Source organism: Bradyrhizobium sp. PSBB068 (assembly GCA_016839165.1).
In the GTDB taxonomy this organism is placed as follows: Bacteria; Pseudomonadota; Alphaproteobacteria; order Rhizobiales; family Xanthobacteraceae; genus Bradyrhizobium.
The window spans coordinates 4,741,515-4,799,185 of the sequence record CP069300.1; the positions used below are offsets into that span (position 1 = coordinate 4,741,515).

50 protein-coding genes (2 of these 50 cut by a window edge) are annotated in these 57,671 nt (G+C 65.3%); 19 read left to right on the forward strand and 31 right to left on the reverse strand.

Features of this window, described 5'->3' with window-relative positions; all coding sequences use genetic code 11:
* Together JQ507_22155 and JQ507_22160 are read left to right on the forward strand one after the other, a co-directional pair.
* Positions 1 to 693 carry the 3' portion of a formylglycine-generating enzyme family protein gene (locus JQ507_22155; GenBank protein QRI67664.1) on the forward strand. Its footprint begins 195 nt before the window's first position, so 693 of the gene's 888 nt are visible here — the last part of the coding sequence; the start codon falls outside the window, past its left edge; the stop codon is at positions 691 to 693.
* Between the two features lie 29 nt (positions 694 to 722).
* Positions 723 to 1,127, forward strand: coding sequence for a hypothetical protein (locus JQ507_22160; protein QRI67665.1), 405 nt, complete (start codon positions 723 to 725; stop codon positions 1,125 to 1,127).
* A gap of 71 nt (positions 1,128 to 1,198) precedes the next feature.
* On the opposite strand, the gene JQ507_22165 is transcribed toward JQ507_22160, so the two are convergent.
* Positions 1,199 to 2,122, reverse strand: a complete 924-nt coding sequence (locus JQ507_22165) for a cytochrome c (GenBank protein ID QRI67666.1) — start codon at positions 2,120 to 2,122, stop codon at positions 1,199 to 1,201.
* Positions 2,123 to 2,288: 166 nt separating this feature from the next.
* On the opposite strand from JQ507_22165, the gene JQ507_22170 reads away from it, so the two are divergent.
* A complete protein-coding gene (locus JQ507_22170) occupies positions 2,289 to 2,711 on the forward strand; it encodes a CHRD domain-containing protein (GenBank protein QRI67667.1) in 423 nt (140 codons plus the stop codon).
* Positions 2,712 to 2,817: 106 nt separating this feature from the next.
* Here the strand turns inward: JQ507_22170 and JQ507_22175 are convergent, their stop codons facing one another.
* From JQ507_22175 to JQ507_22200, 6 genes are all read right to left on the reverse strand, one after another.
* Positions 2,818 to 3,264, reverse strand: coding sequence for a cytochrome c (locus tag JQ507_22175; GenBank protein QRI67668.1), 447 nt, complete (start codon positions 3,262 to 3,264; stop codon positions 2,818 to 2,820).
* Positions 3,265 to 3,366: 102 nt separating this feature from the next.
* Positions 3,367 to 5,676: a xanthine dehydrogenase family protein molybdopterin-binding subunit gene (locus tag JQ507_22180; protein QRI67669.1), complete on the reverse strand. Its 2,310-nt coding sequence runs from the start codon at positions 5,674 to 5,676 to the stop codon at positions 3,367 to 3,369.
* A 128-nt stretch (positions 5,677 to 5,804) separates the two neighbouring features.
* Complete coding sequence (murJ, locus tag JQ507_22185) at positions 5,805 to 7,334, reverse strand: murein biosynthesis integral membrane protein MurJ (protein QRI67670.1); 1,530 nt, start codon at positions 7,332 to 7,334, stop codon at positions 5,805 to 5,807.
* A gap of 43 nt (positions 7,335 to 7,377) precedes the next feature.
* Complete coding sequence (locus JQ507_22190; protein QRI67671.1) at positions 7,378 to 8,529, reverse strand: DegT/DnrJ/EryC1/StrS family aminotransferase; 1,152 nt, start codon at positions 8,527 to 8,529, stop codon at positions 7,378 to 7,380.
* 50 nt (positions 8,530 to 8,579) lie between these two features.
* Positions 8,580 to 9,596 (reverse strand): Gfo/Idh/MocA family oxidoreductase, encoded by a 1,017-nt coding sequence (locus JQ507_22195; protein ID QRI67672.1) that lies wholly within the window; start codon positions 9,594 to 9,596, stop codon positions 8,580 to 8,582.
* 248 nt (positions 9,597 to 9,844) lie between these two features.
* Positions 9,845 to 11,257 carry a mannose-1-phosphate guanylyltransferase/mannose-6-phosphate isomerase gene (locus JQ507_22200; GenBank protein ID QRI67673.1) on the reverse strand — a complete coding sequence of 471 codons (1,413 nt, stop codon included), beginning with the start codon at positions 11,255 to 11,257 and terminating at the stop codon, positions 9,845 to 9,847.
* Between the two features lie 344 nt (positions 11,258 to 11,601).
* Between JQ507_22200 and JQ507_22205 the strand changes: the two genes are divergently transcribed.
* Together JQ507_22205 and JQ507_22210 are read left to right on the forward strand one after the other, a co-directional pair.
* On the forward strand, positions 11,602 to 12,570 hold the full coding sequence (locus JQ507_22205) for a flippase-like domain-containing protein (GenBank protein ID QRI67674.1): 969 nt from the start codon (positions 11,602 to 11,604) through the stop codon (positions 12,568 to 12,570).
* A gap of 28 nt (positions 12,571 to 12,598) precedes the next feature.
* The gene (locus tag JQ507_22210) at positions 12,599 to 13,609 is read left to right on the forward strand and encodes a glycosyl transferase (protein QRI67675.1); all 1,011 of its coding nucleotides are present in this window, start codon (positions 12,599 to 12,601) and stop codon (positions 13,607 to 13,609) included.
* Between the two features lie 4 nt (positions 13,610 to 13,613).
* Here the strand turns inward: JQ507_22210 and JQ507_22215 are convergent, their stop codons facing one another.
* The 6 genes from JQ507_22215 to rfaD form a co-directional block, all read right to left on the reverse strand.
* Positions 13,614 to 14,555 (reverse strand): NAD-dependent epimerase/dehydratase family protein, encoded by a 942-nt coding sequence (locus JQ507_22215; GenBank protein ID QRI67676.1) that lies wholly within the window; start codon positions 14,553 to 14,555, stop codon positions 13,614 to 13,616.
* The gene (locus JQ507_22220) at positions 14,552 to 15,766 is read right to left on the reverse strand and encodes a glycosyltransferase family 4 protein (GenBank protein QRI67677.1); all 1,215 of its coding nucleotides are present in this window, start codon (positions 15,764 to 15,766) and stop codon (positions 14,552 to 14,554) included. Before JQ507_22220 ends, JQ507_22215 begins: the two co-directional genes overlap by 4 nt.
* A 48-nt stretch (positions 15,767 to 15,814) precedes the next feature.
* Positions 15,815 to 17,728: a polysaccharide biosynthesis protein gene (locus tag JQ507_22225; GenBank protein QRI67678.1), complete on the reverse strand. Its 1,914-nt coding sequence runs from the start codon at positions 17,726 to 17,728 to the stop codon at positions 15,815 to 15,817.
* Positions 17,729 to 17,828: 100 nt separating this feature from the next.
* Positions 17,829 to 19,109: an O-antigen ligase family protein gene (locus JQ507_22230; protein ID QRI67679.1), complete on the reverse strand. Its 1,281-nt coding sequence runs from the start codon at positions 19,107 to 19,109 to the stop codon at positions 17,829 to 17,831.
* 8 nt (positions 19,110 to 19,117) lie between these two features.
* Positions 19,118 to 20,590, reverse strand: a complete 1,473-nt coding sequence (gene rfaE1 / locus JQ507_22235; GenBank protein QRI67680.1) for a D-glycero-beta-D-manno-heptose-7-phosphate kinase — start codon at positions 20,588 to 20,590, stop codon at positions 19,118 to 19,120.
* Between the two features lie 18 nt (positions 20,591 to 20,608).
* Positions 20,609 to 21,589, reverse strand: coding sequence for an ADP-glyceromanno-heptose 6-epimerase (rfaD, locus tag JQ507_22240; protein ID QRI67681.1), 981 nt, complete (start codon positions 21,587 to 21,589; stop codon positions 20,609 to 20,611).
* Between the two features lie 136 nt (positions 21,590 to 21,725).
* On the opposite strand from rfaD, the gene waaF reads away from it, so the two are divergent.
* The gene (gene waaF / locus JQ507_22245) at positions 21,726 to 22,790 is read left to right on the forward strand and encodes a lipopolysaccharide heptosyltransferase II (protein QRI73460.1); all 1,065 of its coding nucleotides are present in this window, start codon (positions 21,726 to 21,728) and stop codon (positions 22,788 to 22,790) included.
* On the opposite strand, the gene JQ507_22250 is transcribed toward waaF, so the two are convergent.
* The gene (locus JQ507_22250; protein QRI67682.1) at positions 22,772 to 23,818 is read right to left on the reverse strand and encodes a glycosyltransferase family 4 protein; all 1,047 of its coding nucleotides are present in this window, start codon (positions 23,816 to 23,818) and stop codon (positions 22,772 to 22,774) included. The two genes, waaF and JQ507_22250, sit on opposite strands and share 19 nt — an antisense overlap.
* 131 nt (positions 23,819 to 23,949) lie before the next feature.
* On the opposite strand from JQ507_22250, the gene galE reads away from it, so the two are divergent.
* From galE to JQ507_22265, 3 genes are all read left to right on the forward strand, one after another.
* Complete coding sequence (galE, locus tag JQ507_22255; GenBank protein ID QRI67683.1) at positions 23,950 to 24,963, forward strand: UDP-glucose 4-epimerase GalE; 1,014 nt, start codon at positions 23,950 to 23,952, stop codon at positions 24,961 to 24,963.
* 97 nt (positions 24,964 to 25,060) lie between these two features.
* Positions 25,061 to 26,872 carry an ABC transporter ATP-binding protein gene (locus tag JQ507_22260; GenBank protein ID QRI67684.1) on the forward strand — a complete coding sequence of 604 codons (1,812 nt, stop codon included), beginning with the start codon at positions 25,061 to 25,063 and terminating at the stop codon, positions 26,870 to 26,872.
* Between the two features lie 37 nt (positions 26,873 to 26,909).
* The gene (locus JQ507_22265; GenBank protein ID QRI67685.1) at positions 26,910 to 27,611 is read left to right on the forward strand and encodes a fumarylacetoacetate hydrolase family protein; all 702 of its coding nucleotides are present in this window, start codon (positions 26,910 to 26,912) and stop codon (positions 27,609 to 27,611) included.
* Between the two features lie 69 nt (positions 27,612 to 27,680).
* Here the strand turns inward: JQ507_22265 and JQ507_22270 are convergent, their stop codons facing one another.
* A complete protein-coding gene (locus tag JQ507_22270; GenBank protein ID QRI67686.1) occupies positions 27,681 to 27,908 on the reverse strand; it encodes a hypothetical protein in 228 nt (75 codons plus the stop codon).
* 252 nt (positions 27,909 to 28,160) lie between these two features.
* On the opposite strand from JQ507_22270, the gene JQ507_22275 reads away from it, so the two are divergent.
* Entirely contained in the window at positions 28,161 to 28,385 is a 225-nt protein-coding gene (locus JQ507_22275) for a hypothetical protein (GenBank protein ID QRI73461.1), read from the forward strand.
* 25 nt (positions 28,386 to 28,410) lie between these two features.
* On the opposite strand, the gene JQ507_22280 is transcribed toward JQ507_22275, so the two are convergent.
* Positions 28,411 to 30,114, reverse strand: coding sequence for an NAD-dependent malic enzyme (locus JQ507_22280; protein ID QRI67687.1), 1,704 nt, complete (start codon positions 30,112 to 30,114; stop codon positions 28,411 to 28,413).
* A 225-nt stretch (positions 30,115 to 30,339) separates the two neighbouring features.
* Positions 30,340 to 31,269: an aspartyl/asparaginyl beta-hydroxylase domain-containing protein gene (locus tag JQ507_22285; GenBank protein ID QRI67688.1), complete on the reverse strand. Its 930-nt coding sequence runs from the start codon at positions 31,267 to 31,269 to the stop codon at positions 30,340 to 30,342.
* Between the two features lie 353 nt (positions 31,270 to 31,622).
* On the opposite strand from JQ507_22285, the gene JQ507_22290 reads away from it, so the two are divergent.
* From JQ507_22290 to JQ507_22300, 3 genes are all read left to right on the forward strand, one after another.
* Positions 31,623 to 32,822 (forward strand): ABC transporter substrate-binding protein, encoded by a 1,200-nt coding sequence (locus JQ507_22290; protein QRI67689.1) that lies wholly within the window; start codon positions 31,623 to 31,625, stop codon positions 32,820 to 32,822.
* Positions 32,823 to 32,832: 10 nt separating this feature from the next.
* Positions 32,833 to 34,536 carry an FAD-dependent oxidoreductase gene (locus JQ507_22295; protein QRI67690.1) on the forward strand — a complete coding sequence of 568 codons (1,704 nt, stop codon included), beginning with the start codon at positions 32,833 to 32,835 and terminating at the stop codon, positions 34,534 to 34,536.
* Positions 34,537 to 34,663: 127 nt separating this feature from the next.
* A complete protein-coding gene (locus JQ507_22300) occupies positions 34,664 to 35,458 on the forward strand; it encodes an IclR family transcriptional regulator (protein ID QRI67691.1) in 795 nt (264 codons plus the stop codon).
* Positions 35,459 to 35,983: 525 nt separating this feature from the next.
* Here JQ507_22300 and JQ507_22305 read toward each other — a convergent pair.
* The 3 genes from JQ507_22305 to JQ507_22315 form a co-directional block, all read right to left on the reverse strand.
* A complete protein-coding gene (locus tag JQ507_22305) occupies positions 35,984 to 37,411 on the reverse strand; it encodes an adenosylhomocysteinase (protein ID QRI67692.1) in 1,428 nt (475 codons plus the stop codon).
* A 252-nt stretch (positions 37,412 to 37,663) separates the two neighbouring features.
* The gene (locus JQ507_22310; GenBank protein QRI67693.1) at positions 37,664 to 38,860 is read right to left on the reverse strand and encodes a methionine adenosyltransferase; all 1,197 of its coding nucleotides are present in this window, start codon (positions 38,858 to 38,860) and stop codon (positions 37,664 to 37,666) included.
* Between the two features lie 61 nt (positions 38,861 to 38,921).
* Positions 38,922 to 40,277, reverse strand: a complete 1,356-nt coding sequence (locus tag JQ507_22315; GenBank protein ID QRI67694.1) for a hypothetical protein — start codon at positions 40,275 to 40,277, stop codon at positions 38,922 to 38,924.
* 199 nt (positions 40,278 to 40,476) lie between these two features.
* Here JQ507_22315 and JQ507_22320 point away from each other — a divergent pair, with 199 nt between their 5' ends.
* A complete protein-coding gene (locus JQ507_22320; GenBank protein QRI67695.1) occupies positions 40,477 to 42,195 on the forward strand; it encodes a caspase family protein in 1,719 nt (572 codons plus the stop codon).
* Between the two features lie 88 nt (positions 42,196 to 42,283).
* On the opposite strand, the gene JQ507_22325 is transcribed toward JQ507_22320, so the two are convergent.
* The 6 genes from JQ507_22325 to JQ507_22350 form a co-directional block, all read right to left on the reverse strand.
* A complete protein-coding gene (locus tag JQ507_22325) occupies positions 42,284 to 43,402 on the reverse strand; it encodes a cobalamin-independent methionine synthase II family protein (protein QRI67696.1) in 1,119 nt (372 codons plus the stop codon).
* A gap of 19 nt (positions 43,403 to 43,421) precedes the next feature.
* Positions 43,422 to 44,138: an ABC transporter ATP-binding protein gene (locus JQ507_22330; GenBank protein QRI67697.1), complete on the reverse strand. Its 717-nt coding sequence runs from the start codon at positions 44,136 to 44,138 to the stop codon at positions 43,422 to 43,424.
* Positions 44,131 to 44,883, reverse strand: coding sequence for an ABC transporter ATP-binding protein (locus tag JQ507_22335; protein QRI67698.1), 753 nt, complete (start codon positions 44,881 to 44,883; stop codon positions 44,131 to 44,133). Before JQ507_22335 ends, JQ507_22330 begins: the two co-directional genes overlap by 8 nt.
* Positions 44,880 to 45,911 carry a branched-chain amino acid ABC transporter permease gene (locus JQ507_22340; protein ID QRI67699.1) on the reverse strand — a complete coding sequence of 344 codons (1,032 nt, stop codon included), beginning with the start codon at positions 45,909 to 45,911 and terminating at the stop codon, positions 44,880 to 44,882. The genes JQ507_22335 and JQ507_22340 overlap by 4 nt, the downstream gene beginning before the upstream one ends.
* A 7-nt stretch (positions 45,912 to 45,918) precedes the next feature.
* Complete coding sequence (locus tag JQ507_22345) at positions 45,919 to 46,788, reverse strand: branched-chain amino acid ABC transporter permease (GenBank protein ID QRI67700.1); 870 nt, start codon at positions 46,786 to 46,788, stop codon at positions 45,919 to 45,921.
* A 123-nt stretch (positions 46,789 to 46,911) separates the two neighbouring features.
* Positions 46,912 to 48,090: an ABC transporter substrate-binding protein gene (locus JQ507_22350; protein QRI67701.1), complete on the reverse strand. Its 1,179-nt coding sequence runs from the start codon at positions 48,088 to 48,090 to the stop codon at positions 46,912 to 46,914.
* Between the two features lie 380 nt (positions 48,091 to 48,470).
* Between JQ507_22350 and JQ507_22355 the strand changes: the two genes are divergently transcribed.
* A complete protein-coding gene (locus JQ507_22355) occupies positions 48,471 to 48,749 on the forward strand; it encodes a hypothetical protein (protein QRI73462.1) in 279 nt (92 codons plus the stop codon).
* Positions 48,750 to 48,944: 195 nt separating this feature from the next.
* Here JQ507_22355 and purU read toward each other — a convergent pair whose 3' ends face one another.
* The gene (purU, locus tag JQ507_22360; GenBank protein ID QRI67702.1) at positions 48,945 to 49,808 is read right to left on the reverse strand and encodes a formyltetrahydrofolate deformylase; all 864 of its coding nucleotides are present in this window, start codon (positions 49,806 to 49,808) and stop codon (positions 48,945 to 48,947) included.
* A gap of 136 nt (positions 49,809 to 49,944) precedes the next feature.
* Between purU and JQ507_22365 the strand changes: the two genes are divergently transcribed.
* Complete coding sequence (locus tag JQ507_22365; GenBank protein ID QRI67703.1) at positions 49,945 to 50,787, forward strand: uroporphyrinogen-III synthase; 843 nt, start codon at positions 49,945 to 49,947, stop codon at positions 50,785 to 50,787.
* 10 nt (positions 50,788 to 50,797) lie between these two features.
* On the opposite strand, the gene JQ507_22370 is transcribed toward JQ507_22365, so the two are convergent.
* The 3 genes from JQ507_22370 to JQ507_22380 all read right to left on the reverse strand — a co-directional run bounded on the left by JQ507_22370 (position 50,798) and on the right by JQ507_22380 (position 53,638).
* On the reverse strand, positions 50,798 to 51,754 hold the full coding sequence (locus JQ507_22370; protein ID QRI67704.1) for a GDP-L-fucose synthase: 957 nt from the start codon (positions 51,752 to 51,754) through the stop codon (positions 50,798 to 50,800).
* Entirely contained in the window at positions 51,735 to 52,820 is a 1,086-nt protein-coding gene (gene gmd / locus JQ507_22375; protein QRI67705.1) for a GDP-mannose 4,6-dehydratase, read from the reverse strand. Before gmd ends, JQ507_22370 begins: the two co-directional genes overlap by 20 nt.
* A gap of 143 nt (positions 52,821 to 52,963) precedes the next feature.
* Entirely contained in the window at positions 52,964 to 53,638 is a 675-nt protein-coding gene (locus tag JQ507_22380) for a Crp/Fnr family transcriptional regulator (protein QRI67706.1), read from the reverse strand.
* 387 nt (positions 53,639 to 54,025) lie between these two features.
* Between JQ507_22380 and JQ507_22385 the strand changes: the two genes are divergently transcribed.
* The gene (locus JQ507_22385) at positions 54,026 to 54,847 is read left to right on the forward strand and encodes an ABC transporter ATP-binding protein (protein ID QRI67707.1); all 822 of its coding nucleotides are present in this window, start codon (positions 54,026 to 54,028) and stop codon (positions 54,845 to 54,847) included.
* Positions 54,844 to 56,772 carry a long-chain fatty acid--CoA ligase gene (locus JQ507_22390; GenBank protein QRI67708.1) on the forward strand — a complete coding sequence of 643 codons (1,929 nt, stop codon included), beginning with the start codon at positions 54,844 to 54,846 and terminating at the stop codon, positions 56,770 to 56,772. Before JQ507_22385 ends, JQ507_22390 begins: the two co-directional genes overlap by 4 nt.
* Before the next feature lie 62 nt (positions 56,773 to 56,834).
* Here JQ507_22390 and JQ507_22395 read toward each other — a convergent pair whose 3' ends face one another.
* Positions 56,835 to 57,200 carry a DUF559 domain-containing protein gene (locus JQ507_22395; protein ID QRI67709.1) on the reverse strand — a complete coding sequence of 122 codons (366 nt, stop codon included), beginning with the start codon at positions 57,198 to 57,200 and terminating at the stop codon, positions 56,835 to 56,837.
* A gap of 107 nt (positions 57,201 to 57,307) precedes the next feature.
* Here JQ507_22395 and JQ507_22400 point away from each other — a divergent pair, with 107 nt between their 5' ends.
* Positions 57,308 to 57,671, forward strand: the 5' portion of a protein-coding gene (locus JQ507_22400) for a branched-chain amino acid ABC transporter permease (GenBank protein ID QRI67710.1). The gene runs 530 nt beyond the window's last position; only the first 364 of its 894 coding nucleotides appear in the window; the start codon lies at positions 57,308 to 57,310; the stop codon falls past the right edge of the window.

Here is a 57,671-nt window from a genome sequence, read left to right on the forward strand (position 1 = left end):
ACAGACTGTGGGGAGCTCGTCGTTTTGCCGCCCGGCGACTTCGTGATGGGTTCCAACGATACGCCGTACGAAAAGCCGGAGCGGACGATCCCCATTCCACGGCCGTTCGCGATCGGGCGCCGCGAAGTCACTTTCGCCGAATGGGATCAATGCGCCGACGCAGGCGCCTGCAAGTTTCGGCCCGACGATCACGGTTGGGGCCGCGGCAGCCAGCCCGTCATCAATGTCAGCTGGGACGATACCAAGCTCTTCCTGGCGTGGCTGTCGCAACGCACCGGACAGAAGTATCGGCTTCCGACCGAAGCCGAGTGGGAATATGCGGCGCGCGCCGGGACCAAGACACCGTACTGGTGGGGCCGCGACGTCGGCACGGGGCGCGCCCAATGCGCGAACTGCGTCACTCCCCCGCCGCAGAAGATGGCACCGGTCGGCTCATTCCGCCCCAATGGTTTCGGACTGTACGACACCGCGGGCAACGTCGCCGAATGGGTCGAGGATTGCTGGAACGACAATTACCGCAACGCACCGAAGGACGCCTCGGCATGGACCAGCGGCGATTGCCGGCTGCGTGTGCTGCGGGGCGGCAACTTCACCAGTCCGGCGACCGCGATCCGCTCGGCGGCGCGATTCCGCTACGACGTCGACGTGCGCTACTATGGCAACGGCTTTCGCTTCGTGCGAGAGTTGCCGTGATGCGGCGTGCACATGAACCGGCCGCACGCATGTTGCTCGCAGCATGCGCAATCAGCGCCGGCCCTGCATTGGCGCAGTCCCTCTCCGCGAAAGGTCAGATCGGCTATCTGCAGGAATGGGAGATGCAGGCGAATCTCGCCGGCACCGCTGACAGCACAGGCTATGCCGGCGCGATCACATTGCGGCATGTCGGGCTCTGCAGCATCAACGGATCGGAGGAAAAGACCGGCACCCTCGAGCTGCACGTATCGACGCGGCCACCGCATGTCGAGGGTACGCTGGCATTGGCCGACGACAAATGCCACCTCGCGGCATCCGGAGCGCAGGGCTATTCGGGCCTCCTGAAATGCCGTGACGGCCAGGACGTGCCGATCAACTTCTCCATCGAGCCGCTGGGCAGCACCGCTCACATCCCGACGGCCGTCACCAGGTAGCACACGCCGCTGCGCCAGAGCATGATCCGGAAACGTGCGTCGCGCGGTGTTGCGAAAGATCGTGCTCCGCTCTAGCCGCCCTTCTTCATCGGCTTTGGCGGCCCGTCGACCGGCGGCAGCGACTTGATGTAGTCGGCGATCGCGTCGCGATCGCTTGACGAGAGCTGCGAGGTGTTGCGGATCACGCGCACCATCGATCCGCCGGCGCTATCGCCGTCCGGCGTCTGTCCGCTTTCGAGGAAATAGGCGATGTCCTTCGCGCTCCAGTCCGCGATCCCCCGCGGCGTGATGTTGGGGACCCAGCCTTCGCCCTCCGGATTCGGGCCGCCGGCGAAACGCTGCGAGCTGATGATGCCGCCGAGGAAATTCCGCGGGCTGTGACACTCGGCACAATGACCGAAGCTGTTGACGAGGTAGGCGCCGCGATACCAATGCGCCGAGCGGCTTGCATCCGCGACGAACGGCTTGCCGTCCATGAACAGGAATTTCCAGACCCCGACATTGCGCCTGATGTTGAACGGAAACGGCACGTCGTGGTCGCGCACCTTGCCGGCGACCGGCGGCAAGGTCTTCAGATAGGCGAACAGGTCGCGCACGTCGTTGACCCTGGCGTGCTGATAGGATGTGTAGGGAAACGCGGGGAAATAGTGCGTCCCCGACGGCGAGGTGCCCTTCATGACCGCGGTGACGAAATCGGCCTCGCTCCAGCGCCCGATGCCGTCATTCGGATCGGGCGAGATGTTCGGCGCGTAGAAGGTGCCGAACGGCGACGGTATCGCGAGGCCGCCGCCCAATTTGGTGCGGTCGTCCTGCTTCGGCACCGCGTGGCAGGAGGAACATCCTCCCGCATTGAACGTTGTGAGGCCGTTGGCCAGGTTTGGCTGGTAGGCCGGCAGCGCACTCGCGGCGACGGTCGCGGGGATCGTCAGCCACCAGAACACGCAGATGCCGATGATGCCGGCCAGGCCGGCAAGGAGAACAATTCGTCGCAACATTCACCGATCCGTCATTGGTCGCGCTAGCGTATCAACCAGTATGATGACAACCCTTCGTACAAGCTCTCATCAAATTTGCCGCAGCTCACGATCATTCTGGGAATAAATCGGCGAAGCCGCTGTTGAAGAACTGCAACCGTCCTGTGACGTCAAAGGGGAGAGAACCATGCCAAACAAGACCTTGCTTGCCACGCTGACACTCGGTGCTGCCGTCGCCCTCGCCGGTCCGGCCTTCGCCGAGAAGCTGACAGCGAAGCTGGACGGCAAATCCGAAGTGCCTGCCACCACCAGCGCGGGCACCGGCACTGCCGACATCGACTATGATGCCGCCAGCAAGAAACTCAGCTGGAAGCTGACATATTCCGGCCTGTCAGGCCCAGCCACCGCCGCGCATTTCCACGGCCCTGCCGAGGCCGGCAAGAATTCCGGCGTCGCGGTCGCCATCCCGAACGCGACGTCGAGCCCTGTCGAAGGCAGCGCCACGCTGACCGACGCGCAGGCCGCCGATCTGCTCGCCGGCAAGTACTATGTCAACGTCCACACCGCGGCCAACCCGGGCGGCGAGATCCGCGGCCAGGTCACCAAGTAGGCCCGACGGCGCAAATCGAACAACAAAAGGCCGACACAAAAGAGGGGCGGACGCTACGCGGCGTCCGCCCCTCTTCAATGAAGACCTGCAGCGTCGGAAACCACGATCAGCCCTTCTTGAGGCGATAGGTCTCGTGGCAGCCGCCGCACTGCTTGCCGATGACACCGAGCTCGGCCTTCAGCGTGTCGACATCCTTGATCTTGCCCTTGGCGTCCGCGACGGCCTTGGCATAGCTCGCGATGTGCTGCTCGAAGCCCGCCTTGTCTTCCCAGATCTTCGGATCGGCCGAGTAATCGCCTTCGGTCTTCAGCCCCTTGGAGCTTTCGGGGAACAGCGTCGGCAGCTTCTTGGCGGTGTCCTCGAACTTCGCCAGTGCAGCATCGACGGTTGCCTGGTCATAGGGCTTCTCGCCCTTGATGATGGCCCCGAGCGCACCGGCGTTCTTGCCGGTCTCCTTCATCTGCGCCTGGGTCTGCTTGACCTGCTCCTGGTCGGCTACGACGGCACCCGCACTCAACGCCAGCATCGCAGCAACGACGACAATCCGCTTCATCGGCAAAACCCCTCAATTCGCTCTGTCCCGGTCCGCAGGTGCGCGGCCGGCCTGGTTGGCAAACACCGCAGGCGGAATCTTCATTCCGCCTGCGACAATTTATCAGAGAGTATGGCGGCGCTGCGCCTCGCGGATCGCGATCCAGACCCGCTCCGGCGTCGCCGGCATGTCGATGTGGTCGATCCCGAACTCGCGATGCAGCCCCTCGACGATCGCGTTGACGACCGCCGGGCAGGAGCCGATCGCGCCGGCCTCGCCCGCGCCCTTCACGCCGAGCGGGTTGGTCGTGCACGGCACGTTGTGGGTTTCGAACACGAAGGACGGCCCGTCGGCGGCGCGCGGCATCGCATAGTCCATGAAGGTGCCGGTGACGAGCTGACCGTCGGTCGGGCTGTACACCGCCTGCTCCATCAGCGCCTGCCCGATGCCCTGCATCGCGCCGCCGTGAACCTGGCCGGCCAGCATCAGCGGATTGAGCGTGACGCCGAAATCGTCGACGATGACGTAACTGACGATCTTGATGATGCCGGTTGAGGGATCGATCTCGACCTCGGCGAGATGCGTGCCGTTCGGATAGGTGCCGTCAGCGCTGGCGAAGGTCGCGCTCGCATTCATCTTCGATGTGTCGCCGCCGGGACGCTTGGCGAGATCGGCGAAGCTGACCGAACGGTCGGTGCCGGCGATGCGAATGCGGCCGTCTGCGATTTCGAGGTCGCCGGCGCCGGCTTCCAGCGCCTGCGCCGCGAGCTCCTTCAGCTTGTTGCCGAGCTCGTGCGTCGCCCGCTGCACGCTGACGCCGCCGGACGGAATCGAGGCCGAGCCGCCGGTCCCGAGACCGGTCGCGATCTTGTCGGTGTCTCCCTGCAGCACATGGACGCGCTCGGGCGGCACGCCGAACTGCTCGGCGACGATCTGCGCATAGGCGGTCTGGTGGCCCTGACCGCTCGACTGCGTGCCGATCAGGATCGAGATGTCGCCATTGGGATCGAGCGCCACATTGGCGGTCTCCTCGCCCATGGTGCCGCAGACCTCGACATAGCTCGCCATGCCGATGCCCCGCACCAGGCCGTCCTTCTTCGCCGCCTTGGCGCGCTTTGGAAACTCCTTCCAGTTGGCGATCTCCATCGCGCGCTTCATATGCGCGACGAAGTCGCCGGAATCGTAGACCTTGCCGGTCGCGGTCGTGTAGGGCAGCGACTTCGGCGAGATGAAGTTCTTCCGGCGGATGGCGTCGGGCGTCATGCCGAGTTTTCGCGCGGCGGCATCCACGAGGCGCTCAATGACGTAGGCGGCCTCCGGGCGACCGGCGCCGCGATAGGCATCGACCGGCACCGTGTTGGTGAACACGGTGCGGACTCGGCAATGGAAGGCCTGGATGTCATAGAGGCCCGGCAGCATGCCGGCGCCACCATGCGGGATATAGGGCGCGAAGGTCGAGAGATAGGCGCCCATGTCGCCCATCAAATCGACATCCATGCCGAGGAATTTGCCGTCCTCGGCGAGCGCCATCTTCGCGGTGGTGAGGTTGTCGCGGCCCTGCGCGTCGCCCATGAAATGGTCGGAACGCTCGGCGGTCCATTTGACCGACTTCTTGAGCTTGCGCGCCGCAACCGAGATCAGCGCGTATTCGCGATAGGGAAATAGTTTTGTGCCGAAGCCGCCACCGACATCCGGGCAGATCACCCGCATGTTCTCCTTCGGCATCTTCAGGATCATGTCGCAGAGGATCTCGCGCAGGCGGTGGCTGCCCTGGCTGCCGATCGTCAGCGTCAAATGATCCTTCTTGGCGTCGTATTCGGCGACCGCGGCGCGCGTCTCCATGAAATTGGTGATGACGCGCGGATTGACGATGGTGATCTCGGCCACCGCATGCGCCTTGGCGAACGCGGCTTCGGCTGCGCCCTTGTCGCCGATCGAGACATCGAACAGCACATTGCCGGGCTTGTCCGGCCATACCTGCGGCGCGCCCTTCTTCACCGCGTTGACGAGGCCGGCCACCGCCGGCAGCGGCGTCCATTTGACGTCGATCGCCTCGATCGCGTCGCGGGCATGATCGACGGTATCGGCGACCACGAAGGCCACGGCATCGCCGACATGGCGCACCTCATCCTTGGCGAGGATCGGATAAGGCGGCGCAATGAACGGATCGGTTTCGAGGTTGAACAGGCACGGCAGGCCGCCGAGCTCGGCGACATCGGCCGCGGTCAGGATCAGCGCCACGCCCGGCATGCCGCGGGCCTTGCCGGCATCGATGGTGTAGGTGGCATGCGCATGCGGCGAACGCAGCATCAACGCGTGCAATGCGGGAGATGGCGCGACGTCATCGGTATAGCGGCCCTTGCCGCGAATCAGAGCGTCGTCCTCCTTGCGCCGCACGCTTTGTCCGACGCCGAATTTGATGGGAGCTGCCATCGTCTCTCCAATTGCCTTGGTGTGTTTTGCGCATATTGGCGTGGTTGCCCGCGAAGCGCAAACCGCTTTCCACCGCGCGCGGCGCTGTCGTGCACCCCGTTCCTATGCATTTGATTTGACAGGTAAAACTATACGCGCCGCAGCGCGAACAGCCAGCCGCGGCCGAACAGCGCAAGAATCAGGAAGGCGTAGACGAAGGCGCCGACGGCGATCAGGAGCAGCAGGATCAGTTCGTCGCGGAAATGCTGCACCGGCGCGAACCACACATAGGCGAAATGGGAGGTCAGCCACAGCGCGAGCGCGAGCAGCACGCCGCAAATCGCAAACGTGCCGAACGAGCGGATCAGCACGCGGTCGAGCACGAGATAGCCGCGTCGGATCGCGAATATCAGCACCAGCAGCAGGTTGACCCAGGCGCCGACCGCGGTCGCGAGCGCGAGGCCGACCTGCGCCAGCGTGCCGACCAGCGCGATCTTCAGCGCGACGTTGACCGCGACCCCGGTCAGCGCCGCCTTCACCGGGGTTGCGGTATCCTTGCGGGCATAGAAGGTCGCAACGGCGCTGCGGATCATCACGAAGGGAATGAGCCCGACCGCATAGGCGGCGAGCGTGGCACCTGCGCTTGCGGCGTCCGCCTTGGAGAACGCGCCGCGGGCGAACATCGCGCGCATGATCGGATCGGCCACCGTCAGGAACGCCGCCACGAACGGCACCGAGAACAGCAGCGTGAAATCGAACGCGCGGCGCTGCGCGGCCATCGCACCGGCGTGATCGTCGGCGGTCAGGCGCCGCGACATCTCCGGCAGCAGCACGGTGCCGATCGCGATCCCGATCACGCCGATCGGCAATTGGTTGAGGCGGTCGGCATAGTACAGTGCCGACAGCGCGCCTGCGGGCAGGAAGGTCGCGATGATGGTGTCAGCGAACAACGCAACCTGCGTCCCCATCGAGCCCAGCGTCGCAGGACCCAGCGCACGGAAGAAGGCGCGGACGTCTTCGTCGAGCCTCAGCGGCGCGAACCGCGGCAGGCCGCCGTGGCGCGCGAGGTCGCCGGCGAGCAGGGCAAACTGCAGGACGCCCGAGATCAGGACGCCCCAGGCCGCCGCATGGCCGGCGCTGGGGAAGAACGCCGCGAGCGCCAGCGTCATCATCATCGCGAGGTTGAGGAAGATCGGCGCCGCGGCGGCGCTGGCGAAGCGATGCATCACGTTGAGCATGCCGCCATAGAGCGTCACCAGCGTGATCAGCAGCAGATAGGGAAAGGTGATCCGCGTCAGCTCGATCGCGAGCTGGCGCTGGGCGGCGTCCTCGGTGAAGCCCGGCGCGAGGATGCTCATCGCCTGCGGCATGAACGCCATCGCGACCACCAGCAGGATCACCTGCGAGGCGAACAGCAGCGTGAAGATGCGGTCGGCGAACAGCCGTGCCGAGGCTTCGCCGCGTTCGCCATGGACATGGGCATAGGCCGGCACGAAGGCGGCGTTGAAGGCGCCTTCGGCGAAGATCGCGCGAAAATGATTGGGCAGCCGGAGCGCCACGAAGAAGGCGTCGGCGACCGGGCCGGCACCGAGGATCGCCGCGAGCATGATGTCGCGCGCGAACCCGGTGACCCGCGATAGCAGGGTATAGCCGCCGACAGTGAAGATGCGCCCAAGCATGCGCTGCTTCTAGCGCATCATCACCATACGCAAAAGCTGCGTATCAGGCCGAAAGCGCGCTGCGCACAGCCGCGATGACGCGGTCCTGCGCCGCCTCGTCGAGATAGGGATGCATCGGCAGGGCAATGACGTCCTTCGACAGCCGCTCGCTGACCGGCAGGCCGCCGTCGGCAACCGGATAGTGGCTGTAGGCCGTCTGCTGATGGACCGACTTCGGATAGTAGATCATGGTCGGGACGCCCTGCGCCTTCAATGCGGCCGCGAAGGCGTCGCGATCGATGCCCTCGGACAGGCGGATGGTGTACTGCGCCCACACCGAGGTGCAGCCGGGAGCAACGCGCGGCACCGCGACGAGGTTGCCGAGTGCGCGCGAATAGCGTTCGGCGACCTTGTTGCGCGCCGCGATCTCGTCGTCGAAGATCTTCAGCTTCTCGAGCAGGATCGCGGCCTGCATGGTGTCGAGCCGCGCCGTGAGGCCGAGCCGGACGTTGTCGTACTTGTCCGAGCCCTGGCCGTGGACGCGGATGCTGCGCAGCGTGCGCGCGAGTTCCTCGTCATCGGTGAAGATCGCGCCGCCGTCGCCGAAGCAGCCGAGCGGTTTTGCCGGGAAGAAGCTGGTTCCGGTGGCGAGCCCGAAAGTGCCGAGCCTGCGGTTCTTGTAGGTGGCGCCGAAGCCCTGCGCGGCATCATCCAACACAAACAGGCCCTCAGCCTCGGCGACCGCGCCGATCGCATCGTGATCCGCGCTCTGGCCGAACAGGTCGACCGGGATCACGGCCACCGGCTTCAGCCCGCGGGCGCGCGCCGTCGCAATGCCGCGCTTCAGCGAGTCGACGTCGATGTTGAAGGTCTCCTCGTCGACATCGACGAAGACCGGCGTCGCGCCGGTCAGCGTCACGACCTCGCCGGTCGCGCAGAAGGTGAAGGTCGGGCACAGCACCGCATCGCCCGGGCCGACATTCTTCGCCATCAGGACCATCAGCAGCGCGTCGGTGCCGCTGGCGCAGCTCACCACATGCTTGGCGCCGCTATAGTCCGCCAGCGCCTTCTCCAGGGCGGTGACTTCGGGCCCGTTGATGAACTGGCAATGGTCGAGCACGCGCGCGACCGCGTCATCGATCGACTTGCCGAGCCGCCGGCGCTGCGCGGAAATATCGATGAAGGGAATGGGCTCAAGCTGCATATGCTGGTTCATGGAAGCTCTTTGCACGTGTTGAATGGATGACAATCGGCCGGTGAATACGATCAGCCGGCGACGCGGCGCGGTCCCTTGCGCATCGTCGAGGCAGCGGGCCGCGCGGGCGATTCCAGGCAGCGGATCGCGATCTCGAGGCTGGCGACGCCCTCGTCGCCGGACACCGCCGGCAGCTTGCCGCTACGCACGGCATCGAGGAAGGCGATCAGTTCGGCGCGGAGCGGCTCGTCGTGTCCGACCGGCAGATGACGCATCGAATAGCTGCCGTCCGGCTTGAAGCCGAAACATTCGGTGACCTGGCGGGTGAGCAGGTCGCCCATCACATACTTGCCGCGGGTCGCGACCGTGACGTTGCGCGCCTTGAACGGCGTCAGCCAGTTGGTGTTGATGTGGGCGAGCACGCCGGAGGCGGTGCGGAACTGCAGCAGCGCGATGTCTTCGCGCTCGGCGACCGCGCTCGAGAGTTGCGGCTGCACCTCGACGATGTCGGACTCGGTGAACCAGCGGATCAGGTCGATGTCGTGCACGGCGAGATCGATCACGACGCCGACATTGGACATCCGCGGCGGGAACGGGCCGACCCGGGTGATGCCGATCGACAGGATGTCCTCGCCCGAGATCGCCTGCTTGATCGCAGCGACCGCCGGATTGAAGCGCTCGACATGACCGACCATCAGCGTAACGCCGGCCCGCTCGGCGGCGGCGACGATCTCGCGGCCCTCTTCGACCGTGGATGCGACCGGCTTCTCGACCAGGATATGTATGTTGCGCGCGATGCAGGCGAGCGCGATCTCGTGATGCAGATGGGTGGGAGCTGCGATCGTCACCGCATCGATGCCCTCGGCAAGCAGCTGATCGAGGGTTTCGAAGGCGCGGCAGCCGACCAGGTCGATGGCGCGGGTGCGGTGTTCCGGCAGCGGATCAACGATGCCGATCAGCACGACGCCGGGCAGTCCGGCCAGCACGCGGGCATGGTTGCTGCCCATCACGCCGGCTCCGATCACGCCGACGCGCAAGGCGCGGCCGATATCGGCCTTCGCGCCGGCTGCGGACACTTTTGCATTCATATCGTAGACCCCAAGTAACGTTCTGGCGGTTGTCCCGGCTCCTCAGGGAGCCACACCGGCTCCGAGGGAATCAGCACCTAGGCCCGTCTTCCCGATCCGCGCCTTCGGCGCAAATCACCCCGCTTCGTTGGCAGCCGCTATAGCACGGCGCCTCAAATGTGGCGATTGCCAAGGGCGAAATCCGGACACGTTTTGATTCAAAGAGTTACATCGTCCCACGCCCGATCATTCGCGCGGGAACCGACGCCTCAGCTGCGCCGGTAGTCATCCTCGATGCGGATGATGTCGTCCTCGCCGAAATAGCTGCCGGTCTGCACCTCGATCAGCTCGAGCTGGATCTTGCCGGGGTTCTCCAGCCGGTGCACCGCGCCGATCGGGATGTAGATCGACTCGTTCTCGTGCACCGTCTTGACCAGCTCGTTGACGGTGACCTGGGCGGTGCCGCGCACCACGATCCAGTGCTCGGAGCGGTGATGGTGCTTCTGCAGGGACAGCCGCCCGCCCGGCTTGACGATGATGCGCTTGACCTGGTGGCGGTCGCCATTGTCGACCGACTGATAGGAGCCCCAGGGGCGATGCACCTTGATGTGGTTCTCGGTCACCTCGGGCGCGGCGACCTTCAATTTCGCGACCAGCCGCTTCAGCCCGTTGGCGTCCTTCTGGCGTGACACCAGCACGGCGTCCTGGGTCGCGACCACGACGAGGTCGTCGACGCCTTCGAGCGCGACCAGCGCCCGGTCGGTCGCGACGTTGCAATTGCGGCTGTCCTCGAACACCGCCGCGCCGCGCGCCGCGTTGCCGAGGCTGTCCTTGTCGGAGAGCTCCCAGACCTGGCGCCACGAGCCGATGTCGGACCAGCCGCATGCCACCGGCACCACCGCGGCATGGGCGGTCTTCTCCATCACGGCGTAATCGATCGAGATCGCCTTTGCCGCGCCGAATGCCGATGCATCGAGCTTGACGAAGCCGAGATCGCGCGTCGCTGACGCAACCGACTGCTCCACCGAGGCAATGCTGTCCGCATCGACATTGCGATACTCGTCGAGCAGCACGCTGGCGCGGAACATGAAGTTGCCGCTGTTCCAGAGATAACCCGTATCGATATAGCCCGCCGCCGTCGCGGCATCCGGCTTCTCGACGAACTCCGCCACCGCGCGCACCTCGCCGGCGACCACCTCACCCGGACTGATATAGCCGTATTCGGTGGCGGGCCGCTCCGGCTTGACGCCGAAAGTCACGATGCGGCCGGCTTCGGCAGCCACCAACCCGCCGCGGCACGCAGCGACGAAGGCGGCCGTATCCCGCACCAGGTGGTCGGCGGCGAGCGCCAGCACGATCGCTTCGCCGTCACGGCTCTGCGCAAATGCCGCGCCGGCCGCAATGGCCGGCCCGGAGTCGCGGCGCATCGGCTCCAGCAGCACGTCGGCCTCGCGGCCAATCTGGGCCAGCTGCTCCAACACCATGAAGCGATAGGCCTCGTTGGTGATCACGATGGGACGCTCGAACAAGGTCGGATCAGAGACGCGCAGCAGCGTCTCCTGGAAGGTCGAACGCACCCCGAACAGCGACAGGAACTGCTTCGGATGCACCTCGCGCGACGCCGGCCACAGCCGTGTGCCCGCACCGCCGCACATGATCAGGGGAATAATTCGTCGATCCATCGATGCCTCAAATCCTGTCGTGCAAGTCCATCGTACCCATCCACGGACGGCATACCAGTGGCCCGGACCGCCGCGGCCGGCGCCCCCTTTGACGTGGGAAGCACGATCCGAGCGGTCACGCGCCCCCGCGCGTCTGGTCGGATTTTACCGGTCTAAACTCCCGGTGAGCGGCGGGACGTCCCCGTTCCGGCCTGTTTAGCCGCCCCTTCCCACCTGCCGCAATAGGGACCAGCACGGGTATTGCCAGATCGGTGCGGAAACCATACCAAGGCGACGAATTTGGGCGCGCGAAAGCGTTTTGCGCTGTTTTTGACACATCCTGACACCTGGCAGCGCGAACCGAAATGCGCCGAATCCTGCTTTCGACCGTCAAGATCCTGATCTCGGCCGCGCTGCTCTATTTCTCGCTGCGCAAGGTCAATCTGTACGATCTCGCCTCCCGCATCCAGGTCGAGAGCCTGGGCTGGCTCGGCCTCGCCATCGCGGTCTCGTTCCTGCAGATCTTTCTCGGGGTGTTGCGCTGGCGTGAGATCAGCGTCGAGTGCGGCGCGCCGCTTCGGACCGCGCAGGCGATGCGCTTCAACGTGATCGGCACCTTCTTCAACCAGACGCTGCCGTCCTCGATCGGCGGCGACGCCGTGCGGCTCTGGCTCGTCGCGCGCGCCGGTGCGGGCTGGCGCACGGCCACCTACTCGATTTTCGTCGACCGCGCGGTCGGACTGATTGCGCTGGCGGTCGTCATCGCGGCCACCCTGCCCTGGAGCTATAGGCTGATTTCCGATTCCCACGGCTGGACGGCGCTGCTGCTGCTCGACCTCGCGGCGCTGGCGGCCGGATTTGGCTTCCTGGTGATCGGCCTGCTGCCGTGGCCCTGGCTGAAGCAATGGTGGGCAACGCACCACATCCACGCCTGTGCGGTCATCGCCAACCGCGTGCTGTTCAGCCGCGAGCACGGCTTGAGGGTCGCCACCCTTTCGATCGCCATTCACGTCGTGACCGTCGTGATCGCCTGGTGCGTGGTGAAGTCGATCACGGCTCCGGTCACCTTCGGCGAGATATTCCAGCTGTTGCCGCCTGTCATGCTGATCACGATGATGCCGATCTCGATCGCCGGCTGGGGCGTGCGCGAGGCCACCATGGCGCTGGCCTTCGGCTATGCCGGATTGGTCGCCAATGAGGGCGTCAACATCTCGCTGCTGTTCGGCGCGGTGTCGTTCGTGGTCGGCGTATTCGGCGGCCTGGTCTGGGTCCTGAGCCCGGAAAAGGCTGCCAAGGGCACAGAGGCGATCGCAGTCCCCGGATCACAAGCGTGAGTCCCGGGATCGCAGTGACCAGACCAGCATGAGCAGTTTCGAGATCCTCCTGTCGTTGATCGCAGCGGTTCTGGCTGCATCGATCTCGGCCGTCCTGATCCGGGCGACGCGGCCGGTGCTGCTGCGCGTGGCGCTGGCCAAGCCGAATGCACGCTCGTCGCACCGCATTCCAACGCCGCAAGGCGCCGGCATCGCGGTCACGGCGGCGACGCTGCTCGCGGCGGGGATCGTCATCGTGCTGGCCGGATCGCCGGACCTGGCGATTCCCTTCACGGTGTTCGCGGCCTGCCTGTTCATCGCGGTGGTGGGCTTTGCCGACGACATCCACTCCCTGCCCGTCATCCCGCGGCTGCTGCTGCAGGCCGCCGCCGTTGCCGCCGTGTTGTTTTCGGTGCCCGGCGATCTCAGGCTCGTTCCGGCCTGCCCGCTCTGGCTCGAACGCGGCCTGCTATTGATTGCCGGCCTCTGGTTCGTGAACCTCGTCAACTTCATGGACGGGCTCGACCTGATGACGGTGGCCGAGGCGGTGCCGATCACGGTGGCGGTCGCCCTGCTCGGCAGCTACGGCCATATCGGCGCGGCTCCCGCGCTGGTCGCGGCGGCGCTGTGCGGCGCACTGCTCGGCTTCGCGCCGTTCAACCGGCCGGTGGCAAAGATATTCCTCGGCGATGTCGGCAGCCTGCCGATCGGCCTGCTGCTCGGCTGGTGCCTGCTCGAGCTCGCGCTGCATCAGCAATTCGCCGCCGCGCTGCTGTTGCCGCTGTACTATCTGACCGACGCGACGGTCACGCTGTTTCGCCGCATGGCGCGGCGCGAGCCATTCTGGGCCGCGCACCGCTCGCACTTCTATCAGCGCGCGACCGACAACGGCTTCACGGTGTGGCGCGTCGTCGGCGAAGTCCTTGCGCTCAACGTGGTGCTGGCGCTGCTCGCTTTCGCCTCGGTCCTGCTCAATTCGCTGGTTGCTGACCTCGCCCTGCTGCTGGCCGGCGCAGTCGCCGTCGCCTGGCAGCTGCGCCGGTTCTCGCACGCATTCTGATCGCTCAGATATCGATTCGGCTGAGCGCGCGCCTCAGCCCCTCGTCCAGGCTGATCGGCTGCTGCCATCCTGTGCTCGCGATCTTGGACAGATCAAGTTCAAGCGAGGCAAACAGGCTGTCATAGGCCTCCTTGCGGCCGCCCACCGTCAGCGACATCTTCAAGAGCGGCGGCGGCAGCCAGAACAGGCGCGGCGAGGTTTCAGCCGCGCGGGCCAGCCGTTCGACGAACTCCCGCGTCGAGACTTGCTCGCGGTCGGCCACCAGGAACACATCGAAATCGCTTCCCGGTTGCGACAGGCGATGCAGGATGAACGACGCCAGGTTTTCCGCCGACAGGAACGCGCGGCGATTCTTCACATACGCCAGCGGAAGCGGCATGCGATTGAGCACCGCGCGCTTGAGCAAGGCGAAATTGCCTTTCGCACCGGCACCATAGATCAGCGGCGGCCTGATCACGGTCACCCTCATGCCGCTGCCTGGCGCGATCTCCTTGAGGCCGACTTCGGCGGCCGCCTTCGAGTTTCCGTACAGGCCGCGGGGCGTCAGGACATCGTCCTCGCGGAACGGGGGGCGCCCGTAATTGCTGCGCCCATGCACCAGGATCGTGCTGACAAAGACGAAATCCCGAACGCCCGCCGCAACCGCCGAGCGCGCCAGATGCAGCGTGCCTTCGATATTGACGTTGCGGTAAAGCTCGATCGCCTGCTCGTCGGACTGCTGGTGAACGCGCGCCGCAAGATGAACAACAGCGTCGACGCCCTCGAGCGCGGCGCGCCAATCGGTGGCGGGGCTGAGCGAGCCGATCGCCACGTCGTTTGCATCCAGCGGCAAGGTGCGCACCGCACGCCGCACCAGCCAGTCGTTCTGCGCCAGCTCGGGCACCACATGGCGACCGACAAAGCCGCTCGCACCTGTCACCAGAACCGTCCGGCGGCGATCATTCATGCTGTCCGCTCCACATCGCGATCGGATAACAGCTCCGCAACCAGCGCAGCATAGCTCGCCAGCGCCCGCTCGGGACTGAAGCTCCGCGCGGTCGCGACGGCGCGTTCGGCCATCCCTGTGTCCTGCGATCGCGACGCCAGCCTGACGGCATCGGCGAGTTGATCGGGCCGCCCCGGCGTGACGACCCAGCCGAGCCCGTTCTCGCTGACGGTCAGGGCCGCCTCGGCCTCGGGTTCGGAGACCAGGATGACCGGCCGGCCGGCCGCGAGCAGATTATAGAACCGGCTCGGGACCGATACACCGGCGACGTCCTTGCGATAGGGAATGAGCCAGGCGTCCGCGCTGGAGAGCAGCGCATCCAGCTCGCTGTCCGCGACGCGGTCGACCAGCGTGACGTTGGCCAACTGCGCTGCAGCCTGCATGTCCTTCAACCGCGCGAATCCCATGCCCCACCCCGAGAGCAGGAAATGGATATCGCGCTCCTCGCGCAACAGCCGCGCGGCCTGGAAGACGATATCCGGGTCGTGGGTGAAACCCAGATTGCCGGACAGGCCAACGACGAAGCGGGCGGCAATGGCCTTGCGAAACGGATTGTCGGGGCTGACGGGACGATTGCCAGGGGCGAGCGTGGCCCAATTCGGGATGAAGCGGATCTTGGCCGGCGTCATTCCGCCATAGCGCAGCAGCAGCTTCTCGGCGTCGCGGCCGATGACGATGACCGCGTTCAGGGCACGGAACATCAGCGCGTTGATGGCGCGCATCGCTCGCGCAACCAGCGAGGACGGCCGCAGCAGGCCGGCCATCACGAGAACGTCCGGGAACAGGTCGTGCAGGATCAGCGCCGACTTGGCCCCCTTCAACCTCGCCGCGACGGCAACCGCGTACGGAAGCGCGAAGGGAGCGGTCACCGTGAGCGCCACGTCGCCCCGCTGCAGCCGCGACAACAGCGCAAAGAACATCCGGCCGGTGAACAGCGCCTCGGCCAGTGCGCGCTTGATCAGCGCCGCCTTGCCCGGCAGCCGGTTCCTGATTTCGACGACGGCGGGCCGCCCCGGCGCCGGCGCCCTCGCCGAGCCCGGCATCCCCGAGACCACCACCACCTCCGCCTCCTGCGCGATCCGTTCGGCGATCGCGGACATGATCGCGGCGGTCGTGCTGTGGTCCGGCGGATAGTGCTGGCTGGCGACCACGACTTTTCGGGAACTGGGCATCAATGGCTTTCGAAACGGTCCTGCGTCATCGTCCGCAGGACGGCGCGGTCAGGCGGCATTCGATCCGAACTCGGGCACCGCGTCCTGAAGGACGGCACGGATGGTCACGCGGTCATCCCGCTCGATCGCATCTTCCAGCGCCGCGAGCCACTTGCGCAGCGTCGACATCGGCGGCTGGTTCGGCTTGGCGGCCATGACGCCGGCGACGCCGATCTCGAGCGTCGGCTCCTGGCTTGCGAACAGGATCTCGTTCAGCCGCTCGCCCGGACGGATGCCACTGAACACGATCTCGACGTCGATACCTGGTTGCAGGCCCGACAGACGGATCATCCGCTCGGCGAGATCGACGATCTTCACCGGCTGCCCCATGTTCAGCACATAGACCGAGACGTCAGGCCGCGCCGGGGTCATTGCGTGCGTCGCGGCGGTGATCACGAGATCACAGGCCTCGCGGATCGTCATGAAATAGCGGACCATGTCCGGATGGGTCACCGTGATCGGTCCGCCGGCCTCGATCTGCGCCTTGAATTTCGGGACCACGGATCCGTTGGACGCCAGCACGTTGCCGAACCGCACCGAGATCAGCCGCATGTGCGACTTGCCCTTGGCCTCGGTCATCAGGTCGTGATCCATCGCCTGACAATACATCTCGGCGAACCGCTTGGTCAGCCCGAGCATCGACACCGGCTCGATCGCCTTGTCGGTCGAGATCATCACCATCGCGCTCGCGCCCGCGGCGCGCGCCGCGTCTGCGACGTTGACAGACCCGAAGATGTTGGTCTTGACCCCCTCGCTCCAGTCGCGTTCGAGGATCGGCACATGCTTGAGCGCCGCGGCGTGGAACACGATGTCGGGCTTGAACTCGCTCATCAGGCGCGTGATGCGCTCACGATCCCTGATGTCGGCGATCCGGCCCTCGATCTCGGGACCGGCGTCGCGCGCGGACAGCGCCTCGGTAACCGCATAGAGCGCCGGCTCCGAATTCTCGACGACCAGGAGGCGCGCCGCGCCGAAGGTCGCGACCCGATCGCAGATCTCCGCACCGATCGAGCCGCCGCCGCCGGTCACGATCACGGACTTGCCCTTCACCAGCGTCTCGAGCCGGGCATAGTCGATCTTCTGGCTCGGGCGCAGCAGCAGGTCTTCGACCGCGACATTGGTCAGTCGCGGCGCATCGCCGCCCTCCAGCGACGGCAGGCGGCTGACCATCAGGCCGAGCCGCCTGGCGCGCATCAGCAGGCTCTCCGGATGCGCGTCCGGCTCGAACGCCGAGGGCGTCATGACCACGCGCTTGATCGGCCGCTGGCGGCTCTCGAAATCCCGAATCACGGCCTCGATGTCATCGACGCCGCCGACCACCGGAATGTTGCGGATCATCTGGCCGCGGTCCGCGATCGACGGCGAGAGCACGCCGACCGGCCAGAGCCGCTTGATGGCGCCGTTCTCGATGCCGCGCAGCACGACCTCCGCGTCGGCCGTGCGTCCGACCAGCAGCGCCGGCGCGGCATTGTCGGACCGGGCATGAAGTCGCGTGCGCGAATAGCGGAAATAGCGATAGCCCAGGCGCAGCGCGCTCAGCGCGAACACCTCAAGGAAGAAGAACAGGATGATCGTGACCCGGCCAAGGAACACCGGACTGAGCGAAGCCGCTTCGGTGAAAAAGTAGACATAGTCCAGCACGACCAGCGCCAGCGTCAGCACCGCGGCCACCCGCAGGATGTTCACCGCGTCCGGCAGCGAGGTGAAGCGCCATTTCGCCGTGGTCAGATTAGAAAAATAGCTGACCACGATGCTGAACAGCACGAACCAGGGCAGGATGCGCAGCAAATGCGGCAGTCGATCGGTGAGGAGGCTGCCCTCGAAACGCAGATAGAAGCTCGTCAGCAACGCAAACGTCGTCGCCAGCGCGTCATGTGCCAGGATCAGGAAGTTGCGCAGGGTGAATTGTGAAAGACGCGTCATCTAATGGACGGGGTGCCGGCAACTGGGAGTTCGCTACGAGACATTGGCAGGCTGATAGCGTATCTGCGGAGCCCATGCCAGCGATCATGGACAGCAGCGATCATGAACGGATTGGAGGCTCGGGTTCCAAATCGGTCCCCGATCGCCCTTTCAACGCCATGCCGCCCGCAACTCCGACGCCCAGCACATACATCCAGCCTTCATGAAAGTCGAAGATGTGTGAATTAAACAACGAACTTGAAATATTCTGTACCACGACGAGAAGCCCGATCCAGTTGACGAGACCGTCGCCGCGGAACAGCAACAGGTGCACTAGCCACATCGCGTACAATATCGCCACACCCACAATGCCCCACTGCACGGCCACGTTCAACGTTTGATTGTGGGGGTTTCCGATCACCTCGCCGGACGCCTGGGCCACGCCGCCGGTCGCGACGCGCTCGAACAGGCCCCGCGTCGATCCGGTACCATGGCCGATGACCGGAGCCTCGGCAAAGAAGCCGAGCGACTTTCGCCAGAATTCGAGCCGCAGGCCGAGCGAGGTCGGCTCGTTGCGCTCCATGTAGAGCTTGTAGTCACGCTGGAATGACTCGGCCGTCCGTCGCAATGGCGACGATCCATACCACGCGACCACGGACAACGCGGCGGCCGCGCAAAGGATCAGGACGATGCTGCGCCAGCGCAGATGCAGCAGCGCAAAAACCGCGAACATAATCGGAACCGTCACGATCGCTGTCCGTGACACCACCACCAACGCCATGTTGGCGAACAGGCTGAGCGCAATCACGATCAGCAGGATGGCCGGCCAGATGCGTTTGTCCCGCAACAGCATCACGATCGGATAGGCCAGCGCGACCGCGCACAGCGTAAATTCCTGGCTCTGGTCGATGTAGTTCTTGACGAATACACCCTGCTCGCCCGGCACGGGCGCCCGGAGCGCGAGGTGCGGATAGGCCAGCACGAGCCACGACATCAGCATCAAGAGCGTGCAGGACACGAGGAAAGCCACGAACACCCATATCCCGCGGGTCGAACGTTGGAAATGATAGAGCAGGACCGGAAGCACCAGGAGCTTTGCGGTCGGCCCGACCGCGTATAGTCGCGCGCCCCAGGCGGCGTCCGACCACAGCGTGCCGACGAGCGCGAGGCAGAACAGCGCGATCGGCGCCACGCAGATCGGCCGCTTCAGCAGCGTCCAGAACGCCCGGAGCTCGACGGTCGGCGCAATCGCGATCAGCAGCACCACGCCGAAGATACCGACCAGCGAGGTCGACCACGGCAGCGACAGTGCGATCAGGACCGCGACGACATCGGTCGTGGTGTGCCAGCGCGCCGGATCGCGCCAGGCCGGACACGCCGCGGTCGGTGCCGAGGATGCCATGCTCGCGCTCACGCCTTGCCCTCGCGGGCCCGGGCAACCAGCGACGTCGTGCTGTGACCCTGCAGGATCTCGACCAGCACCACCTCGCCGCCGGCGGCCTCGACGATCTCGTGACCGACCACCTGCTCGCGGGTGTAGTCGCCGCCCTTGACCAGCACGCTCGGCCGCACCTTGGTGATCAGGTTGATCGGCGTGTCCTCCTCGAAGATCGCGACGAGGTCGACGGCTTCCAGCGCCGCCAGCACCTCGGCCCGGGCGCGCTCGTTCTGCACCGGACGGCCCTCCCCCTTCAGCCGCTTCACCGAGGCATCGCTGTTCAAGCCGACGATCAAGCGGTCACAGGCGCCGCGCGCGGCGGTCAGCACCTTGACGTGGCCGGGATGCAGGATGTCGAAGCAGCCATTGGTGAAGCCGATGCGCAGATCCTGCCGGCGCCATTCCTCGAGATAGGCATCGATATCGCCGCCGGCCGGGACGATCTTCTCCTCGGCTGCCAGCGACGCATGCGGCAGAATCCTTCGCCGCAATTCGGCCGACCTGACGATCGCGGTGCCGGTCTTGCCGACCGCAACCGCCGCCGCGGCGCTTGCGATCCGCAGCGCGCCTTCCCAGTCGGCACCGCCGGCGAGCGCCAGCGCCAGAGCCGCCGCAACGGTATCGCCGGCCCCGGAGACATCGCGCACCTTGACCGGCAGCGCGGGCACGTGGATCGATCCGCCCTCGCGCGTCACCAGCGTCATGCCGCGCTCGCCTTGGGTCACCAGCATCGCCTCGCAGTCGGCGAGATAGATCGCATCGGGCGCCGCCTGCGCGATGCTGTCCTGGCTATCGGCGCGGCTGCGGGTTGCCTCGGCGAATTCCTTGCGGTTCGGCGTCAATACGGTCGCGCCGCGATAGATCGCAAGATTGGCGCTCTTGGGATCGACGATCACCCGCTTGTGCGCCTGCCGCGCGGCGTCGATCACGTTGCGGATCACGCGCGCGGTGAGCACGCCCTTGGCATAGTCGGACAGCAGCACGATGTCGGCGCGCGCCAGCTGCGGCAGGATCGTATCGATCAGCTGCTGCTCGATGGCGGGCGCGGCCGGCGCGGCGAGCTCCCAATCGGAGCGCAGCATATGGGTCGAGAACTGCTCGGAGACGAAGCGCACCTTGCGCGTGGTCGGTCGCGCGGCGTCGCGCACCAGCACGGTCTCGATGCTGGCCTCTTTCGCCAGCGCCTCCGAGAGCACCGTGCCGGCGGCATCCTCGCCGATCAGGCCGACGAAAATGCAGCGCCCGCCGAGCGAGGCGATGTTGCGCGCGACGTTGCCGGCGCCGCCGATATTGGTCTCGCTGCGCCTGACCGCGATCACCGGCGCCGGCGCCTCCGGCGAGATCCGCGACACCTCGCCATAGACGAACTCGTCGAGCATGAGGTCACCGACGCAGAGCACGGTCTGGCCGGACATTGCACGCGAGATCGCTTCAAAATCGAACATCAGTCACCGTCATCCGCTCTAGCGATAGCGATCCGCGCGATCGAGGAAGCCGTTCACATAGGCCCCGACCGCGTCTTCCAGGCGGGTGAAGCCGCCATTGTATCCGGCGCGTGCGAGACGATCGACGACGCTTTCGGTGAAGTATTGGTAACTGCCGCGAATCTGCTCGGGCATGTCGACATATTCGATGTTCGGCTCGCGACCGAGCGCGCCGTAGGCCGAGACGATCAGGTCCCTGAAGCTGCGCGCCTTGCCGGTGCCGACATTGAACAGCCCGGAGACCTGCGGCGTCGCGATCAACCAGATGATCACCCGCACGACATCGTCGACATAGATGAAGTCGCGGCGCTGGTCGCCGTCGGCGATGCCCTCGCGATGCGACTTGAACAGCTGCACGACGCGGCCCGCTTTGATGTCGTCGAAGCGGCGCGCCAGCACACTCATCATCGGGCCCTTGTGATATTCATTCGGGCCGAACACGTTGAAGAATTTGAGCCCGGCCCATTGCGGCGGCAGCGGCTTGCCCTTCGCCGCGCGCTCCGCGACCGCAAGGTCAAACAGCTGCTTGCTCCAGCCGTACAGGTTCATCGGCCGCAGCCGCTTCAGCGCCTCGACCGATGCGTCGTCGTCAAACCCCTGCTCGCCGTCGCCGTAGGTCGCGGCGGACGAGGCATAGATGAACGGGGTTGCATTCGCGGTGCACCAGTCGAGCAACCGCATCGAGAGACGGAAATTAGTCTCGATCACCAGATCGCCGTCGGTCGCGGTGGTCTCCGAAATGGCGCCAAGGTGGATGACGGCGGTCAGCCGCCGCCCCTTCAGCCAGTCGCCGATCTCGGCCGGGGGAACGACATCGGCCAGCTGACGCTTGGCCAAGTTCCGCCACTTGCCGTCCTGTCCAAGGATATCGCAGACCGCAACATCGCTGCGGCCTGCGTCATTCAACGCGGCCACGACGTTCGATCCGATAAAACCGGCGCCCCCGGTTACCAGAAACATGATGAAATCCCGCCAGATTCCTTTGCAGCCGCCAGCTTTGCCCCACTCCCGCGCCACAGGCAACGACGGCTTTACCTCTTATCGCGAACCGGTTACCGACTTGCCCGCGCTCGGTCCGGCCTTGGCCCTTTTAGAAATGAATATTGATTCAATATCTGATATCGAAACTCAGGACACCGAGGATACCAGACCTATCCTCGTCGTGCCCTATGTTTGGATCGGCGATTTCGTGCGCGGCCAGACCGTGGTCCGGGTGTTGCGGAAGCGGTGGCCGAATCGGCCGGTCGACCTCCTGACGTCCAGCCTTTGCGCCCCTTTGGTCGATTATATGCCGGGGGTGCGGTCCGCGATCGTGTTCGACCTGCCGCGCAGCCGTTTGGCGCTGGCCCGGCAGCGGGAGCTGGCGGCCGAGTTCCGGAAGCGGAACTACGCCACCGCGCTGGTGCTGCCGCGGACCTGGAAGTCGGCCATCGCGCCGGCCCTGGCAGGCATCCCCGAGCGGATCGGCTTCTTCGGCGAAGCGCGGTTCGGCCTGATCAACGCGATGCGGTGGGGTGAAAAGAAGCAGCCGCGCTTCATCGACAAGAACGCCGTACTGGCATTGCCCGACGGCGCGGCCCGTCCCCCGGAATGGCCGGTGCCGCAGCTTCGGGTTCCGGCCGACGAGGTCAACCGGTGGCGGCAGGCCAACGGCCTCGGTACCGGTCCGGCCATCGCATTGGGCCCCGGCTCGGTCGGCGCCTCGAAGCGCTGGACCTATTATCCGGAAGCCGCGCGGCTGTTCGCCGAGCGCGGTTTCGACGTCTGGGTGGTCGGCGGGCCCGGCGAGAAGGCGCTGGCGCAGGAGATTGTGGCAGCCGGCGGCCCACGGATCCGCGATCTCACCGGCACCGATCTGCGCAACGGCGCGCTGGCGATGGCTGCGGCCAGTGTCGCGATCGCCAACGATTCCGGGCTGATGCACATCGCGGCCGCGATCGGCACCCCGACCATGGGCATCTTCGGCCCGACCGATCCCTACCTCTGGGCGCCCCTCAATCCCCTCGCCGCGACGGTGCGACAGACCAGGAGCAAGCTGCCGTGCCAGCCGTGCCAGCGCACGGTCTGCACCATGAACGACCACCGCTGCATGCGCGACATCGCGGCCGAGGAGGTCGTGGAGATCGCACAGCGCGTGCTGGCTCAGATCAACGCGCGATAGACCTTGGCGATCGCGCCGGCTTCCGCATCGAGGCTGAACTTATCCACAACTCGTTGGCGCGCCCGCCCGCCCATCGCCGCAGCCGCAGCCGGATCGCGCATCAAAGGCTCGAGCGTCGCCGCCAGCGCGTCGGCATCCCCGGGCGGCGTCAGCACGCCGGTAACGCCGTCCTCAACCACGAACTCGGCCGCGCCCGCGCGCGCCGCCACCAGCGCCGCGCCGGCCGACATCGCCTCGATCAAGGTCAGGCCAAAGCCCTCGTTGCGGGAGGTGAAGGCGTAGATCGTCAGCCGCTGATACCAGCGCACGACATCCTCGATCGGCAATTCGCCGGTGATGATGATGCGCGATTGCAGCCCGGCGGCCTCGATCTTGCGCTTCAATTCGCCCGCGAAGGCCAGTTGCTCCGGCACCACGGCGCCGACGATGATTGCGGTGAAATCAGGATAGCGTGGCAGCAGGCGGCACATCGCCTCGACGAACACGTCGCTGCCCTTCTGCGCGCGCACCCGACCGAAGCAGCCGATCGCGTAGCGGCCCGGCAATCCGCTCTCGGCAAACGCGGCCGCACGATCGGCCGGCGGCGCATAACGGTCGGTGTCGACGCCGTGCATCACCACCGTGGCCTCGCGCGTCAGGTAGGAGGCCGACAGCGGGCTGGTCGCGATGATCGCGTCCATGTTGCGGATCAGCCAGCGCGTCAACCAGGTGTGATGACGCTGCGCGGCCGAGGTGAACAGCAGTTTCAACGGCCAGCCGAGCGCGCGCAGCGCGAGCCCCGCAATCATCTCGTCGTTGCGCCGCGCGTGCCAGATCAGTGGCCGCGCGCGCCGCCACAGCCGCATCAGATCGACAAATCCCATCGCATCGATGCCGTCGGGGCGATGCGAGCCGAGCCAGCCTGCGCGAAACATCTTTGCAAGCTTCGGTGCAACCATGCGGTTGGTCGCAGTGACACCGGAATAACGCCGGTGCAGATTGGGCACGATGAGCTCGAGCTCGCCGGCAGCTGTGTTCTCGATCGGCACGCAAGTCTCCGTTTCGCGCCAGTTCCTATACGCAACATTAAGCATAGTGGCCAGTTCGGCCGCGGCGAAACCCCCTCTTCACCGCACTCCCGCTAGCATCGCCCGTTAAAGATATCGGGAGAGCTCTAGACATGACCGTGCTCGTGACCGGCGGTGCCGGCTATATCGGAAGTCACATGGTCCATGCGCTGGTCGATGCCGGCGAGAGCGTCGTCGTGGTCGACAATCTCTCCACCGGCTTCTCTGCGTTCCTGCCCGAAGTCGTGCCGCTGTTCATCGGCGATGCCGGCGACGAGAACCTCGTCGAGGGCGTGATCGCACAGCACGGCATCGACAGCATCATCCATTTCGCCGGCTCGGTGGTGGTGCCGGACTCAATGCGCGATCCGCTCGGTTACTACCGCAACAACACCATGACGACGCGCAGCCTGCTCAACGCCGCGGTGAGGGGCGGCGTTAGCCGCTTCATCTTCTCTTCGACAGCCGCGGTGTACGGCAATCCGGACCAGGTGCCGGTGCCGGAAATTGCGCCGACGCGTCCGTTGTCGCCCTACGGCTCGTCGAAGCTGATGACCGAGATCATGCTGCACGATGTCGCATCGGCCCATGGTATGAGCTACGTCGTGCTGCGCTACTTCAACGTCGCCGGTGCCGACCCGAAGGGCCGCGTCGGGCTATCCACCATCGGCGCCACCCACCTGCTCAAGATCGCGGTCGAGGCCGCGACCGGCCAGCGCGCCAAGATCGACGTGTTCGGCACCGACTATCCGACCCAGGACGGCAGCTGCGTGCGCGACTTCATCCATGTCAGCGACCTGGTCGAGGCGCACCGCTCGGCGCTGGCCTATCTGCGCAGCGGCGGGCAATCGGTGACGATGAATTGCGGTTACGGCCGCGGCTATTCCGTGCTCGAGACCATCGAGGCGGTGCGCCGGGTCTCGATGCGCAATTTCGCGGTCGCCTACGCCGCGCGCCGGCCCGGCGACATCATGACCATGGTGGCCGACACCACCAGGATCCGTTCAGCCCTCGACTGGACCCCGCGCTACGATGATCTCGAGACCATCGCGAGCCATGCGCTGGCCTGGGAGGAGAAGCTGTTCCGGGAACGCGGCGGCTCCGCCCGGCAGGCAGAATCGGCCTAAAAATCAAGCCGTTATTGTGCTTGAAAAAGCCCCGCCAAGCGGGCAAGGAGGTCCGCAACCCTGACGGCCGGCGCTGCCCGCCGTCAATGGAAAGCGGATGGCTCAGTTTCCAAAGAAAATTACCGACGATCCCTATGGCGCGGCGATCCTGATCCGCCGCCTGATCATGGAACAAGGGATTACCTACTGGCGGCGCTATCTGATGGCGTTCGGCCTGATGGCGATCGCGGCCGGCTCGACCGCCGGCGCCACCTATGTCCTCGGCCAGGTGATCAACCAGGCCTATGTCGACAAGAACATCCCCGGCATCGCCATGTTCGCCGGGATCACGGTGGTGCTGCTGTTCATCAAGGGTGTGGCGACCTACGGCCACATGGTGATCCTGAACAAGATCTCGAACGCCATTCTCGCCAGCAATCAGCGGCAATTATTCGCCAAGCTGATGAGCGAGAGCATCGGCTTCTTCTCGCAGCGGCACTCGTCGGAGTTCCTGGCGCGGCTCACCGCCGGCGCCAAGTCGATCACCGACGTGCTCAACATGCTGGTGAATGCGATCGGCCGCGACTTCCTGATGCTGATCAGCATGCTCGCCGTGATGGTGTGGCAGGATCCGCTGATGTCGTTCATCGGGCTCGTGGCGGTGCCGCCGGCGATGCTGATGCTGCGCAAGCTGGTGAAGCGGATCAAGGGGCTCGCCTACAACCAGTTCACCGGCACCGCCGACATCATGGAGACGATGCAGGAATCGCTGCAGGGGATCCGCACCGTGAAGGCGTTCACGCTGGAAGACGCCATGCAGCAGCGGATCGACGAGCACATCGCGACCGTCGAGAACAACGCCAACAAGATGGCGCGCGTCGCCAACCGCTCCAACCCGCTGATGGAGATGCTCGGCGGCTTTGCCGTCGCCGGCTGCCTGATGTATGGCGGCTACAGCGTGGTGGCGCTCGGCTCGACGCCGGGCCAGTTCTTCACGTTCCTGACCGCCTTCCTGATGGCGACCGAGCCGGCGAAGCGGCTGGCGCGGCTCAACATCGACCTCAACAGCCAGCTGGTCGGCGCGCGGATGCTGCTCGAGGTGGTCGACAGCCCGGCCAGCGAGCAGGCCGACGACGACAAGCCGGCGCTGAAACTCTCCGACGCGCGGATCGAGCTGCGCGACGTCAACTTCGCCTATCGGCCCGGCGAGCCGGTGCTGAACCGCATGAGCTTCACAGCCGAGCCCGGCAAGGTCACCGCGCTGGTCGGCCCCTCCGGCGGCGGCAAATCGACGGTGCTCGCCTTGCTGCTGCGCTTCTTCGAGACGCGCGAGGGCGACATCCTGATCGACGGACAGTCGATCCTGTCGGTCTCACGCAGATCGCTGCGCCAGCAGACCGCCTATGTCGGCCAGGACGTCTATCTGTTCCGCGACACCATCCGCGCCAACATCGCTTTCGGCAAGGGCGGCGCCACCGAGGCCGAGATCATCGACGCGGCCACGGCCGCCTGCGCGCATGACTTCATCATGAGCTTCCCGCTCGGTTACGACACGCCGGTCGGCGAGCACGGCGCCCAGCTGTCCGGCGGCCAGCGCCAGCGCATCGCGGTCGCCCGCGCGCTGATCAAGAACGCGCCGATCATCCTGCTCGACGAGGCCACCGCCGCACTCGACTCGGAGTCCGAGAAGCAGGTGCAGGAGGCGATCGAGCATCTCTGCCAGGGCCGCACCACGATCGTGATCGCGCACCGCCTGCACACCATCATGCATGCGGATGCGATCCTGGTGGTCGAGGGTGGCGAGATCGTCGAGCGCGGGCGTCACGAGGAACTGCTGCGCCGTGGCGGCCGCTACGCCTCGTTCTTCCGCTTGCAGCACCACCACGACCCGTCGCCGCTGGCACTGGCGCCGATCAGCGCCACCGGCTAGACCAGTCGAACTTCACCTCAAGAGCAGCGAGACCCACATGAACGCCGCCTCCACCGTCATCCCGCTTCCCCCGCAGCCCTCGCTTCCCGTCGTCGGCGAGACCGGCGTCTATCCGGTTCGCCGCATCTGGTGCGTCGGCCGCAACTATCTCGAGCATATCAGGGAGATGGGCAATGACGAGCGTGCGCCGCCGTTCTTCTTCGGCAAGCATGCCGACATGCTGGTGCCTGACGGCGCGACGATCCCCTACCCGCCGCTGACCAAGGACCTGCATCATGAGGTCGAGCTGGTGGTGGCGATGAAGAGCGGCGGGCTGAACATTCCCGCCGACAAGGCGCTCGAGCATGTCTACGGCTATGCCGTCGGCATCGACCTGACCCGCCGCGACCTGCAGATCGCCTCGCGCAAGAAGGAGCGGCCCTGGGAGGTCGGCAAGTCGTTCGACTATTCGGCGCCCTGCTCCGCGATCCAGCCGGCTTCCAAGATCGGACATCCGACCGCGGGCAAGATCTGGCTCACCGTCAACGGCAAGGAAGCCCAGAAGGGCGACCTCACCGAACTGATCTGGAACGTGCCGGAGATCATCTGGCAGCTCTCGCAGCAGGTGAAGCTCGCCGCCGGCGACATCATCATGACCGGTACGCCCGCCGGGGTCTCGCAGCTGCAGGTCGGCGACAAGCTCGAATGCGGCGTCGACGGCGTCGGCACGCTCGCCGTGACGATCGGCAAGCCGGAATAACCAGCCTCTGAGAATGAGGCCAAGCCAGAAGCCCCGGACCTGACGTCCGGGGCTTTTCGTTGCGTGTGGTCAACGCATCGTACCGGGCATGCAGGGCGGTTCGGTGAAGGGCGCGGTTGCGAACGATCCGACGTTCGGCGCGCGCACGCAGTCGGTGGTCTTGTTGCTGACCGGCGTCGTCGCCGGCGTCGCGGCATGAGCGCGCCGCGCCGCAGCATTGTGGGCGGCCGCCGACGCCTGAGCCGAATACGCAGCTGCCGCAACCAGCGCAAGTGCCGCGAAGGTCAATTTGGTCATAGGATTTCTCCGCATGGGTGAAGCCGACCAAGCTCGGCTCCTGTGACCAAGGAGCGTCAGCGCCCCAGGATTATTTCATCACGCGCGATCACCGAACCGCGAGCGCCGCATCACATCGGGCGGATCGGGGAATATCGAAACGTGCGAGGCATTCCATTCATCAGGGCCGCACGCAAACGCGGCGGCGACGGCACGGAGAGTCTCATGTTCGAGCTTCGACGATTTGGCAGACAGCTTGGCTTGGCTGCTATCCTGTCGGCGGCAACGGCAACATCCTGTTTCGCGCAGCCGACAATCCAGGAGCCCAGCGTCTACGCAGCAAACGAAACCGCGACGCGGCCATGGTCGGCGCCGGTCGGCCATCGCCAGCCGCACGCCGCCGACGTCCCGGCAACGACGGCCACGTCGCAGCAGATCATCGATCAGGAAGACGCGATGGTTGACCGCAGGATCAGGGGCATTTGCCGCGGCTGCTAGGCTGACGACGTCGCGGCATCCGCGATCAGGTCGCGTTCCCGCCCGTGCGCCGATACGGCACGTAGCGCGGGGTCCAGACCTTGGCCTGGATGCGCGCCTCGACCTCGTCGATCGGAACATCCTTGGCGAGCCCTTCCTTGTGCGCCTGCAACGCCACCGCCAGCGCAACCGTCTGCGACACCTCGCGCAGCGCGCTGACCGGCGGCAGCAGATTGTGCTTCGGATTGTTGCGGGCCGGCGAGACGCTGGCCAGTGCCTTGGCGGCGGCCATGAACATCCCGTCGCTGATCCGGCTGGCGCCGACCGCAAGCGCGCCGACACCGACGCCAGGGAAGATGTAGGAATTGTTGGTCTGGTCGACCTTGAAGCGCGCGCCATCGCGGGTGATCGGCGGGAACGGGCTGCCGACGCCGATCAGCGCCCGCCCCTCGGTCCATGCCTCGATGTCGGCCGGCGTCGCCTCCTCGCGCGAGGTCGGGTTCGACAGCGGGAAGATCACCGGCCGCTTGTTGCACTCGGCCATCGCGCGGACGATCGGCTCGGAGAATGCGCCGGCCTGGCCGGAGACGCCGATCAGGACCGTCGGCTTGGCGTTGCGCACGACGTCGAGCAGCGCGATCTTGTCGGGATGGCTGAGCTGCCAGCCGGCAATCGCCTGCTTGTTCTGCACGAAAGGCAGCTGGAACGGCGCGAGCCCGCTCATGCCCTCGAGCAACAGCCCGTCGCGGTCGACCATGAAGAAGCGCTTCGCCGCATCGCTCTCCGAGAGGCCGGCATCGACCATCGCGGCGCGGATCAGGCTGGCAATGCCGCAGCCGGCGGAGCCTGCGCCGAGCACGGCGACGCGCTGCTCGGTCAGCGGCACGCCGGTGACGTTGATCGCAGACAGCAAGGCGCCGGTCGCCACCGCCGCGGTGCCCTGGATGTCGTCGTTGAAGGTCAGGAGCCGGTCGCGATAGCGCTCGAGCATCCGCGTCGCATTGTTCTTGGCGAAATCTTCCCATTGCAGCAGGACGTGCGGCCAGCGCTTCACGACAGCCGAGACGAACGCCTCGATGAAATCGTCATATTGCTGGCCGCGGACGCGCTCGTTGCGCCAGCCGATATAGAGCGGATCGGCCAGGCAGTCGGGATTGTCGGTGCCGACATCGAGCATGATCGGCAGCGTAGTCGCGGGGTGAAGGCCGCCGCAGCCGGTGTAGAGCGCAAGCTTGCCGATCGGGATGCCCATGCCGCCGGCGCCCTGGTCGCCGAGACCAAGGATGCGCTCGCCGTCGGTCACCACGATGGCCTCGACGTGATCGAAGCGCGGATGGGCGAAGATGCGGTCGATCCGGTGCTGGTGCGGAATGCTGAGGAACAGCCCGCGTGGCTTGCGAAACAGCCGGCTGAATTTTTGGCAGCCCTCACCGACGGTCGGCGTGTAGACGATCGGCAGCAGCTCTTCCAGGTTGCTGACCAGGAGCGCGTAGAACAGAGTCTCGTTGGTGTCCTGCAGCTCGCGCAGAAAGGCATAGCGCTCGATGTCGGTCTCGTAGCCGCGCAATGCCTCGAGGCGGCGCGAGACCTGCTCGTCCAGCGTCAGGATGTTGGGCGGCAGCAGGCCGTGCAGGTCGAACGCCTCGCGCTCGGCCTCGGAGAACGCCGTACCCTTGTTCAGCTGCGGATCGGCCAACAGCTCGTAGCCGCTCAGCGCGGTAGTGGCAAAATCTGCAGCGGTCTGCAACATGACAATATCCCCTCGATACGAAACGCCGAGTGAAACTGTATCACCGCCGCGCAACGGATCGGAGACAAAACCCATCCGGGGCGAGATGGCCAGCCAAAGATGCGTGAAGTCCGGGGCGAGCGCCCAAAGACAAAGCCCCGGATCGCTCCGGGGCTTTTGCTTTCCTGCATCAAGCGCAGGGATTGCTCGGTCGCAGGCCGGAGGGAACGCAATCCGCCCCGCGCATCACCGCAGCGCCGACACCACGATCAGGCCGAGGATCAGCGCGGTGACGGAATATTTGAGCGTGTAGTACACGTTCCGATTCCATTCCTTGACCTTGCGGCTCGCGAGATGGACCTCGTAGAGCTTGCCGAACACCTTGTTCAGCGCGCCGACATGCTCGCCGTCGACGTTCTGGGTGGCCGACGCCTTGACGATGTTGTGGCTGACCCAGCGGTTGATCGCCGTCATGAAGCCGTACTTCATCGGACGCTCGACATCGCAGAACAGGATGATGCGGTTGACGTCGGTCTTGTTCTCGGCGCTGTGGATGAAGGTCTCGTCGAACATGAAGGCCTCGCCGTCGCGCCAGACGCATTCGACGCCATCGACGAGGATGCGGCACTGGTTCGAGTTCGGCGTCACCAGGCCGAGGTGATAGCGCAAGGAGCCCGCGAACGGATCGCGGTGCGCGCCGAGCTTGCCGCCGGGCGGCAGCATCGCGAACATCGCGCCGTGCACGTTCGGGATCGAATTGAGCAGCTCCACCGTCTGCGGGCACAGCGTGCGTGCCGACGGCAGGAAGTCGTCGTACCATTTCAGATAGAACCGCTTCCAGCCGCTCTTGAAGAACGAATAGAAGCCCCAGTCGTTGTTCTTGGCCGCGGCGCGGATGAAGCCCTCGTCGAACAGCCGGGTCGCCTCGTCGCGGATGGTCTCCCAATTGTCGGAGAGCTTCTTCAGCTCGGGAAACTGCTCGACCGGGATCACCGGCGTGTTGGGCACGGCCGAGCCCGCATACATCAGCACATTGTAGGGCGCGAGATAGGTCGAGTGATCGCCGAGTTGGCGCGCGAAGCGCAACCGCTGCTTGCCGCGGAAGTGCACGTAAAGTGTGGAGGCCACCAGCGCGTAGAGAATAACGAGCTGCGGCGCGAAGAGCTGTCTCAACATAATCCGTCTATGATCGCAGTCCGCCGACCCTCTTGATGCACCGCCCCTGCAGAGCCGGTCCCGGCGACGGGTGGCCCTGCCCCGGGCGGCGAAGCGCGTCGCCGTCCGCGAAAATTCCCCTGTTCATAGTGACTTGGTACTGCCGCAAGCTCTGGCGTGAGCTGGAGCCGCGCAGTGCCATCCCGGATGAGCCATGTAAGCGAACACTCACCAAATGTGAAGCACCGCCGCATTCGAAGTCGCAACCTTGTGGCAATATTCACACATGTCTTTTCGCCATTGACAAACTAATTCGATAATATCTAACTCTTTGGATTGCGCGCCGGAGAGCCCGGACATCCAAGGGAGGAACGATGAGACACGTTTTGGCGACAGCCATCCTCGCGGCGACGGTGACGGCTGCTCGCGCCCAGGTTTCCGATGACGTCGTGCGCATCGGCGTGCTGACCGACCTGTCGAGCTGGGGCCGCGACAATTCGGGCCCGGGTTCGGTCGAGGCGGCCAAGATGGCGGTCGAGGAATTCGGCCCCACCGTGCTCGGCAAGCCGATCGAGATCGTCTCCGCTGACCACCAGATGAAGACCGATGTCGGCGTGCAGATCGTGCGCGGCTGGTTCGACAACAACAAGGTCGACGCGGTCGTCGACATTCCCAATTCCGGCATCGCGATCGCCGTGCACAACATGGTGCGCGAGCGCAACAAGATCGCGCTGCTCTCCGGCCCCGGCGCGAGCTCGCTGACCGATGAGCTGTGCAGCCCAAACACCGTGCACTTCACCTACGATACCTATGCGCTGTCGAAAGTGACGGCTTCGGCGGTGATCGCGGAGGGCGGCAAGTCCTGGTACTTCATCACCGCGGACTATGCGTTCGGCCAGCAGCTCGAGAAGGATGCCACGCGCTTCATCAACGAGATGGGCGGCAAGGTGCTCGGCGGCGTCAAGCATCCGACCAACACGGCAGACTTCTCCTCCTTTGCGCTGCAGGCGCAGAGCTCGAAGGCCGACGTGGTGGCATTCGCCAATGCCGGCCAGGACACCGACAATTCGATCAAGCAGTCCGGCGAGTTCGGCCTCGTGCAGGGCGGCCAGAAGCTGGTCGGCCTTCTGATGTTCGACACCGACGTGCATGCCATCGGGCTCAACGCCGCGCAGGGCACCTACATGACGACAGCGTCGTACTGGAATATGGATGAGAAGACGCGCGCCTGGTCGAAGAAGTTCTTCGCCCGCACCAACGTGATGCCGACCATGATCCAGACCGGCGTCTACGGCTCGGTGCTGCATTATCTGAAGGGGATCCAGGCTGCCGGCACCGACGATCCGCAGAAGGTGATGGCCAAGATGCGCGAGCTGCCGATCGAGGACACCTTCGTGCACGGCGGCAGACTGCGCGAGGACGGCCGCGTGATCCGCGACATGTACCTGGCGAAGGTGAAGAAGCCCTCGGAATCCAAGAAGCCTTGGGACTATCTCGACATCATCAAGACGGTGAAGGGCGAGGATGCGTTTCGTCCGGTCTCCGAATCCAAGTGCCCGCTGCTGAAGAAATAGGATCGATCACGTGGCTAACGAAGAAACGTATGATTGCGACGCACTCGTCGTCGGCTCCGGCTGCGCCGGGCTGTCGGCGGCGGTCACTGCCGGCCATCACGGCCTGAAGGTCCTCGTCGTCGAGAAGGAGCCGCGGTTCGGCGGCACCACGGCGCGCTCCGGCGGCTGGCTGTGGATTCCGGGCACCTCGCTGGCCAGGGCGTGGGGCATCGAGGAGAGCCCTGATCAGGCCAGGACCTATCTGCGCCACGAGGCCGGCAACAGCTTCGATGCCGCGCGCGTCGATGCGTTCCTGACCGAAGGGCCAAAGGCGGTCGACTTCTTCACGACGAAGACCGCAGTGCGTTTCGACATGCCGCTGACCTTCCCGGACTACCATGCCGAAGCCCCCGGCGGCGCGCAGGGCGGCCGCTCGATGGTGACGCGGCCGTTCGACGCCCACGAGCTTGGACCGGCCCTCAAGGATCTCGGCAGCCCCCTGCCCGAGCTCACCGTGTTCGGCATGATGCTCGGCTCCGGCAAGGAGATCGTGCACTTCATGCGCGCGACGCGGTCGATCACCTCGGCGGCCTATGTCGCCAAGCGGCTGTCGAAACACGCCGCTGACGTGATCCGCAACGGCCGCGGCATGACGCTGACCAACGGCAATGCGCTGGCCGGCCGGCTGGCAAAATCGGCGTTCGATCTCAATATCCCGCTCTGGCTCAATTCACCGGTGCGCGAATTGATCGTCGACAACGGCGTGGTGCGCGGCGCGATCGTCGTGCGCGAGGGCCACACCATCCGCGTCAATGCAAAGCGCGGCGTCGTGCTCGCCTGCGGCGGATTTCCCCATGACGTGGCGCGGCGCCAGAAGATGTTTCCGCATGCGCCGACCGGCAAGGAGCACTATTCGCCGGGCCCGACCGGCAACACCGGCGATGGTCTGCGGCTCGCGGAAGCCGCCGGCGGCCGCGTCGAGGACTCGCTGCCGAACGCGGCGGCGTGGGTGCCGGTCTCGGTCACCACGCGCAAGGACGGCTCGAAGGGCGTGATGCCGCACTTCATCGATCGCGCCAAGCCCGGCGTGATCGCGGTCCTGCGTGACGGCAAGCGGTTTGCCAATGAAGGCAATTCCTACCACGACTTCGTGCAGGCGATGATCAGAGCGGCGAAGCCCGGCGAGGAGATCGCGGCCTACCTGGTCTGCGATCACGAGACGCTGCGCAAATACGGTCTCGGCTGCGTGCCGCCGCGCCCGATGCCGCTCGGGCACCATCTGAAGACCGGCTATCTCAAGCGCGGCGCGACGCTGTCCGAGCTCGCCGCGCAGGCCGGCATCGACGCCGGCGCATTCGGGGCCACCGTCGCCGAATTCAACAAACTGGCGGCCGAGGGACGCGATCCCGCCTTCGGCAAGGGCTCGCGTGCCTACAACCGCTACCAGGGCGATGCGCTGCACGGGCCCAATCCCTGCATCGCGCCGATCCAGCGCGGGCCGTTCTACGCGATCAAGATGGTGATCGGCGATCTCGGGACCTATGCCGGCATCCGCACCGACGCCAACGCCCGCGCGCTCGACGCCGACGGCCAGCCGATTGCTGGCCTCTATGCCGCCGGCAACGACATGGCGAGTATCATGGGCGGCAACTATCCCGGCGCCGGCATCACGCTCGGCCCCGCGCTGACCTTCGGCTACATCGCGGGCAAGCATCTGGCGGGTGCCGCGGCCTAGCAGAGGACGGTCAACACTCCGTCACCCTGAGGAGGCCGCAACGCAGCCGTCTCGAAGGGTCGACGGCTCGACTGTGGCCATGCATCCTACGTGCTAAGTGCGGGCGCAGGAAAACGAACGGAGCCACATGACGAGAGAAAGCCGCGGCATACAATCGATCGAGGTCGGCGGAGAATTGCTCCGGGCGCTCGCCCGCAGCGGCGAGCCGATGATGCTGCGCGACCTCGCCCGGGAGGCCGGCATGCCGCCGGCCAAGGCGCATCCCTATCTGGTCAGCTTTTCCCGCATCGGCCTGATCGAGCAGGACGAGAGCACCGGCCGCTACGAGATCGGGGCACTGGCACTCGAGCTCGGCCTGATCAGCCTGCGCCGGCTCTCCGCGGTGCGGATCGCGACGCCCAGGATCGCCGCGCTCGCCGACAGCATCAATCATGCGGTGTCGCTGTCGGTGTGGGGCACCCATGGCGCCACCGTGGTGCGGCTCGAGGAGCCGAGCCATCCCGTGCATATCGCGATGCGCGTCGGATCCGTGGTGGCGCTGCTGGAGACCGCGACCGGCCGCGCCTTCGCCGCCTTCATGCCGCCGAACGCCGTCAAGGCAGCGCTCGACAGCGGCCTCGATCGGCTCGGCGTCGGCTACAATCCGAAACGTGAGCCGATCAACGCAAAGGCCGCCGAGATGCTGGCCGAGGTCCGCAGCCGCGGTCTCGCGCGCGCGATCGGCGATCCCCTGCCCGGCGTCAACGCGTTCGCCGCTCCGGTCTTCGATCATGCCGGCCACGTCGCCGTCGTCATCACCGCGATGGGCCCGGAAGGCACATTCGACGCCGGCTGGGACAGCGCAATCGCAACCGCGCTGCGCGATTGTGCCGGCGATATCTCGCGGCAGCTGGGGCACGGGACGGCGCGGGCATCGGAGTGAGTCTTTCCGTCGTCATTCCGGGGCTCGCGAAGCGAGAGCCCGGAATCCGTCGGACCGCATAACTCTTGGATGAATGGATTCCGGGTTCGTGCTTCGCACGCCCCGCAATGACGCATGGTTCTGTCTATTGCTCCGAGGCCTACGGATACGAAGCCGCGCCCCATTCCACGCTGTCATCGCGCGGCTCGACCGGGCGATCCAGTACGTCGCGGCCTCTCGGCTCAAGCCCAGCCGTCTCTGGAATACTGGATCGCCCGCTTTCGCGGGTGATGACACCGCGTGTTTTATGTTCTGAATCGCGAAACATCCTCGTCGTCGTCCTGGCGAAAGCCAGGACCCATTACCCCAACCGCGCGTTGTTGCGCGACGCTGGGGGCCGAGGTCCCGCTCACGATCGATTGCGATGGTTATGGGTCCTGGCTTTCGCCAGGACGACGAATGGGGAGGCCCGCCGGCAAAACAGCGCAGCAAAAAGCCCCGGACGATGCCGGGGCTCTTCAGTTCATCGATTGCAGTCAGCGCAGCTCAGTAGCGGTAGCGATCCGACTTGTACGGACCTTCCTGCTTGACGCCGATGTAATCGGCCTGGTCCTTGCGCAGCTCGGTCAGCTTGACGCCGATCTTGGCGAGGTGCAGGCGGGCGACCTTCTCGTCGAGCGTCTTCGGCAGCACGTAGACCTTCTTGGCGTACTTGCCGTCCTTGTTGTTGGCCCAGAGTTCGATCTGCGCCAGCGTCTGGTTGGTGAACGAGGCCGACATCACGAAGGACGGATGGCCCATCGCATTGCCGAGGTTCACGAGACGGCCTTCGGACAGCATGATGATGCGGTGCTTGTCGGGGAACTCGATCTCATCGACCTGCGGCTTGATGTTGGTCCACTTCAGATTGCGAAGGCTCGCGATCTGAATCTCGTTGTCGAAGTGGCCGATGTTGCAGACGATGGCGCGATCCTTCATCGCGCGCATGTGCTCGATGGTGATGATGTCCTTGTTGCCGGTGGCGGTGACGAAGATGTCGGCGCGCGGCGCTGCGTCTTCCATGGTCGTGACCTCATAGCCTTCCATCGCCGCCTGCAGCGCGCAGATCGGATCGACTTCGGAGACCATGACGCGGCAGCCGGCCTGGCGCAGCGAGGCGGCCGAGCCCTTACCGACGTCGCCGAAGCCCGCAACCATCGCGACCTTGCCCGACAGCATCACGTCGGTGCCGCGGCGGATGCCGTCGACCAGCGATTCACGGCAGCCATAGAGGTTGTCGAACTTCGACTTGGTGACGCTGTCGTTGACGTTGATCGCCGGGAACAGCAGCGTGCCCTTGTTGGCCATCTCGTACAGGCGATGCACGCCCGTGGTGGTCTCTTCCGAGACGCCCTTGATGTTCTTGGCGATCTCGGCGAAGTAGCCCTTCGGCTTCTCCTTCAGGAGGCGCTTCACGAGCGCGTAGAAGATCTCTTCCTCCTCGGAGGTCGGCTTGTCGAGGAACGCGGTGTCGCCCTGCTCGGCGCGCACGCCGGCATGCACCAGCATGGTGGCGTCGCCGCCGTCATCGAGGATCATGTTGGGCGTGCCGCCGCCGTGCCAGTCGAACAGCTTGGCGGTGTAGTCCCAATACTCGGTCAGCGTCTCGCCCTTGATGGCGAACACCGGAATGCCGGCGGCGGCGATCGCGGCGGCAGCGTGATCCTGGGTCGAGTAGATGTTGCAGGAGACCCAGCGGATGTCGGCGCCGAGCGCGGCCAGCGTCTCGATCAGCACGGCGGTCTGGATCGTCATGTGCAGCGAGCCCGCGATGCGCGCGCCTTTCAGCGGCTGCTTGGGGCCGAACTCCTCGCGGGTGGCCATCAGGCCGGGCATTTCGGTCTCGGCCAGCGAGATTTCCTTGCGGCCGAAATCGGCGAGCGCAATGTCCTTGACGATGTAGTCGGTGAAGCCGGGCTTCGTGGGGGCGTTCATGTCGGTTTCCTAGTGGGTGAATCCAGCGTGTCAGTTACAAAGCGAGCGGAACGCGATGTTGCACGATCATCTCCCTCTCCCCGTTCTTACGGGGAGAGGCATAGGCGGCCTTCGGCCGCCGTCCTTGAAGAACGCCGATGCAGAGCATCGGCTATGGTGAGGGGCTCTACCCGCGCGCTGAGCTCGCGGAGAATCCCCCTCACCCGCCGCTTCGCGGCGACCTCTCCCCGCAGGCGGGGCGAGGTGAGAAAATCAGAGCGCGCGCTTCAGCGGCTCGACGAGATCGGTCTTCTCCCAGGAGAAGCCGCCTTCATTGTCCGGCGTGCGGCCGAAATGGCCGTAGGCCGAGGTGCGCGCGTAGATCGGGCGGTTGAGATCGAGATGGGTGCGGATGCCGCGCGGCGTCAGATCCATTGCCTTGGCGGCCGCCTTCTCGAGCTCGTCCTCCGACACTTTACCGGTGCCGTGGGTGTCGATGTAGATCGACAGCGGACGCGCCACGCCGATCGCGTAGGCGAGCTGCAGCGTGCAGCGGTCGGCAAGACCCGCCGCAACGATGTTCTTGGCGACATAGCGCGCAGCGTAGGCAGCCGAACGGTCGACCTTGGTCGGATCCTTACCGGAGAACGCGCCGCCGCCATGCGGAGCCGCGCCGCCATAGGTGTCGACGATGATCTTGCGACCGGTCAGGCCGGAGTCGCCGTCGGGACCGCCGATGAAGAACTTGCCGGTCGGATTGATGTGCCAGATCGTCTTGTTGCTGATCCACTCCTTCGGCAGCGCCTCGCGCACATACGGCTCGACGATGTCGCGGATCTGCTTCGAGGTGAGGTCCTCGACCAGATGCTGGTGCGAGACCACGATCTCGCGGACGCCGACCGGCTTGCCGTTCTCGTACTGCACGGTGACCTGGCTCTTGGAGTCCGGACCCAGCACCTTCTCCTTGCCGGAGTGGCGCGCTTCCGAGATCAGCCGCAGGATCTTGTGGGCGTAGAAGATCGGCGCCGGCATCAGGTCGGGCGTCTCGTTGGTGGCGTAACCGAACATGATGCCCTGGTCGCCGGCCCCCTCTTCCTTGACCTCGCCCGGCTGCAGCGCATCGACGCCCTGCGCGATATCGGCCGACTGCGGATGCAGCAGTATCTCGATGTCGCAGGTCTTCCAGTGGAAGCCGTCCTGCTCGTAGCCGATGTCCTTGATCGCAGAGCGAACCACGCCCTCGATCTGCTCGTTGGTGACCGAGCTCGGGCCGCGCGTTTCGCCGGCGATCACCACCTTGTTGGTGGTCGCGAGCGTCTCGCACGCCGCGCGGATCTGCCACGGATCGATGCCCGCCTTCGGTCCCTCGCGGTAGAACAGATCGACGATCTCATCCGAGATACGATCGCAGACCTTGTCCGGATGGCCTTCCGAGACCGACTCGCTGGTGAAGAGATAAGACGCGCGCATCAAGCAAACCCCTTGTTTCGTCGATGTCCCGACGTTGGTTGGTGAATATGTCCCCGGAATGTCAGTCTCGCCGTCGCGAGATGACGTAGGATTCGTCGTAAAACCACAGCCCGTTGTGTTTGCGGAGAACTTCGCGCGTGGCCTCGAGAGCTCGTCCGTTTTCGGTCGTTTCGGTCAACCGCTCATCTTCGATCTGCGCGACATACACCGCCGCATTCCACGCAGCAAAGGCCGTCGAGGTTCCGATCGAGCCGGTCACCTCATTAGGCAGCGCCTCCATATCATATCGGAAGATCGAACGGTTATCGGCGTAGGCATTGAAGTTCAGCTCGCGGCCCGCCGAGCCCAACTCGTATTTCACCGCGCGCAGTATCTCATGACGGCTGACGGCGAAAGGATTTTCTCCGGGCCAGACGGCTTGAATGATTTCCAGCCCGGGATCGCCTCCGTGGGAGTGGATTCCTATCAACCGCCCGCCGCCGCGCAGCGCGCGCGCCAGCGGCGCGATGATCCGCTTGGCGCGGAAATTCACCGAGGATTTGGCGCGGTAGGGCTGCGAGGCGATCACGAGATCGAAATTGGCCTCGGCGCGGCCGGCCCGCGGAATAATGGAATCGAGCAGGAAGCGGTGATCGTCCCGGTACAGCACCAGCGCCACCGGCCGCTCGTAGATCGGCATCGCATTGCCTGGGCTGAGATTGGCCCGCCAATTCTGCTCCAGGAACGGGCCGAGTTCCGCGATCTGGGCCTCGAAATCACCCGAGGAGGCGCCGCGCAGGGCCACTTCGTGCCAGATCATGCTGGCGGCCGCTGCGGAGTTCTTGGGCGTCAGCCAGGGCGCCTCGGCGTAATACATGTTGGTGAACACGAACACGCTCGCCGGATGCTCGAACAGCCGGTCCGGCACCTTGTCGAGGGTGAGGCGGACGTCCTCCAGGCTCAGTTCCTTGCCGGCGACATAGAACGGCATATGTGGGAAGCGGCCATGCATGGCACGCAGGACGCGCGCCAGCACCGTGCCGTCGCCCATCCCGGCGTCGAACACCCGCAGCGCCGGCGGTCGGGGGTGGATCGCCGCCAGTTCCAGCGCGACCCGGTCAGCGATCACCCGCTTCTCGCTGCAGGTGTGCACGAACAGCAGGTAGCGCTGGCGGTTCTCGAAGAAGCGGAAATTGCCCCTGGGATCGCGCTTTTCCGGCGGCACCACGAGGCCGCGCGGCGGCGCCACGCCGCCCGGGGTCGAGGTTGCGATGAAGCCGTTGATGCGGTCGAGCGTATCGATGGTGATCCGCTTGCCCTCGCGCAGCCGGTGCACCAGCTTGCCGTCATTGACGGCACGGCGGCCGAACGTCGTCTCCGCCATGTCGGAGCGCCGGCAGAAATCCGTGATCTGGCTGAGGATTTCGTCGTTCTTCATGAAGCCTGGAGCGGGCCGCGGCGAGTGGGACAAAAGTGGGCAGAGATTGTGTGTGGCGACGTCTTACCACCATTTTCCCACCAGTTGAACCCCCTCCACGGCCCAATCACCAAACAGTCATGGATTGCCCCCTGGATCGCCCTTTGGACCGCCTCGCCGTCGTCGATCATCTTGACGGCTCACCCCGCTGGGATAACCGATGCGCCGCCTGCTCCTGATCCCCTGCCTGCTTGCTGCCATGCTGTCGGCGGCGCCCTGTGTCGCACAGACGCACGCCCAGCTCGGCCCGCTCTGTACGACCGACACAACGCCCGCCGATCAGATGATCGACGCCTGTACCAAGATCATCGCGTTGAAGGTGTTTTCCGGTGAGAAGCTCGCGACCATTCATTTCTGGCGTGCGGTCGGCTGGAACAAGAAGGGCAACTACGCGCAGGTGATTGCGGACGCGACCGAGGCGTTGCGCCTCAAGTCCAGCACTGCCGTCTACAATCTGCGCGGCTCGGCCTATTACGACAAGGGCGAGTACGACATCGCGATCGCCGACTTCAACGACGCGCTGCGCCTGGGGCCGAGCGGCATCATCTTCCACAACCGCGGCAACGCCTATCGCAGCAAGGGCGACTACGCCAGGGCGATCACCGACTATGATGCCGCGATCAAGGCCGATCCGAGCTCGGCGTTCTCCTATCAGAACCGCGGCGCCTCGAAGCAGGCGCTCGGCGATCTCGACGGCGCGCTCGCCGACATCAACGAGGCTGTCAGAATCGATCCATCACTGCCGCAGCCGCTGATCCGCCGCGCCGTGATCTGGCGCGCCAAGGGCGACATCGCGCGCGCGATCGCGGACACGACGGAAGCGATCCGGCTCGCGAAGGCGAAGGCGCCGGCCAACATCATGACGCCGCCCGGCAGCGTGCTGATCTCGGCCTATACCCAGCGCGGTCTCGCCTACGAGGCGAAGGGCGACGCTGCGCATGCCAAGGACGACTACGCCGCCGCGCTCGAGGGCGTCGCCTCCGACGCCGGCAGCAAGGCCAACCAGGCCACCGCGAAGGTGCGGCTCGCGCTGCTCAAGGAGGCCGACGCGGCACCGCGCAAGACCGCAGCAGCGCCTGCCGCCGAGAGCAGCCCCGCGCCCGCACCGCCGGCGCCGGCCGCGGCAGTTCCGGCAGCCCGCGTGCAGGCCGCAGCGACCGGGCGGCGCGTCGCACTCGTGATCGGCAACGGCGCCTATGCGCATGTGAAAGCGCTGCCCAATCCGCCCAACGATGCGCGCGCCATCGCCAGGAGCCTGCGCGATATCGGCTTCACCGTCTCGGAGGGTCTCGATCTCGATCGCGACGCGATGCAGAGGACGATCCATGACTTCCTGCGCGAGGCGACGCGGTCGCAGATCGCCGTGGTCTACTATGCCGGCCATGGCGTGCAGGTCGACGGCCGCAACTACCTCGTGCCGGTCGATATCGAGTTCAAGGCGGGTGCACGCATGACCGACGCGATGGTCGATATGGATACGATCATGGCCGGTCTCGACGATCAGATCCGCACCAACATCCTGATCCTCGATGCCTGCCGCAACAATCCGATGGCGCCGCAGGTGGCATCCGCAGGCCCAAGCCGCGGCATCGAGGCCGGCTCCGGTCTTGCCGCGCCCACCTCGCTCGGATCAGGCTCGACGCTCGGCGCCGGCACGCTGATCGCGTACGCGACCGCGCCGGGCCAGGTCGCGCTCGACGGCGAGGGCGCCAACAGCCCGTTCTCGACGGCGCTGTCGCGCCATGTCGGCACGCCCGGCCTCGAGGTGCAGCAGATGCTGACGCGGGTCCGAGCCGAGGTCGTCGCCGCGACCAAGGGCAAGCAGGTGCCGTGGTCGAACTCCTCGCTGCTCGGCGAGGTCTATCTGGGGGAGCAGTGAAGCCACCCTCCCCCGAAGCGACGAAGCAATCCATTCTGTCCTCGCGGGGACGTGGATCGCTTCGCTCGCAATGACGACCGAGTTGATGCTATTTGCCCCACACCTCGTTCGCGACCTCGACGGCCAGCCGCAGCTTCGCCCACTGCTCTTCCTCGGACAGGATGTTGCCCTCCTCAGTCGAGGCGAAGCCGCATTGCGGGGACACCGCGAGCTGCTCGATCGGGGCGAACTTCGCCGCCTCCTCCAGCCGCCGCTTGATGTCGTCCTTCTTCTCGAGCTCGCCGAACTTCGAGGTGATGACGCCGACCACGACGACCTTGTTGCCCTTGGGCAGGAAGCGCAGCGGCTCGAAGCCGCCGGCGCGGTCGGAATCATATTCGAGGAAGTAGCCGTCGTAGTTGGTACCGGCCAGCATGGTCTCGGCCACCGGCTCGTAGCCGCCGGAGGAAATCCAGGTCGAGCGGAAATTGCCGCGGCAGACATGCGTCGTGATCACCATGTCGGACGGCCGATCGGCGATCGCATAGTTGATGACACGGGCGTAGATCTCCTGCAGTCCATCCGGATTGTCGCCACGGTCGCGCGACTTCTGCAATTCCTCCGGCGAGCATAGATAGGCCCACACCGTGTCGTCGAATTGCAGGTAGCGGCAACCGGCGTCGTAGAACGCCTTCACCGCCTTGCGATAGGTCTTGCCGAGGTCCTGATAGAACTCCTCGAGATCGGGATAGACCTCCTTCGAGATCAGCTTGCGGCCGCCGCGAAAGTGCAGCACCGCGGGTGACGGGATCGTCATCTTCGCCGTGACATGCGCCTGGTCGGCATACTTCTTCAGGAACCCGAAGTGATCGAGCATCGGATGCTGATCGGAGAAATCCAGCTTGCCAATCACGCGGATGGCATCGTGCCGGGTCTGTACGCCGGCGAACTGGATGCCCATGTCGGGGTGGAACAGCTCGCAGCCGGTCAGATGGCTGAGGAAGTCGAAGTGCCACCAGGAGCGGCGGAACTCGCCGTCGGTCGCGAGTTTGAGGCCGACCGAGGCCTGCTTGTGCACGACCTTCTCGATCTCCATGTCCTCGACCTTGCGCAACTCGTCGGCCGAGATCTCGCCCTTCTCCAGCCTGGCGCGGGCTTCCTTGATCTTCGGCGGCCGCAACAGGCTGCCGACCTCGTCGGCGCGGAACGGAGGCTTGGTTCGCTGCATGGTGAACTCCCTGAGGTCGTCAGTGTTTCTTGGTCGCGGCAACGCCGAGATGGCGCTCGAGGACGGAGCGATCAGCCTTCAGCGCGCTGCTTGCGGCGTCGTGCACGATCATGCCGCGTTCCAATATCACAACGCGGTCGGCGAGCCCCAGAATCTTTTGCGCGTTCTGCTCCACGATGATCGAGCAGATGCCGCCGGAGCGCGTGATGGTTCCGATCGCCTTTAACAATTCCTCAACGATGATCGGCGCCAACCCCTCGGTCGGCTCGTCGAGCAGCAGCACCTTCGGGTTCAAGGTCAGCGCGCGGCCGATCGCCAGCATCTGCTGCTCGCCGCCGGACAGCTGGTTGCCGAAATTGCTGCGCCGCTCCTTCAGCCGCGGAAACATCTCGTACACCCGCGCGACCGTCCACGGCCCTCGCTGCGCCACCGCGGTCATGTTCTCTTCCACCGTCAGCGAACGGAAGATGTTGCGCTCCTGCGGTACCCAGCCGATCCCGGCGCGGGCGCGCTGATCGGGCCGCAGTGCCGTGATGTCGAGGCCTGCGAGCGCGACGCTGCCGCCGAAACGGCGGGTGATCCCGACGATCGAGTTGATCAGCGTGGTCTTGCCGGTGCCGTTGCGGCCGAGCAGCGCAAGCACCTGGCCGTCGGCCAGCGCGAGCGACATGTCGGGCAGCACCACCGCCTCGCCGTATCCGGCGCGCAGGCCCTGGATGGAGAGCAGATCAGGCATCGGCGGCCTCGCCGAGATAGACCGCCCTCACCTGCGGATCGCGCGCGACCTCGTCGGGCGTACCCTGGGTGAGCAGGCCGCCATTGACCAGGACCGAGATGCGGTCGGCGAACGAGAACACGAGGTCCATGTCGTGCTCGATCAGCAGCACGGTGACGTCGCGCGGCAATGCCACGACCGCCGCCAGGATATCTTGCCGCTCGCTCTCGGGGACACCGGCCGCCGGCTCGTCGAGCAGCAGCACCCGCGGCTTGGCAGCAATCGCGACCGCGATCTCGAGCAGGCGCTGCTTGCCGTAGGGCAATGTCGAGGTGAGCTCGGTCATGACGTCGAGCAGATGGAAGCGCGACAATATCTCGGCGATCTCGGCGTTGACGTCATCGCGCGTTCCCATCCGCCGCCACCAGTCGCCGCCGCGGCCCATTCGTTCGGAGACCGCAAGCCCGATGGTCTCGAGCGGGGTCAGGTCGGGATAGAGCTGGTTGATCTGGAACGTGCGCGACAGCCCGCGCAGAACCCGCTTGTGCACGGAGAGGCCGGTGATGTCGCTGCCTTCGAGCAGGATGCGGCCGCTGTTCGGCGTCAGCACGCCGGTGAGCTGGTTGATGACGGTGGTCTTGCCGGCGCCGTTCGGCCCGATCAACGCGTGGCGGGCGCCCTGCATCACCTTCAGCGAGAGATCGCGGGTGACGCGAAGACCGCCAAAGGACTTTTCGAGATTGCGGGTTTCCAGCGCGATCGTCATGACGCCTCGTTCTCCGGCACGGCGACGGCGGCCTTGCGACCGGCGAATTGACGGATGATCAGGTTCGGCACGAACAGCACCCAGCGGTGGATCCGTGCGCGGCCGACCATCACGATCACGACCAGCACGAGGCCGATCCAGAACAGCCAGTATTGCGGGGTGAGGCTCTGAAACAGCTCCTGCAGCATCTTGAACACGACGGCGCCGATCAGGCCGCCATAGAGATAGCCGGTACCGCCGATCACGAGCACCAGCATCAGGTCGGCGGAGCGCTCGAAAGAAAATACGTCGAGCGAGGCGAGCGCCGTGGTCTGCGTGAACAGCGCGCCGGCGACCCCGGCATAGAACGCGGCCAGCGTGTAGACAGCGATCAGGCGGCGGTTGACCGGTATGCCGATCGCAGCCGCGCGCAGCGGATTGTTCCTGATCGCACGCAGCGACAGGCCGAACGGCGAATGCACCACGCGGCGGGCCAGCAGGAACAGGATGAACAGCACGATCAGCGAGTAGAACAACCCGGTCTTGCCGAACATGTCGAAGGCGAACAGCCCGAGGATCGGCTGCATCTCGATGCCCTGCAGGCCATCGGTGCCGCCGGTGATATCAGAGAAGCGCTCAGCGAGCGCTTCCAGCAATAGCGCTATGCCAAGCGTCACCATCAGCCGGGTCAGATCGACGCCGCGGATGACCAGGAAACTGGTCAGGAAGCCGAGCACCGCCGCAACGAGGCCGGCGGCGACCAGCGCGATGACGGGCTCGCTGATGATGCCGTGCAACGCCAGCAATCCGGCCGAATAGGCGCCGACGCCGAAGAATGCGGCATGGCCGAGCGAGACGATGCCGGCATAGCCGAGGATCAGGTCGAGCGACAGCGCGAACAGGCCGAGCCGCACGATGTCGGTCATGATCAGGTAGCGCGACGGGAACAGGAACGCGCAGGCGAGCGCGAGCCCCCAGAACGCGACCTCGCTGACCCGCCAGCGCGCGCCGGCCATCGCGTGAGAGGAGACGTCGGATAGCGCGGTCATCTCAGCCTCACCGCGCCGCGGTGCGGCCGAACAGGCCGTTCGGGCGCCAGAGCAGGATCACGATCATGACCGTATAGATCACGAAGGGGCCGACCTTGGGCACATAATATTTGCCGGCGACGTCGGCGATGCCGAGCAGCAGCGATGCGAGGAATGGTCCGGTGATCGAGGAGGAGCCACCGACCGTCACCACGATCAGGAAGTAGATCATGAATTTCAGCGGGAAATATGGATCGAGCCCGAGGATCTCCGCACTCAGCGCGCCGCCGAGGCCGGCGAGGCCACAGCCGAAGGCAAAGGTGAACGCAAACACCTGCGGCACGTTGATGCCGAGACCGATCGCGGCGCGCGGATCGTCGACCGCGGCGCGCAGACGGCTGCCGAACCGCGTCTTGGCAAGGATCAGCTGCAGCGCCAGCGTGAGCAGGCCGCAGATCACGACGATCATCAGCCGATAACGTCCGATGCCGACGCCGAACAGATCGATCTGGCCCTCCAGCGCCGCGGGCAATTTGATGAAGACCCGCGACGATCCCATGATGTAGTCGACCGCGGCGACCGACATGAACACCAGACCGATCGAGAACAGCACCTGATCGAGATGGCTGCGGCTGTAGAGATGGCGGTACAGCGTGCGCTCCAGCGCGATGCCGATCAGGGCACTGCCGACAAAGGCGAGCGGCAGCGCGGCGAAAAACGGCCAGCCGGAATTGTTCACCAGCACGGCGCAGATATAGCCGCCGGCCATGGCGAAGGCGCCATGCGCGAGGTTGACGAAGTTCATCAGCCCGAGCGTCACCGCAAGCCCGCAGGCCAGCACGAACAGCAGCATGCCGTAAGCGACGCCATCGAACAAATTGGTGAGGATAGAGGCCATGAATTCAGACAAAGCCCGATGTAAGGGGCAGCGCGCCGGCGCTGGTCCCGGAATCTCATTTCAAAAACTTCGAGATCCCGGGTTCGCGCTAAGGCGCGCCCCGGGATGACGCGCTTTCGCGCGTCACTTCTTGGTCTTGCCGGAATCCTTGACGGCCTCGAAGGTCGCGAACTCGACGTTGTAGAGCTCGCCGTCGACCTTCTCGACCTTGCGGATGTAGATGTTCTGCACGATGTCGCGGGTTTCCGGATCGATCGAGATCGGACCGCGCGGGCTCTCCCACTTCATGCCCTTCATGGCCTCGATCAGCTTGTCGCCGTTCGTATCGCCACCCGTCTTCTTCAGCGCCTCGTAGATCAGATGAATGCCGTCATAGCCGCTGACCGCCATGAAGCCCGGGCGACTGCCGAACGCCTTCCTGTAGGCGGCAACGAAGTCCTTGTTCATCTGGGACGGATGCGCCGCCGAATAGAGATGCGCGGTCACCGCGCCGAGCGCGGCATCGCCCATGTTGTTGAGCAGATCGTCGTCCATGACGTCGCCAGGGCCGATCACCTTGATGCCGCTCTTGTCGAGCCCGCGCTCGGCATATTGCTTCATGAAGTTGCCGCCCTGCCCGGCCGGCACGAACACGAACATCGCGTCAGGCTTGGAATCCTTCATCCGCTGCAGGAACGGCGCGAAGTCGGGGTTGGCGAGCGGGACCTTGACCTCTTCCACGATCTCGCCGCCGCCGGCGGTGAAGTGCTGCTTGAAGAAGGTCAGCGCGTCGTTGCCCGGCGCGTAGTCGGAGGTCAGCGTCGCGACCTTCTTGATGCCGTTCTTGACCGCCCAGTCGCCGATGATCGTGGAGGACTGCGCCAGCGTGAAGCTGGTGCGCACGATATAGGGCGAGCGTTCGGTGATGATCGAGGTGCCGGCCGCCATCACGACTTCCGGGATCTTGGCTTGCGTTGCCAGCGGCGCCGCGGCCAGCGCCGCGGGCGTCACGCCGAAGCCGGCGATGAAGCTGACCTTGTCGTTGACGATCAATTCCTGCGCGAGCCGCTTGGTGTTGTCGGGCACCGCGGCGTCATCCTTCAGGATGATCTCGATCTTCTTGCCGGCGACGGTGTCGCCCTTCTGCTGCATGTAAAGCTTGATCGCATTATCGATCTGCTTGCCGGTCGAAGCCTGGCCGCCGGTCATGGGCAGGATCAGGCCGATCTTGACGGCATCGTCCGCCCGCGCCGCCACGGCGCACAATCCGGGAAGCGCGGCCGCAGCAGCGCCCCACAACAACATCTTGCGACGATTGAACATCGACATCCCTCCCCCTTCCATTCTTCTGCATCGAGCCGAGTCCCCGGCCCTTGCCTCAACCTTAGCCCCAGCATGTCACAGCCAAGCCGCAGCCCGACAAGGCGTCTCCAAGCGCCCCATTGTCAATCGGACGATGGACGGGTGTCGCGCGTGGAGTGATCAGCCCAGCCATAGCTACAAGTATCAGGATACCAGAATCGCTCCCCGAAACTCAACGCCCCAACGAGAACCGATCTCGCCCGCTTGGATGGGCCGCGATCTCGCTTCATTTGTACGGTCGTACAAATCAATCGCCATTGTCAACAAACAAGCACAATTGCAGCCGAACGGTCGCGCCCAAGATCATCTTCCATAAAGATCAGGGCTGTATGCTGCCGCCAATGCCAAACTTCACACGCCACATCCCTGTCCTGACTGCCCTCGCGCTCGCGGCCTGCGCGCTCGCGGGGTGCGGCACCGTGAACCAAAAAGTTTCGGCGGGAATGGCCGACTACATTCCGGCCTGGGCCGGCGGCCTGCCCGCCGACGCGCCGCCGCGGCCGGGCACCCCGGAATATGACAAGTTCATGCAGGAACGGGAGCGCAAGCGCCTTATGCCGGCGGCCGAGCGCGGCGATGATCCCAAGGCGGCGGCGACAACGCAGAGCGCTGCCCACTGAGCGTCGGCCTAATCGAGAGCATCCTCGCGCAGCATTTCGCCGCGGTAGCCGAACTCCACCATGTAGACGGTGACGTGGTGGGGACGCCGGCAACCGAGCCGCTCAGCACCATGTGGCAATGGCCGAAGAAGATGTGCCGGATCTGCTCCGGTGCTTCGCGATGATCGATCGGAACGCGGCATCATGAAACGCGGATCAGTCCACGAACACCACGGTCTTGCGCCCGTTGAGGATGACGCGGTCGGCGAGGTGGTAGCGGATCGCGCGGGCCAACACGCGGCGCTCGATGTCGCGGCCCTTGCGCACGAGATCCTCGGGCGTGTCGCGATGGCTGATGCGCTCGACGTCCTGATCGATGATCGGCCCTTCGTCGAGATCGCTGGTGACGTAATGCGCGGTGGCGCCGATCAGCTTGACGCCGCGCTCATGAGCCTGGTGATAGGGCTTGGCGCCCTTGAAGCCAGGCAGGAAGGAATGATGGATGTTGATGCAGCGGCCCGACAGCCGCGCCGACATCTCGTCGGACAGGATCTGCATGTAGCGGGCCAGCACCACGAGGTCGGTCTTGGTATCCTGGGCCAGCTTCCACACCGCGTCTTCCTGCTGCCGCTTGGTGTCTTTCGTCACCGGAAGATGATGGAACGGGATATCGCCGAAATCGAGCGAGCCATAGGTCTCGCGCGGATGGTTGGAGACAACAGCGGTCGGGATCATCTCGAGCTCGCCGGTGCGCCAGCGATAGAGGATGTCGACCAGGCAGTGATCGGACTTCGAGACCAGCAGCATCACCCGGCGCCGGCTGGCGCGGTCGCGCATCTGCCATTCCATGCCGAAACGTTCGGCGATCGCGGCAAAACCGGTCTGCAGCGCCGGCAGCCCGACCGCCAGGTCGGCTGCGGTGAACACCACGCGCATGAAGAACTTGTCGGTCTCGGTGTCGTTGAACTGCTGGGCATCCAGGATGTTCTGGCCGTTATGCGCTAGAAAAGTCGAGACCGCGGAGACGATCCCCGGACGATCCGGACAGGACAGGGTCAGAACGAATTGATGGTCGGGCATGCCAATTGACCAAAGCTTGAGCAGTTGCGTGGAAGGATCATTTTCGGGCCCCGTCTATCACCGCAGGCGGCCTTGCGCCAATCCCGGTGCGGGGGTCAAATCGAACAAATGACGACAATGTTTGTTAGGGACCATCATGGCTGACCGGCTGAACGGCTACCGCATCCTGATCCTCGAGACGCGCGAGGAGGCACAGTTTTCCCGCCTGCTCGCCGAGCAGGGCGCCGATGTGCTGCAATGCCCGATGTTCACCATCCACGACGCGCCGGACCCGGCGCCGATCGAGGCCTGGATCCGCCGCGCCATCGAACGACCGCTCGACGACCTCGTGCTGATGACCGGCGAGGGCCTGCGTCGCCTGATGAAGGTCGTGCGCCGGATCGACGTCGAGGCGGAGTTTGTCGGCAGCCTCGGCAAGGCCCGCAAATTCGCCCGCGGCCCCAAGCCCGGCCGCGCGCTGCGCGAGATCGGCCTGGAGCCGCAAATGACGACCGAGAAGCCGACCTCGGAAGGCGTCGCCGAGATGCTGGCGAAGCTCGACCTGAGCGGCCATCGGCTCGGCCTGCAACTCTATCCGGACAAGGATCACGCCACCCTGATCGCCGCGATCAACGCGCAGGGCGCGGAGGTCGATACGGTGCTGCCCTACGTCTATGACGCGCAGGCCGCCGACGCCAACATCGTGACCGCGATCGAGCAGATGGCGCAGGGCCGCATCGACGCCATCGCGCTGACGAGCTCCGGTCAGGTTCGGCGTCTCATGGAGGTCGCACAGGCGCACCGGTGTGAGGCGCAATTGCGCGACGGCCTGGAGCGCACGCCGATCGCCTCCGTCGGGCCCGTGGTCTCGAATGAGTTGAAGACGTACGGCCTATCCACCGACATCTACCCGGCGAACGATGCGTTCTTCATGAAGCCGCTGATCTCGGCGATGGCGACTGCGCTGTCGAAAGCGCCGCCCCGCACGGCGGCGACGTAGCAGTTCGGCGTTATTCCGCCGCCTGCTTGGTCTCGCTCAGATAGGCCTGGTACGCGAGCTTGATGCCATCCTCGAGCGGGGTGGTGGCGCGCCAGCCGAGCTTGGCGAGCCTGTTGACGTCGAGCAGCTTGCGCGGCGTACCGTCGGGGCGCGAGCTGTCGAAGCTGATCTCGCCGCGGTAGCCGACGGTGGCCGCAACGACGCGGGCGAATTCGGCGATCGTGATGTCCTCGCCGGTGCCGATATTGACCAGTTCCGGCGAGGAATAGGTCTTCATCAGATGGATGCAGGCGTCGGCGAGATCGTCGACATAGAGGAATTCACGGCGCGGCGTGCCGGTGCCCCACACCACGACATCGGCGGCGCCCGAGACCTTGGCCTCGTGGAAGCGGCGGATCAGCGCCGCGACGACGTGGCTGTATTCGGGATGATAATTGTCGCCCGGACCGTAGAGGTTGGTCGGCATCACGCTGATGAAATCGGCGCCATACTGGCTGCGATAGGCTTCGGCCATCTTGATGCCGGCGATCTTGGCGATGGCGTAGGGCTCGTTGGTCGGCTCCAGCGGGCCGGTCAGCATCGAATCCTCGCGCAACGGCTGCGGCGCGAGGCGCGGATAGATGCAGGACGAGCCGAAGAACATCAGCTTCTCGCAGCCATTGGCATGCGCCGCCTGGATCACATTGGTCGAGATCGCCAGATTGTCGTAGAGGAATTCGGCCCGCAGCGTGTTGTTGGCGACGATGCCGCCGACCTTGGCAGCAGCAAGGAACACGGCCTGCGGCCGCTTCGCGGCGAACCAGGCATTCACTGCGGCCTGGTCGCGCAGATCGACCTCGCTACGCGAGACGGTCAGAAGATCGGCGTCTTCGCGCGCCAGTCGGCGCATCAACGCCGAGCCGACCATGCCGCGATGGCCGGCAACGAAGACCGTCTTGCCCTTCAGTTCAAACGCCGTGCTTGCCATGAGCCGCATCCTGCCTGGCCTCGACGAGATCGCTGGCCACCATTTCCTTCACCAGTTGCGCGAACGGCGTCTTGGGCGCCCAGCCGAGTTTGGCGCGCGCCTTGCTGGCGTCGCCGATCAGAAGATCCACCTCGGTCGGGCGGAAATAGGTCGGGTCGATCTGCACCAGCGTCTTGCCCGATGCCTTGTCGACACCGATCTCCTCGACGCCCTTGCCGCGCCATTCGATGCTGCGGCCGACTTCGGTGAACGCCAGCTCGACGAACTCGCGCACCGACCGCGTCTCGCCGGTCGCGAGCACGAAATCGCCGGGCTCATCCGCCTGCAGGATCTTGTGCATGCCCTCGACATAGTCGCGGGCGTGGCCCCAGTCGCGCTTGGCATCGAGATTGCCGAGATAGAGCTTGTTCTCGAGGCCGACTTCGATGCGGGCGACGGCGCGGGTGATCTTGCGCGTCACGAAGGTCTCGCCGCGGATCGGGCTCTCATGGTTGAACAGGATGCCGTTGCTGGCGAACATGCCGTAGGCCTCGCGGTAGTTCACCGTGATCCAGTAGCCGTACAGCTTGGCGACGCCGTAGGGCGAACGCGGATAAAACGGCGTGGTCTCCTTCTGCGGCACCTCCTGCACGAGCCCGTACAGCTCCGAGGTCGAGGCCTGGTAGAACCGGGTCTCCTTCTCCATGCCGAGGATGCGGATCGCCTCCAGCAGGCGCAGCACGCCGATGGCGTCGGCATTGGCGGTGTATTCCGGGCTCTCGAAACTGACCTGGACGTGGCTCTGGGCGGCGAGGTTGTAGATCTCGGTCGGCCGGATCTGCTGCATCAGCCGGATCAGATTGGTCGAATCGGTCATGTCGCCGTAGTGCATCAGGAACGGCACGTTGCCGGCATGCGGGTCCTGGTAGAGATGGTCGACGCGCGCGGTATTGAACGAGGACGAGCGGCGCTTGATCCCGTGCACGGTGTAGCCGAGGCCGAGCAGATATTCGGCGAGATAGGCGCCGTCCTGCCCGGTGACGCCGGTGATCAGCGCAACGCGCCGCTTTGAGTCCTGAGCCGTCATATCATCTCCAGAGAGCGCGAGGCCGCGCGATCCCGACGAGGCCGGTCTGTAGCACCCGGCCACCTCCAAGTCTAATGGCATAATCGTTTGGAATCAGGGCCTTAAAGCTTTGAAAACCCGATTCAAAGCGGTCTGGGGCCGGCTCACTCGCCGTAGTGGCGCAGCCGGTCGAGCTCGATGATCGTGACCCCGCCATATTCGAGCCGCAGCAGCCCCTCGCGCTCGAGCCGCTTCAGGCACTGGTTGGCGTTCTGCCGGGAGATTCCCGACAGCGCCCCGATCTCCTCCTGGGTGATTTCAAGGTGCAGGGTAAGCTCGGGATAGAGAATCGGATTGAACAGCGAGGCGATCGAGCGCGCCAGCCGTGCGGTCGCATCCAGCGTGCGGCCATATTCGAGCAGCGCGATGAACTGGCCGAGCCGCTCGTTGAGCTGTCCAACCAGGAAGCGGTTGAAGCCGACGCTGTTCTCGAACAACCAGACGAAGGTCCGGCGATCCATCATCGCGAGGCGCGTATCGCGCAGCGCGACCACGTCGTAGCGCCGCAGCTCGTTCTTGAGCACAGTGCCCTCGCCGAACCACGCGCCCGCCGTGAGGCCCGCGAAGCTCGCGGCCTTGCCGCCGCGCGAGACGATGCCCATCCGCGCCAGCCCGGTAACGATGCCGGTCCAGTACTGGAAATTGTCGCCGCGCATGAAGATGAATTCGTTGGCGCGGTACGACTTCTCGGAGATGCCGGCGCGCGCGATCTCGATCTCTTGCTCGGTCAGTTCGCGCGACCAGGCCGCGATGCGCTTCAGGTAATCAGCAGCAATCATTCTAGCGACGGCATCCCACCCAAGATATTGCACCGCAGCAACGCCGTGCACGAAGCCAGGGACCCGAGGCCTGGAATGCCAGCGAAAATTCCTGACCAAATGTCGGGCACATGACAATTCAACCTATCGCTTTCTCGTATTCAGAGCCACCTCGCGTAACGCCGCGTGCAGCGCTTCGATGGATCGCTGAAGGCGGACGACGCGCGAGCGGGCTTGCAGGCGGGTGCGGCGTTACCGCGCATGACGCAGGCGATCGGGGCGAGCGATGCTCCCGGACGCCGGCATCATTAGTCGGATGGTTTCCTTCGGCGGCCCATGTAAGATCGAACCGAGCTCGAAACGAAAGATAAAGAGCGCGCCAAAGCGCCCGTATCTGGAGGGAACAGGGTGGCCAACAGTCTCGAGGTGCGCGGAGTCTCATTGCGCTTTGGCGGCGTCCGCGCGCTGACCGATGTGAGCTTCAGCGTCAACGAGGGCGAGCTGTTCTCCATCATCGGCCCGAACGGCGCCGGCAAGACCTCGATCGTCAACTGCATCTCCGGCCGCTACCGGCCGACCGAAGGCCAGCTGTTCTACCGCGGCCAGGACATCACCGGCCTCACCCCGAACGCGCGGCCCCGTCTCGGCATCGGCCGGACTTTTCAGAATCTCGCGCTGTTCCACCACATGAGCGTGCTCGACAACATCATGGTCGGCCGCCATCACCTCCTGAAGAACAACTTCATCACGGGCTCGCTGTACTGGCTGACCGGTGCGCGCCGCGAGGAGCTGGAACACCGCCGCAAGGTCGAGGAGATCATCGACTTCCTCGATCTGCAGTCGGTGCGCAAGGCGACCGCCGGCACCCTGCCCTACGGCCTGCGCAAGCGCGTCGAGCTCGCCCGCGCGATGGCGCTGGAGCCGCAGCTGATCCTGCTCGACGAGCCGATGGCCGGCATGAACTTCGAAGAGAAGGAAGACATGGCGCGCTACATCGTCGATCTCAACGAAGAGTTCGGCATGACTGTGATGATGATCGAGCACGACATGGGCGTCGTGATGGACATCTCCCACCGCGTCATGGTGCTCGACTTCGGCCGCAAGATCGCTGAGGGCGATCCGGCGACCGTGCTCGCCGATCCCCACGTCAAGCGCGCCTATCTCGGCGAAGAGGACGAGGTGCTGGTCGACCCCGACGACAAGCCGGCAGTGCGGGAGAGCGCGGCATGATGGATTATGCCGGTCGCGCCGCGCAGGCCGACACCTTTCCCAAGATGCTGCGCCTGAACGCCAGGGAGCACGGCGGCGAGATCGCGCTGCGCGAGAAGGATCTCGGGCTGTGGCGCGAATTCACCTGGAACGACTATCAGACCCGTACCCACGACTTCGCGCTCGGCATGGTCGAGCTCGGCCTCGGCCGCGACGACGTGATCGGCATCATCGGCGACAACCGGCCAGACTGGGTCGCCGCCGAGATCGCGACCCACGCGATCGGCGCGATGAGCCTCGGCCTCTACCGCGACGTGCTGGACGAGGAAGCCGCCTATCTCCTGACCTATGGCGAGGCCAAGCTCGTCTTCGCCGAGGACGAGGAACAGGTCGACAAGCTGCTCGGCCTTGCCGATCGGGTGCCCAATCTCAGGCACATCATCTATTCCGATCCGCGCGGCATGCGCAAATACGACGATCCGAGGCTGATGGAGGCGAGCAAGCTCGTTGGGCTGGGCCGCGACCGCGCCGCGCGCGAGCCTGATCTGTACGACCGGCTGGTCGATGCCACTGATGGCGACGACGTCGCAATCCTCTGCACGACCTCAGGCACGACGGCCAATCCGAAGCTCGCGATGCTCTCGGCCGGGCGCGTGCTGCGGCATTGCGCGACCTATCTTTCCTTCGATCCGAAGGGGCCGGAGGACGAATACGTCTCGGTGCTGCCGCTGCCGTGGATCATGGAACAGATCTATGCGCTCGGCAAAGCGCTGCTCTCCCGGATGAAGGTCAACTTCGTCGAAGAGCCCGACACCATGATGCACGATTTCCGCGAGATCGCGCCGACCTTTGTGCTGTTCGCACCGCGGGTCTGGGAATCGATCGCAGCCGACGTCCGCGCCGGCGTGATGGACGCCTCGCCGTTCAAGCAGCGGCTCTACGAGCTCGGCATGAAGACCGGGCTCGCGGCGCTCGCGGAGGGCAAGCGCTCTGTCTTCGCCGACCAGATCCTGTTCCGCGCGCTGCGCGACCGGCTCGGCTTCACCCGGCTGCGCTCGGCGGCAACCGGCGGCGCGGCGCTCGGGCCGGACACCTTCAAGTTCTTCCAGGCGATGGGCGTGCCGCTGCGCACACTGTACGGCCAGACCGAGCTGCTCGGCGCCTACACGCTGCATCCCGAAGGCAAGGTCGATCCCGACACGACCGGCGTACCGATGGCCGACAACATCGAGATCCGCATCGACAATGCCGACGTCAACGGCGTCGGCGAGATCGTGGTGCGGCACCCGAACATGTTCCACGGCTACTACAAGAACCCCGAAGCCTCGGTCGCCGACATCAAGGACGGCTGGATGCATTCGGGCGACGCCGGCTACTACAACGACAACCGGCAGCTCGTCGTGATCGACCGCATCAAGGATCTCGCCGAGACCTCGCGCGGCGAACGGTTCTCTCCGCAATACATCGAGAACAAGCTGAAGTTCTCGCCCTATGTCGCAGAAGCCGTCGTGCTCGGCGCCGGCCGCGACGCACTGGCCGCGATGATCTGCATCCGCTACTCGATCATCTCGAAATGGGCGGAGAAGAACCGCCTCTCCTTCACGACCTACACCGACCTGTCGTCGCGGCCGGAAGTCTACGCGCTGCTGAAGAAAGAGGTCGAGACCGTCAACGCTACCCTGCCGCCGGCGCAGCGCATCTCACGCTTCCTGCTGCTGTACAAGGAGCTCGATGCCGACGATGGCGAGCTGACCCGGACCCGAAAGGTCCGGCGCAGCGTCATCAACGAGAAATACGCCGACATCATCGAGGCGATCTACCGCGGCAAGGCCAACATTCCCGTCGACACCGTGATCCGTTTCCAGGACGGCACGACGCAACGCGTCCGCACCACGTTGCAGGTGGTCGATCTCGGCCGTGCTGCGATCGCGGAGGCCGCGGAATGACTGTGTCCGCGTCATACACAGACCTTCACCTCGCCCCGCTTGCGGGGAGAGGTCGGATCGCGTCAGCGATCCGGGTGAGGGGGAGCCTCCGCAAGCGCGGTGAGAATGGTTTCAAGAACACCAGCCAAATTGCCGGAGATCTCGTTGTTCCAGAAGCGCAAGACCCGGTATTTGTGATCGATGAGCCATTTGTCGCGAACGGCGTCGGTCTGACTGTTGGCGTGTTGTCCACCATCCACCTCGATCACGAGGCGATGTTCGCGGCAGATAAAATCGACCGTGTAAGGCCCTATCGGCTCCTGTCTGACGAACTTGTAACCATTCAGCCTGCGACCGCGGAGCCGGTACCAGAGCGCTCCTTCCGCATCCGTCGACGCGCTTCGCAGATTCCTCGCGCGTTCGGTTTTAGACTCTCTAGCACCGCGCATGCGGAGACTCCCCCTCACCCGCCGCACTCCCGACGATGCTTCGCATCGACGGCAGCGCGCCGGCCTCTCCCCGCAAGCGGGGAGAGGCGAAGATAGCACGGTACCCCATGAACACCCAGTTCCTGATCCAGCTGATCGTCAACGGCCTCGTGGTCGGCACGCTCTATGGCGTGGTCGCGATGTCGTTCGTGCTGATCTACAAGGCGACCCAGGTCGTGAACTTCGCGCAAGGCGAGCTGCTGCTGGTCGGCGCCTGGGTATGCTGGGCGCTGCTGACCAAGTACCAGCTGCCGTTCTGGATCGGTATGCCGATCACGCTGGTGTTCATGTTCATCTTCGGCATCGCGATCCAGGTCGTGATCCTGCGCCCGATGATCGGCGAGCCGATCATCTCGGTGATCATGGTGACGATCGGCCTGTCGACCGTGTTCCAAGCCGCGCTGAAGTGGATCTTCGGCGTCAACCCGCAGC

Coding starts and splice junctions, on each gene's coding strand:
- JQ507_22160 (QRI67665.1), top strand. CDS start 723: ATGTTGCTCGCAGCATGCGCAATCAGCGCCGGCCCTGCATTGGCGCAG.
- JQ507_22165 (QRI67666.1), bottom strand. CDS start 2,122: ATGTTGCGACGAATTGTTCTCCTTGCCGGCCTGGCCGGCATCATCGGC.
- JQ507_22170 (QRI67667.1), top strand. CDS start 2,289: ATGCCAAACAAGACCTTGCTTGCCACGCTGACACTCGGTGCTGCCGTC.
- JQ507_22175 (QRI67668.1), bottom strand. CDS start 3,264: ATGAAGCGGATTGTCGTCGTTGCTGCGATGCTGGCGTTGAGTGCGGGT.
- JQ507_22180 (QRI67669.1), bottom strand. CDS start 5,676: ATGGCAGCTCCCATCAAATTCGGCGTCGGACAAAGCGTGCGGCGCAAG.
- murJ (QRI67670.1), bottom strand. CDS start 7,334: ATGCTTGGGCGCATCTTCACTGTCGGCGGCTATACCCTGCTATCGCGG.
- JQ507_22190 (QRI67671.1), bottom strand. CDS start 8,529: ATGAACCAGCATATGCAGCTTGAGCCCATTCCCTTCATCGATATTTCC.
- JQ507_22195 (QRI67672.1), bottom strand. CDS start 9,596: ATGAATGCAAAAGTGTCCGCAGCCGGCGCGAAGGCCGATATCGGCCGC.
- JQ507_22200 (QRI67673.1), bottom strand. CDS start 11,257: ATGGATCGACGAATTATTCCCCTGATCATGTGCGGCGGTGCGGGCACA.
- JQ507_22205 (QRI67674.1), top strand. CDS start 11,602: ATGCGCCGAATCCTGCTTTCGACCGTCAAGATCCTGATCTCGGCCGCG.
- JQ507_22210 (QRI67675.1), top strand. CDS start 12,599: ATGAGCAGTTTCGAGATCCTCCTGTCGTTGATCGCAGCGGTTCTGGCT.
- JQ507_22215 (QRI67676.1), bottom strand. CDS start 14,555: ATGAATGATCGCCGCCGGACGGTTCTGGTGACAGGTGCGAGCGGCTTT.
- JQ507_22220 (QRI67677.1), bottom strand. CDS start 15,766: ATGCCCAGTTCCCGAAAAGTCGTGGTCGCCAGCCAGCACTATCCGCCG.
- JQ507_22225 (QRI67678.1), bottom strand. CDS start 17,728: ATGACGCGTCTTTCACAATTCACCCTGCGCAACTTCCTGATCCTGGCA.
- JQ507_22230 (QRI67679.1), bottom strand. CDS start 19,109: ATGGCATCCTCGGCACCGACCGCGGCGTGTCCGGCCTGGCGCGATCCG.
- rfaE1 (QRI67680.1), bottom strand. CDS start 20,590: ATGTTCGATTTTGAAGCGATCTCGCGTGCAATGTCCGGCCAGACCGTG.
- rfaD (QRI67681.1), bottom strand. CDS start 21,589: ATGTTTCTGGTAACCGGGGGCGCCGGTTTTATCGGATCGAACGTCGTG.
- waaF (QRI73460.1), top strand. CDS start 21,726: ATGAATATTGATTCAATATCTGATATCGAAACTCAGGACACCGAGGAT.
- galE (QRI67683.1), top strand. CDS start 23,950: ATGACCGTGCTCGTGACCGGCGGTGCCGGCTATATCGGAAGTCACATG.
- JQ507_22260 (QRI67684.1), top strand. CDS start 25,061: ATGGCTCAGTTTCCAAAGAAAATTACCGACGATCCCTATGGCGCGGCG.
- JQ507_22265 (QRI67685.1), top strand. CDS start 26,910: ATGAACGCCGCCTCCACCGTCATCCCGCTTCCCCCGCAGCCCTCGCTT.
- JQ507_22270 (QRI67686.1), bottom strand. CDS start 27,908: ATGACCAAATTGACCTTCGCGGCACTTGCGCTGGTTGCGGCAGCTGCG.
- JQ507_22280 (QRI67687.1), bottom strand. CDS start 30,114: ATGTTGCAGACCGCTGCAGATTTTGCCACTACCGCGCTGAGCGGCTAC.
- JQ507_22285 (QRI67688.1), bottom strand. CDS start 31,269: ATGTTGAGACAGCTCTTCGCGCCGCAGCTCGTTATTCTCTACGCGCTG.
- JQ507_22290 (QRI67689.1), top strand. CDS start 31,623: ATGAGACACGTTTTGGCGACAGCCATCCTCGCGGCGACGGTGACGGCT.
- JQ507_22300 (QRI67691.1), top strand. CDS start 34,664: ATGACGAGAGAAAGCCGCGGCATACAATCGATCGAGGTCGGCGGAGAA.
- JQ507_22305 (QRI67692.1), bottom strand. CDS start 37,411: ATGAACGCCCCCACGAAGCCCGGCTTCACCGACTACATCGTCAAGGAC.
- JQ507_22310 (QRI67693.1), bottom strand. CDS start 38,860: ATGCGCGCGTCTTATCTCTTCACCAGCGAGTCGGTCTCGGAAGGCCAT.
- JQ507_22315 (QRI67694.1), bottom strand. CDS start 40,277: ATGAAGAACGACGAAATCCTCAGCCAGATCACGGATTTCTGCCGGCGC.
- JQ507_22320 (QRI67695.1), top strand. CDS start 40,477: ATGCGCCGCCTGCTCCTGATCCCCTGCCTGCTTGCTGCCATGCTGTCG.
- JQ507_22325 (QRI67696.1), bottom strand. CDS start 43,402: ATGCAGCGAACCAAGCCTCCGTTCCGCGCCGACGAGGTCGGCAGCCTG.
- JQ507_22330 (QRI67697.1), bottom strand. CDS start 44,138: ATGCCTGATCTGCTCTCCATCCAGGGCCTGCGCGCCGGATACGGCGAG.
- JQ507_22335 (QRI67698.1), bottom strand. CDS start 44,883: ATGACGATCGCGCTGGAAACCCGCAATCTCGAAAAGTCCTTTGGCGGT.
- JQ507_22340 (QRI67699.1), bottom strand. CDS start 45,911: ATGACCGCGCTATCCGACGTCTCCTCTCACGCGATGGCCGGCGCGCGC.
- JQ507_22345 (QRI67700.1), bottom strand. CDS start 46,788: ATGGCCTCTATCCTCACCAATTTGTTCGATGGCGTCGCTTACGGCATG.
- JQ507_22350 (QRI67701.1), bottom strand. CDS start 48,090: ATGTTCAATCGTCGCAAGATGTTGTTGTGGGGCGCTGCTGCGGCCGCG.
- JQ507_22355 (QRI73462.1), top strand. CDS start 48,471: ATGCCAAACTTCACACGCCACATCCCTGTCCTGACTGCCCTCGCGCTC.
- purU (QRI67702.1), bottom strand. CDS start 49,808: ATGCCCGACCATCAATTCGTTCTGACCCTGTCCTGTCCGGATCGTCCG.
- JQ507_22365 (QRI67703.1), top strand. CDS start 49,945: ATGGCTGACCGGCTGAACGGCTACCGCATCCTGATCCTCGAGACGCGC.
- JQ507_22370 (QRI67704.1), bottom strand. CDS start 51,754: ATGGCAAGCACGGCGTTTGAACTGAAGGGCAAGACGGTCTTCGTTGCC.
- gmd (QRI67705.1), bottom strand. CDS start 52,820: ATGACGGCTCAGGACTCAAAGCGGCGCGTTGCGCTGATCACCGGCGTC.
- JQ507_22380 (QRI67706.1), bottom strand. CDS start 53,638: ATGATTGCTGCTGATTACCTGAAGCGCATCGCGGCCTGGTCGCGCGAA.
- JQ507_22390 (QRI67708.1), top strand. CDS start 54,844: ATGATGGATTATGCCGGTCGCGCCGCGCAGGCCGACACCTTTCCCAAG.
- JQ507_22395 (QRI67709.1), bottom strand. CDS start 57,200: ATGCGCGGTGCTAGAGAGTCTAAAACCGAACGCGCGAGGAATCTGCGA.